The organism is Catenulispora subtropica (assembly GCF_039531675.1).
Classification (GTDB): domain Bacteria; phylum Actinomycetota; class Actinomycetes; order Streptomycetales; family Catenulisporaceae; genus Catenulispora; species Catenulispora subtropica.
The window spans coordinates 1-56,567 of sequence record NZ_BAAAQM010000028.1 but is presented as its reverse complement, the minus strand read 5'-3'; the positions used below and the strand labels follow the sequence as shown (position 1 = coordinate 56,567).

Here is a 56,567-nt window from a genome sequence, read left to right as displayed (position 1 = left end):
TGGCTCTCGCGCCGCTTCGCCGAACCACGTCTTGAGCAGGATGCTGCCGCGCAACACCAGGTGGTTCGAGAACTCGCTGTCCGCGACGGCCGACAGCACCGCGGCGGTCGCGGTGCGGCGGGCAGCGTACCAGCGTGCACCTTGTGTCCGGTCGGCGAACTGTGGCTCACTTGCCCGCAGTGCGACCTCGTGCTGCTTCATCGACGGATCGAATACCAGGTGCTGGGTCACATCCCCGGCCGCGACGGTGGTGATCGTCGCGGGATAGTGGTTGCCCCGGCGGATGCCCTCAGTCAGCGGAGTGGACGGCACCTGCGGCGTCTTGCCCAGCCGCCACCACCCTCTGCCGAGCTCGCCCCATGTCACAGGACTTTCCTCCCCGTCAACACTCATTGAACTTGTCACGACCTGACGCACTCCTCGTCGATCCAGCCAGCATCCACAGCCGGGGCGCTGTCGTAGACCACGTACTCGCGCTCGACCGACACGACGTCCAGCCCGACATCGACCAGCACCCCAGTCAGCGCCTCCAATCGCTCGCCCGCCTCGACTCTGCCGACACCTCGGCAGCGCTGGGTGACGAAGCGCTCGGCACGGCCGTCGTCGCGTAGCCTGCGGGCGTTGCGCGACAGGTGCGCTCCGTGCGAGATCACGGACGCTGCGAGTGCGGCCTCGTCGTATGCCGGCTCCAGCAGCAGCTTGACGTGATGCTCGAAATACATGCCGTCGGAAGACCCGGCGGCCTCGGCGTTGGTCGCTGGGACGCCAGTGGCGTACGGCGCGGCCTCGACCTTGACCCGGCTGACGGTGAAGCCTTCATTGAGCAGGTCGGCGGTCATGCTTTCGGCCCGCGAGCAGATTGCGTCGAGCATCCCGGAGACGCGGATCGTGAGCATCGGCTGCGACGGCATCGAGCCGCGCGCCAACACGATGTGCGTGAACTTCACCGCGCGTCGGGCGGCCCAGGCAGCCAGACGGTCCAGCTCGGCGTCCTTGGCGGGCACCGTCACATGGATCTCGAAATCGCCCCGAAAGCTCTCGAGCCGGGCACTCGGCAGGGTGGTCGCGACGTGGTTCACGCCGCGATCGTCTCACGCTCTCAGCCCTGTCACGCTGCGGTTTTCCAGCCGGGCTTTCGACCGACAAACAGGAGAATCCGATGGCGCTTACCAGCCGGATCGCCGCTGGCGCGGCAGGCGCACTGCTGTTGGGGATTGTGCTGCTGTCAGCACCCGCGTCCGCCGTCATGTCCACGATTACCGCGCCGCTGGATGACCTGTTTTCCGGTGGGGCCAGTGCGGGTATTGGGGACGCGGCCGGAGAAATCCCGGCCGGGATGTTCGGGCTCTACAATGAGGCGGCGGTCGGATGTCCAGGCCTGTCCTGGTCTCGTGCCGAGGAACGTTTACGGCCATAGCAGGGTGACCATGGTGCCCGCGGTCAGGTACTGTCCGAGCGGGATCCGGCTTTTCAACCCGCCGCGGAGCAGCTGTACTACGCCCCAGACCGTCGTGATTCCCCATGTTGCGGCGAACCCATCAACCACTGATCCCAGCTCTGCGCGCCGAGCGTGAGCCCGATGAGTCCGGCGAACCTCAGATCTCCGAGGCTGGTATCGGTGAACAGCCACAGCAGCAGGAAACAACCCGAGCACAACGCCGGCCGCCTCCACCGCCCGGATCATCACCGCGGCGTCGCCGAACCAGCGGACGGTGAGGCCCAAGAGCGTCAGGATCGCCGGGTAGGACGGCAGGGTAAACACGGCGGGGGGCGACCGGTGGCCCCTCACCACGGATGCGGCCGGTAATCCTTGAGGAAGACCCCGAAGAGATCCTCGCCCGCCTCCCCGCGGACGACCGGGTCGTAGACGCGTGCCGCGCCGTCGACCAGGTCGAGCGGGGCGTGGAAGCCGGCGTCGTGCAGCCGCATCTTGTCCGGGTGGGGGCGTTCGTCGGTGATCCATCCGGTGTCCACGGCCGTCATCAGGATGCCGTCCTGTTCCAGCATCTCCCGGGCGCTGGTGCGGGTCAGCATGTTGAGGGCGGCCTTGGCCATGTTGGTGTGGGGGTGGCCGGGGCCCTTGTAGCCGCGGCCGAACTGGCCCTCCATCGCGGAGACGTTGACCACGTACTTGCGGCGGGAGGTCGATGCGGCCATGGCCGCGCGGAGTCGGCTGACCAGGATGAATGGCGCCGTCACGTTGCAGAGTTGGACCTCCAGCAGTTCGATCGGGTCCACCTCCTGTACCTTCTGGCTCCAGCTGTTGGAGTCGTCCAGGTCCGGGACCAGGCCGCCGGCGTCGATCGCGGTGCCCGCCTCGATCAGTGCGGGGGTGGCGGAACCGGAGGTCAGCGCGAGCGCGGTCAACGCCTGCGCGCTGAGCTTCTCGCGGCGGGGGCCGCCCTGCGTGGGCAGCATCGGCTGGCGGCTCAGGTCGAAGCGCCCGAGGGTCGTGACGCTGGGCAGCTGGCCGGTCGGCTGCGTGTCCTCGGCGTCGATCAGCTCCTTGTAGGCGTGGGCTGAGCGGCGCACCGTCTGCGCGGCGTTGTTGATCAGGATGTCCAGCGGGCCGGCGGCGCTCACCTCGTCGGCCAGGGCGATGACCTGGGACGGGTCGCGCAGGTCGATGCCGACGATGTGCAGGCGGTGCAGCCACTCGTGGCTGTCCGGCATCGCCGTGAAGCGGCGGACCGCGTCCTGGGGGAAGCGCGTGGTGATCGTGGTGTGCGCGCCGTCGCGCAGCAGGCGCAGCGCGATGTACATCCCGATCTTCGCGCGCCCGCCGGTCAGCAGCGCGCGGCGGCCCCGCAGGTCGACCCGTGCGTCGCGGCGTGCCCGGTTCTCCGCCGCGCAGCTTTGGCACAGCTGGTGGTAGAACGCGTCGACCTCGACATAGCGGGTCTTGCAGACGTAGCAGGAGCGCGGACGCTCGAGGACCCCCGCGATGGCTCCCGTCACGACGCTGGTGAGTCGCAGGCCCTGCGTCTCGTCGTCGATGCGGGTCGCGGCACCCGTCGCGGTGCGCTCGGTGACGACGCGGTCGTTCTGGGTCTTCGCCGCCCGCCGCTCCTGACGGCGGCGCTGCTTGACCTCGCGATAGACGTCGCTGGTCGCCCTCCGCAGCTCGATCGCCTGAGGGTGGTCCAGCGGCAACTCGCTGAGCTCGGCCAGCACCTCCAACACCAGGCGCATGCGTTCGGGGTCTATACCGGGGTGGGACTCGGCGGCTTCGGTCACGTCGGGTCCTGCGTTCATCGCCTGCGGACTCTCTTCTGGGATCGGGCAATCCGATCAACTCTAACCGGTCCCGATCTGTGGTCGGCCCCGGCTTGATCGGCTGGGGAATCGCCCTCAGCTGGTTGTGGCGCCGACGCCGATGACGGCGATCGGCGCAGCCGCACTCACCAGGAGAAGTTCGGCAGGTCCCGGCCGGCGGGGAACGGAGCGGTCGACGGCAGGGATCGGATCTGCACGAGAAGGTGCACGAATTGCGAGTAGGAATGAGGGTCCAGGCCAGGGGATACGACCACGACGTTGTCACCGCGGCGCCACGCCCGGTAGCGCCACCGGTACTTGAACTCCGGGCGGGGCTCGTGGGTCACGTCGTGATCCGCGGGGCCCATGAGCTCGGTGAACGTGGCCACCACCGCCTCCAGTTGTGCGGCGACGGTCCCGGGCGGCGGGTCGACGAGGCTGTGCCAGCCTGGTTGGTCAGCCCAGACGTCCTCCGTCCACGCCCCGTCGGGGTGGATCCAGAAGTCGTAGGCGAACGGCATCGCGAGGCAGTCGTCGCCGTACACCAGGTGCCCGGCCGGCGTGTAGGCCCTCTCGCCCAGTTCCCCCAGATAGTCGCCGGTCGAGGTCCAGCCCGCGGCGGTCATGGCGGCTTTGGTGGCGTCGGGATCTGTCCAGTCGAGCTCGGCCATGGAGAAGATCTGCGCGGCGAGTTCTGGGGAGATCGGGCAGACCGCCACGATGCTCGTCGGTTCCTCGTCCTCGTCGTCGTCGGAGTCGGTGATCAGTTCGTCGTCCACGTGCGGATCCCCCATGTCCCATGCGTTGTCCGGCGTCACTGGTTGATCGCCGGACCCACACGGCAACGTACCAGCCGGTGGCACCGCTGCCGCGAGGGGCACAGAGGCTCGGACTCGTAGGCGTGTTCGAGCCTGGTCGGGCGGTCGGTCCAGTCGGAATACTCCAATGGAATGAACGTCCATGTGGGTCGTCGGCGGTACCGGGACGGGGGCGCCGACGGGGCCGGGAATTTTTCTCAGACTCCTGATCTAGTACGGGAATCGCCTGTGGGATAAAGGATTCCGGTCGCGGGGGCCGGTATCTCTGTGCTCTTCTTTCCTCTGATACGGATCGCGCTTCGTTTGCCGGGGACGTTGCGAGGTGGAAAGGCGGGGTGAGGTGATGCGCCGTTCTTGCAGGAATGTGATCGTTGAGTCACGGATCACGTTCGACCGCCGGTCGACGCCGTCAGTGAGGAGGCAGCGATGCCTACCAAATTCGTGCTTCGCAAACGTGGCGCCAAGTACAGCTTCGAGATGATCGCTGGAAACGGGGCGGCTATCGCCAAGTCCATCGGTTATGCCAGCAAGCGCACCGCGATGAATGCGATCAAGTCGATCCAGACCGCGGTGAAGTCGATAGAGGACGCCACCGAGAAACCCAGGGCGACGAAGCGGCCGGTGCCGAAGCGGACGCCTGCCAAGCGGCGCACGGTCGTCACCCCGGCGGCCAAGCGGCGGACGACGGTCACGGCCGCGGCCAAGCGGCGGACGACCGTCACGGCGGCGGCCAAGAAGCCCGCCAAGCGGGCCACTGCACGGACGGCGAGCCAGCGGGTCCCGCTGAAGCCGCTGGTCAAGAAGGCGGCTCCGAAGAGGACTTCGGCCAAGCGGGCTACGCAGACGCGCAGCGCGGCGCGTACCGTACAGGCTCGCACCCGCACCACGCAGGCTCGCACCCGCACCACCACGGCGCGCACCAAGCAGGCGCGCTCTCCCCAGGCGCGCACAGCGGCCGCGACCCGCGCCCGCACCGCCGCCAGGCCGGCCCGCCCGACCACGACACGCGCCACGTCCACCAGGACCAAGGCGCTGGCGCGTGCGCGGTGACCTGAGACCTGAGCAGCGTTGAAAGCCGGGCCGGGGTCCCCCACCAGGTGTGGAGGACCCCGGCTCGTCGCCGCTGTCACGGCCGCTCGTTGACGAACTGGAACTGCAGCCGAGCTGAGCCGTCGAACGGGACGACCGTCGTGGAGTCGCTGGCGGACCAGGTGGCCGGCACCAGGAACAGGCGGTCGTGGCCTTCGATCAGGAGGCGCAGGTTGCGGTAGCGGTAGTGGAAGGTCTGGCCGGGGGTGGCGGGGAGGATGGTCTCCTCGACGCCGGGGCTATGGAGGTACAAGCGTTCCTTGGTGTCGAGGATGACCGTGGGGAGATGTTCCAGGCTCTCGGCCTGATGGCGCGCCAGGCCGCGACCGGTCAAGCGCTGTGATCCCGATCGCCGTCATGCCGCGTCGACTCCTCTGGGCAAGGCGGCCCGGTCCCGGCACGCACCACGCACGCCCCCTGTGCTTCGAGGGAGCAGGTCGAGGAGCGGGCCGCCGCCCTGTTCTCCCCATGCCGTTCAAGTCGCGGGCACTTCGAGATCGGCTCCGCTTAACGATCGGCTGAGAGCCTGGCGCCGCGCTGGCGCGGAACGACCGGTTCCGCCGCCGCGGCTCATGGGGGATTCACATCTGCTGGGCCTGCGATCGGGTCGGCGTCGTCGCGTCCTTCTTGATGATGCCTGCTGCGCCGGACCCGGCTCGGCTGGGTACCGCCGCTGTGCCGGCGGCCGAGAGGGAGTGGCTGGGCATGGTGGCGGGTGCTGCTGCGGCGTGGGTCGGCAGGCGGACGGCTTCGGCCAGGCCGTGGAGTCGGCGGCGGTCGGTCGGGTGGTGGCTGGTGGCCGCCGCCGGGGTGTTCGGCGTGGGGCTGATCGCGGGCAAGGGCGGCAATCCGCTCATCGACCTGAAGGTCTACCGGGCCGGCGGCCTGTCGTGGATCCGGGGACTGCCGCTCTACGCCACCCAGTTCCCCAAGCCGTTGCAGGGCCCCGACCTGCCGTTCACGTATCCGCCGTTCGCGGCCGTGGTCTTCAGCGTGTTCGGCGTGGTCGGGTACCTCGCCGCGGCCGCGCTGCTGGTCGTGGCCGGGCTCGGCGCGCTGACCTGGGTCATCTCCCTGGTCTGGCACGAGCGGCGCGCGGCGTGGGGCCTGCCGGCCCTGAACGCCCGGCTGGCCGTGCTGCTGACGCTGTCGGTCCTCGTCGTCGAGCCGGTCAGCAGCACGTTCCTGCACGGTCAGATCAACCTGCTGCTGATGGGCCTGGTCGCCGCCGACACGCTCGGGCCCCGGACCCGGATCCCGCGCGGGGTGTTCACGGGCGTCGCCGCCGCGATCAAGCTGACCCCGGCCGTCTTCCTGCTCTACTTCATCGCACGGCGGCAGTGGCGGGCGGCGGCGACGGCGGCCGCCGCCTTCGCCGGGGCGACGCTGTTCAGCTTCCTGGTCGCGCGACGGGACACCGAGACCTACTGGACGAGCACCGTCTACGATCCGACCCGCATCGGGGACCTCGGCTACGCCGCCAACCAGTCGATCCGCGGCGCCGTGCACCGCCTCGCCCTGGGCGTGAAGCCCGAGGAGCACGTCTGGCTCGTCGCCTCCGTGATCGTCGTCCTCCTGGCCTACCGCGGTGCCCGGCGCTGCGTGGCGTCCGGCAACCTGACCTGCGCGGTGGTCGTCGTGGCCGCCTGCCAGCTGCTCATCTCGCCGGTCTCGTGGTCCCACCACTGGGTCTGGATCGCGCCGATCCTGCCGGCGCTCGCCTTCCGCGTGATCCGCTCCGGCTCCCGCGCCCGGATCGCCGGTGGCGGGGCGCTGATCGCGGTCTTCCTGATGGGGCCGCTCCTGCTGCTGCCGGTCAATCAGGGCCGCGAGATGCACTGGTACTGGTGGCAGAACCTGATCGGCGACACCTACATGCTGGTGACGCTGGCGTTCGTGGCCTGGGCCGCCCTGTCCCGGCGCGGCCTACCCGCGGCCGACCAGCCGGTCGAGCCCGTCCAGGAGCAGGTCCAGCCCGAACTCGAACTCGGCCTGGTCGTCGCACCAGCCGAGCGTGCTGTCGGGGTCGTCGTGGGCGACGTCGCTCAGCATGGCGGTGAGGTGGGGGAGCCGCTCGGCCAGGGCCTGGAGCGCGGATGTGTCGGGGGAGCCGCCGGGATCCGGCGGGGTGAAGAGCTCCTGGTTGAAGCCGAGCGCCCGGCTGCCCAGGGCGTGCATGGCGTGGTGCGCCTGCTGGTGGGTGAACCCGCCGGCGTCCATCAGGGCCAGGACGGAGTCGTAGTAGTCCAGCACTGACAGCGGGGTCTCGGTGCGGGTCTGAAACACCGCCGGCGCCCAGGGGTGCCGGAGGAACACTTCACGGGCGGCCAGGATCCTGGCCCGCAGGACGGTCTTCCAGGCGGCCGGTTCCTCCGGCGGGGCGACGGCGCCCACGGCCGCGTGGATCTCGCCCATGACCACGTCGACGACGCCGTTGAGCACGTCCTCCTTGTTGGCGACGTGGTGATAGAGGGACATCGCCTCCACGCCGAACTCGTCGGCGAGACCGCGCATGGTCACGGCGTCGATGCCTTGGCGGTCGGCGAGGGCGGTGGCGGCGCGCAGGACCCGGTCCCGGGTCAGTGGTGCGCGGGGCTTGGACTCCTGCTCGGTCTCGGTGGTCATCTCAGCGTCATCCGTCCCTTCCGTCGCGATCGTACTGCCCGGGCCGGGCCGACGGTTGACGTCCTTACGCCGTAAGGCTACCTTACGCCGTAAGGTCACCTTACGTTGTAAGGAGGAATCATGAGGGCGTTCACGCGGCACAGGTTCGGCGATCCCGGCGTCTTGGAGCTGGTCGACAGCGAAACACCGACGCCGGCGGAGGGCGAGGTGCTGGTGCGGGTGCACGCCACCTCGGTCAATCCCTACGACTGGCACCACCTCAGAGGCGAGCCGATGCTCGCGCGCCTGGTGCCCGGCGGTCTGGGCCTGACCCGGCCCCGGTTGCGCAGGCTCGGCTGCGACCTGGCGGGCCGGGTCGAGGCGGTCGGCGACGGCGTCACGCGCTTCGCCCCCGGCGACGACGTGTACGCGCTCCTGGAAGAGGGCGGCTTCGCTGAGTACGCCTGCGTTCCGCAGGACCAGCTGGTGCCGATGCCGCGCAACCTCACCCACGAGCAGGCCGCCACGGTGCCCATGGCCGCCGCGACAGCGCTGCTGGCCCTCCGCGACGACGGCCGGATCGAGGCGGGTCAGGACGTCATCATCACCGGGGCGTCCGGTGGCGTCGGCACGTACGCGGTCCAGATCGCCGTCGCCCTCGGCGCGAAGGTCACGGCCGTCTGCGGAGCGCGGAACCTGGACCTGGTCCGGTCCCTGGGCGCCGCGCACGCCGTCGACCACGCCGCCGGCGACGTCACCCGCGGACCTCGCCACGACCTCGCGGTCGACCTCGCCGGCCGCACGTCGACCCGCGCCTGGCGCCGAGCCCTGCACCCCGAGGGGACGCTCGTCGTCGTCGGCGGCCCGCCCGGTCGCTGGTTCCAGCCGATGACGCACGTCCTCGCGTCCGTCGCGGTGGCGCCGCTGGGCAAGCAGCGGGTCGTCGGCACCGACATCGTCGGCCACCGGCGGAAGCCGGAACTGCTGACCACGCTGACCACGCTCATCGAGGACGGCGAAGTCACCCCGGTCATCGACCGGAGTTACGCCTTCGAGGAGTTGCCCGAAGCGATCCGCCACCAAGAACGGGGCCATGCCCGGGGCAAGGTCGTCGTCAGCATCGGCGGATGAAAATTACACGGCGCACGTGCCCCGTCTGACGGCTGTCAGTACCGTCCTGACGAGTGCTTTCCTCGGAAACGAGCCCCGTGGCGGAGCTCCGCTCGCAGTCTTCGTATTGCCACGCCACCGCTTCGAGCCTGTAGTGAACGCGACCGATCACCCATCGGAGCACTGGAGGCTTGATGAAGGGAATCAGAACCCTGCTGGCCCTGTTCGCGGCGGGGGTGCTCGCCGTGACCATGACCGTGACCGGCCATGCCGCCGCCGCGAGACCGAACGCGGCCGCGGCCGCGGCCGGCACGGGCTACTGGCACACGAGTGGCAGACAGATCCTCGACGCGAACAACCAGCCGGTGCGGATCGCCGGGGTCAACTGGTTCGGGTTCGAGACGAACAACTACGTGCCGCACGGGCTTTGGTCGCGCGACTACAAGAGCATGATGGATCAGATGAAGTCGCTCGGCTACAACACGATCCGGCTGCCGTACAGCGACGACATCTTCAAGCCCGGGACGATGCCCAACAGCATCAACTTCTACCAGATGAACACCGACCTGCAGGGGCTCACGTCGCTGCAGGTGATGGACAAGATCGTGAACTACGCCGGGTCGATCGGGCTGCGGGTCATCCTGGACCGGCACCGGCCGGACAGCGGCGGGCAGTCGGCGCTGTGGTACACCTCCGCGGTGCCGGAGTCGACGTGGATCAGCGACCTGACGGCGCTCGCGACGCGCTACCAGGGCAACACCGCGGTGGTGGGCATCGACCTGCACAACGAGCCGCACGACCCGGCCTGCTGGGGATGCGGGGACACGACGATCGACTGGCGGCTGGCGGCCGAGCGGGCCGGGAACGCCGTGCTGGCGGTCGATCCGCACCTGCTGATCTTCGTGGAAGGCGTGCAGACCTTCAACGGCAGCTCGTACTGGTGGGGCGGGAACCTGCAGGGCGCGGGGACCTATCCGGTGCGGTTGAACGTGGCCGACCAGCTTGTCTACTCGGCTCATGACTACGCGACCAGCGTGGCGAGCCAGACGTGGTTCTCCGACCCGTCGTTCCCGGCGAACATGCCGGGGATCTGGGGCAAGAACTGGGGCTACCTCTTCGACGGGAACACGGCGCCGGTGTGGGTCGGCGAGTTCGGGACGACGCTCGCGTCGACGACCGACCAGGTGTGGCTCAAGGCTCTGGTCCAATACCTGCGCCCGACGGCGACCTCGGGTGCCGACTCCTACCAGTGGACCTTCTGGTCGTGGAACCCCGATTCCGGTGACACCGGCGGGATCCTGGAGGGCGACTGGCAGACGGTGGACACCGTCAAGGACGGCTACCTCGCGTCCATCAAGGCGCCGGGCTTCACGGGCGGTTCCGGCGGCGGCACCGACACCACGCCGCCGAGCGTGCCGACCCGCGTCGCGGTGACCGGAACCACCTCCACCTCCGCTTCGCTGTCGTGGACCGCTTCGACCGACGATGTGGGCGTCACCGGCTACGACGTCTACCGCGGCACGACGCTCGCCGGGACCACGTCCAGCCCGTCGTTCACCGATACCGGCCTGACCCCGTCGACGGCCTACAGCTACACGGTCAAAGCCTTCGACGCGGCCGGGAACCTGTCAGCGGCCTCGACGGCGGTGACCGCGACGACGCAGGGCACGACGGGCAACGCCGGCTGTACCGCCTCCTACACGGTGAACAGCTCGTGGAGCGACGGCTTCACCGCGACGGTCACCGTGACCAACACCGGAACCGCGCCCACCCACACCTGGCAGGTCACCTGGACTTGGCCGGGCAGCCAGCAGATCACCAACAGTTGGAACGCGACCGAGACCCGCTCCGGCCAGAGCGAGACGTTCACCGCGCAGAGTTTCAACGCCGCGATCCCGGCGGGAGGCAACACCTCCTTCGGCTTCCAGGCGAGCTTCTCCGGAAGCAATCCGGCTCCGACGCCGGTCTGCTCAGCAAGCTGATCCACCTCACGGCCGCCCCGCGAGCAAGGACCGGCGGGGCGGCCGTCGCGTGCCCTGGCATCGGGGCCGCGCTGACCTCGATGTTCGACGGATATTCGACGATGTTCGACGGCGGGCGTGAAACTTTCGGCGCGCATGGACGCTCCGACCTGCGTTTCGCCCCGATCGGCCCGGTGGTTCCTTGGATGTTCGCAGCTCCCTGGCTAGCTTCTGCGACAAGCCCGCTCTCCTCGCAGGACCTACTCGAAGGGGTGACAACCCGATGTCCCGACCTTTCCACTGGCTCCGGGCGGCCGTGACGGCGCTGGCGATCGGCGTCGCCGCGGCGGCGCCCGCTCTGGCCGCGCCCGGCGCCGGCGCCGCACCCGCGGACACCAGCACGTGCTCCGCCACCGGCACCATCCCCGCGGGGGACTACCTGATCCAGGCCAACGAGTGGAACTCCACAGCGCAACAGTGCATCACCTATACCGGAGGCACCGCGTGGTCGGTGAGCACTGCCGACTTCAACCTGTCGACGAGCGGCGCGCCCGCCACGTACCCGTCGATATACAAGGGCTGTCACTGGGGACTGTGCACCGCCGGCAGCGGCATGCCGATCCAGGTGAGCAAGCTGGGCAGCGCGACGAGCTCGTGGAGCACCACGCAGCCCGGCTCCGGCGCCTATGACGTCGCCTACGACATCTGGTTCAACTCCACGCCGACCACCTCGGGGCAGCCGGACGGCACCGAGGTGATGATCTGGATCAACAGCCGCGGCGGGGTGCAGCCCTTCGGCTCGCAGACCGGGACGTCGACCGCCGCCGGCCGGAACTGGAACGTGTGGACCGGCCAGCAGACCTCGTGGAAGATCATCAGCTATGTCCTGAACCCGGGCGCCACCTCGGTCACCGACCTGGACGTGAAGGCCCTGATCCAGGACGCGGTCGCCCGCGGCTCGATCAACCCCGCGCACTACCTGATCGACGCCGAGGCCGGATTCGAGATCTGGCAGGGCGGCCAGGGCCTGGCCACGACGAACTTCTCGTTCACCGCGAGCCAGCAGGGCACCGGCGGCGACACGACCCCGCCTTCCGTGCCGTCCGGCCTGGCGGTCACCGGCACGACCGGCTCCACCGCCGCGCTGTCCTGGTCACCCTCCAGCGACGACACGGGAGTGGCCGGCTACCGCGTCTACCGCGACGGCGTCCAGGTCGGCACCACCGTCGGCACCACCTTCACGGACACCGGCCTCGCCGCCTCGACGCAGTACTCGTACACCGTCGCGGCCTACGACGCGGCCGGCAACGTCTCGGCCCAGTCCCCGGCCGTCACCGCGACGACCGCCGGCGGGGGCGGAGGAGGCTCGGGCTGCACGGCGACGTACGCCATCAGCAGCAGCTGGGACACCGGCTTCACCGCCACCGTGACCGTCGCGAACAACGGCACCGCGGCGACCAAGGGCTGGAAGGTCACGTGGACGTGGTCCGGTAACCAGACGATCAGCAACGTGTGGAACGCCACCGAGAGCCGCAGCGGTCAAAGCGAGACCGCGACGAACGCTTCCTATGACGGCGTGATCGCGCCGGGAGGTAATACGTCGTTCGGGTTCCAGGCCGGTTACTCGGGGACCAACGGCACGCCCACGCTGGCGTGTACCGCCAGCTGATCAGGGAGGACCCCTGCCCGCGCCAGGCTAATCGCCCGTCGCAGCCCCCTGCCGAACCGCCCGCAATGCCGCGTACAGCTCAGCCGAACCCACCGCATCAGTGGTATGCCGTCCGGTGAGCTCACCGATGCGGTTGAGTCGATAGAGCACCGTGTTCCGGTGGCAGTGCAACAGCTCCGCCGCCTTACTCGTGGAGCCTCCAGCGGAGAACCACGTGTCCAGGGTGTCCAGAAGCGTGCTGTGCTCACTCGGCGGAAGGCCGTTGAGTGCGGCGAACACCGAGTGGGCCATGTCCGCCGCCGCATCGGGCGCCGACGCGACAAGAAGCGCGACCGGTGCCTCGCCGTACGCGTGCGCGCCCTGGGCACCGGTCGGCAGGCAGCGAGCCGCCACCTGCGCCTCCCGCCACGCGCGCGTGGCGTCCGCCGGAGTCCGGAACGGGCGGCTGACGCCGACGCGGGTGGCGGCGAGGGTGCTCAGCATGTCCACCGCGCTCGGCAGGGAGCGTTCGCCCGGAAGGCAGAGCAGGCCCACGGTCGCGCCGGCGAGCCGGGTCCACTCGGAGGCGACGCCGATGGTGCGGAGTTTCGTGGCGGTACCCGGCGGCAGGCCGTCGTCCTGTTCGATCTCGGCGTTCACCACGACGAGCGGGCCGCCGCGGTCCAGGCGCAGGACGCGGACGATCTCTGCCGCACGAGGGGCTGAGGTGACGGTGCCGTCGAGCAGGGTGGTCAGCATGGCGGCGCGGGCCGCTGTGTCGCGGTGGGCCTGTTCCTCGACGGTGGTGCGGTAGGAGTCGGCGGCCGCGCTGGAGTGCTCGTCGATGATCTGCCAGATGTCGGAGGCCAGGTACAGGAGCTCGGTGGCGGCGCCCTCGTCGGTGGCGGCGGCGAGGAGGCGGTCCCAGATGAAGCGGCCGCCGAGGCGGTAGGCGTGCAGGAGGGCCGGGAGGGGGATGCCGAGTTCGGCCTTGATGCGGCCGGCCTCGCGGGCGGCGTCCAGGGCGACCGGGTTCTCCTGCAGCGCCATGAGCAGCGTGCGCAGGTTGTCGCGGACGACCACGCGGACCCGCTCATGGCTGTCGCGCTCGTGCTCGGCGTAGCCGCGCTCGGCCTCGAAGATCTGGTCGGTGAGCTGGTCGGCCAGGGGGTCGACGTCGCCGAGCAGGCGCGCCACCAGCCCGACGGCCGACTTCGCGGCCGGGCGAGCGGCCGGCCGGGACGGCGTCCGGGACGCCGATGCGGACGCCGATGTGGGCGTCGATGTGGGCATCGGCCGGGCGGCCGGACGGGCCCGCGCGGCCGAGGCCGATATGGCGGATTCGTCCATGGTGCTGGCCATGACGCGATCGTAACCGGTGGTTGGCGGCTTGTCTTGTGCAGGTGCACAATTGGATCGCGGGAACCCCCTCCCGGCGCCCATGGCACTAGCCGTTCACCTTACGTAAGCATCTCCTTTAGTGCACGACAAGTTGCCTGTACGTTAAGGCGGACGCACAACTGGAGAGCCTCATGAGCACCGCGACTCTGCCCGCCGCCGAGGCGGCGACGATCGACCAGGCCCTGACCGAGCTCGTTTCCGGCGCCCGGGCCTGGAAGGCCTGCGGTCTCGCGCAGCGCCGGGACCTCATCCAGAAGATCCACGCCGCGACGGCCGCCAACGCCGAAGCCTGGGTGACCGCCGCATCGACCTATAAGCAGCTCCCCGACGGCAGCCAGCTGCGGGGCGAGGAGTGGACCAGCGGCCCGTACGCGGTCCTGACCGCGACGGCGGTTCTCGCCCAGAGCATCGCGGCGCTCGAAGCCGGACGCAGTCCGGTCGACGGCTACCGCTTCGGCAAGGCCCCCGGCGGCCGCACCACCGTGAAGATCCTGCCGCACGGCGTATACGACCGGCTGCTGCTCAGCGGGTTCACCGCCGAGGTGTGGATGCCGCCGGGCGTGACCGAGGCGACCGTGCGGGAGCAGGCCGGTCTGGCGCTGCGCGACCCCGCCGGCCCCGGTGGCGTGGGCGTGGTGCTCGGCGCGGGCAACATCACCTCGATCCCGGTGCTGGACGTGCTGTACGAGCTCTACGCCAACAACCGCGTGGCGCTGCTGAAGCTCAATCCGGTGACCGACGTGCTGTTCGACGTCTTCTCGAAGGTGCTGGCGCCGCTCATCGAACCCGGCCTGGTCCGGATCGTCCGCGGCGGCGCCGACGTCGGCACCTACCTCGTGCGGCACGACCTCGTCGACCACGTCCACATGACCGGCAGCGCCCTGACCCACGACGCCATCGTCTGGGGCACCGGCGCGGAGGGCGCGGCGCGCAAGGCGGCGGGGACCCCGCTGCTCACCAAGCCGATCACCAGCGAGCTCGGCGGCGTCTCGCCGACCATCGTGGTCCCGGGCCGGTGGTCCGACGCCGATCTGCGGTTCCAGGCCGAGCACGTGGCCACCCAGAAGCTGCACAACGGCGGCTACAACTGCATCGCCTCGCAGATCGTGGTGGTCGGTTCCGACTGGCCGCAGAAGGACGCGTTCCTGAAGTACCTACGCGACGCGCTCGCCAAGGCGCCCGCGCGACCCGCCTACTACCCCGGGAGCGACCATCGCGTCGCGCAGGCGTGCGAGGCCTACCCGGACGCCGAACGGATCCGCTCCAGGGTCCTGATCTCGGTGCCCGGCGACCCCGGCGACACGGCTTCCGAACCCGCCCTCACCACCGAGTACTTCGGGCCGGTGCTGGGCGTCATGGAGCTGCCCGGCGACGCGCGGACGTTCCTCGCCACCGCCGTGCGCACCGCCAACGACCGCCTCACCGGCACCCTCGGTGCCAACGTCATCGCCGACCCGCGCACCATCTCCGCGCTCGGCGCGGCCTTCGACCAGGCGATCGCGGACCTGCGCTACGGCACCGTCACCATCAACGCCTGGACCGGCGTCGGCTACCTGACGGCCGCGGCCACCTGGGGGGCCTTCCCCGGGCACACCCTCGACGACGTCCAGAGCGGGATCGGCGTGGTCCACAACGCGGTGCTGCTCGCCTCCCCGGAGCGCACCGTGCTGCGCGGTCCGTTCCGCCCCGCGCCCCGAGCCCTGCTGCACGGCGAGCCCAGCTTGTCGCCCAAGCCGCCGTGGTTCGTCAGCAACAAGACCGCCGCGACCACCGGCCGGCGGCTTGTCGGCTTCGCCGCCCGGCCCCGCTGGTCGGCGCTGCCGGGCGTCTTCATCTCCGCGTTGCGCGGCTGACCGGGACCTAAGAGGATCAAGCATGTTGAATCTTGCGGTGCTGCTGGAGAACACGGCGCGGGACCTGCCGGAGCGCGACGCGGTCGTCCTCGGCGATCTGCGCCTGACCTACGGCCAGGTCGAGGCGGCGGCCAATCAGGTGGCCGGGGCGCTGGCGGCGCGCGGCGTCGGTCGCGGGGACAAGGTGGCGCTGAGCTGCCCCAACCTGCCGTACTTCCCGATCGTCTACTACGGCGCGCTGAAGGCCGGGGCGACGATCGTGCCGCTGAACGTGCTGCTCACCGAGCGGGAGATCGCGTATCACCTGGAGGACTCCGGGGCGGTCGCCTACTTCTGCTTCGAGGGCACGCCGGAGCTGCCGATGGCCAAGGCCGGCCGGGCGGCCTTCGACGCGGTGCCCGGCTGCGAGCACTTCGTGCTGATCACGGCCGGCGCCGAGGCGTCCGAGCCGGACGTGACCACGCTCGCCGCGTTCACCGCGGGCCGGCCGCCGACGTTCGACACCGTGCAGACGCAGGAGACCGACACGGCCGTCGTCCTCTACACCAGCGGGACGACCGGCCGCCCCAAGGGCGCGGAGCTGACCCACAGCAACATGGTGCAGAACGCGCTGATGGTGAGCCGGATGTTCGGGGTCAGCAGCGACGACGTCCACCTGGTCACGCTGCCCCTGTTCCACTCGTTCGGGCAGACGGTGGCGCAGAACTACGGCTTCGCCAGCGGCGCGACGCTGGTGCTGCTGCCCCGCTTCGACCCGGACGCCGCGCTGGGGCTGATGGAGCGCGAGGGCGTCACCATCTTCGCCGGCGTCCCGACCATGTACTGGGCCCTGCTGCACAGCGAGCAGGCGGAGACCTTCGACCTGCGGCGGATCGCCGCGAACCTGCGGCTGAGCATCTCCGGCGGCTCGGCGCTGCCGCTGGAGGTGCTGAAGCAGTTCGAAGAGCGCTTCGACGTGCCGATCCTCGAAGGCTACGGACTGTCCGAGACCAGCCCGGTCGCCACGTTCAGCCGGGTCGACCGGCCGCGCAAGCCGGGCTCGATCGGGCTGCCGTGCTGGGGCGTCGAGGTGGACGCCGTCCGGCCGGACGGGACGCGCTGCGAGACCGACGAGCCCGGCGAGATCGTCATCCGCGGCCACAACGTGATGAAGGGCTATCTCGGCCGCCCCGAGGCCACCGCCGAGGCGATCGACGCGAACGGCTGGTTCCACACCGGCGATGTCGGGCGCCGCGACGCCGACGGTTACTACTACATCGTCGACCGCACCAAGGACATGATCATCCGCGGCGGCTTCAACGTCTATCCGCGGGAGATCGAGGAGGTGCTGATGACGCACCCCGCGGTCAGCCTGGCGGCGGTCGTCGGCGTCCCGCACGACAGCCACGGCGAGGAGGTGAAGGCCTTCGTCATCCTGAATCCGGGCGCTGAGATCACCGCCGAGGAGCTCGTCGCCTGGGGCAAGCAGATGATGGCCGCGTACAAGTACCCGCGCATCGTCGAGTTCCGGGACAGCCTGCCGATGACGGCGACCGGCAAGATCCTCAAGCGGGAGTTGGTGGAGCGGCCGTGAGTACGGGCTCCGCGGGCTACACCGAGGTCGCGGATTGGGAACGGCTGCCGGTGCGGCGCGTGGCGACGAACGGCATCGAGCTGAGCGTCGTCGACTACGGCGAGGGCCCGGCGGTGGTCCTGTGCCACGGCTTCCCCGAGCTGGCCTTCTCCTGGCGGCATCAGGTGTATCCGCTGGCCGAGGCCGGTTTCCGGGTGCTGATCCCGGACATGCGCGGATACGGCGACAGCTCGCGTCCCGAGGACCCTGACGGCTACGACGCCCTGACACTGGCGGCGGACCTCGTCGGACTGCTGGACGCGCTCGGGTTGGCCGACGCGGTGTTCGTCGGCCACGACTGGGGTGCCTCCACGGTCTGGAACCTGGCGCTGGCCCACCCGGACCGGGTCCGGGCCGTCGCCGGGTTGAGCGTCCCGATCACGCCGCGCTCGCCGGCGCCGCCGATCCCGATCCTGCGCAAGCGCCTCGGCGACGGCTTCTACATGGTGTGGTTCCAGGAGCCGGGCGTCGCCGACGCGGTCTTGAACGCCGACGTCCGCCGGACCCTGCTGTCCGACGACATCGACGCCGCCGCGTGGCAGTCCGCCGCGGACGAGGAGTCGCCGCCGCGTCCTTTCATGACCGAAGCGGAACTCGATGTCTTCGTCAGGACCTTCGAGCGCACAGGATTCACGGGCGGCCTCAACTACTACCGGGCCATGGACCGCACCTGGGAGCGCACCGAGCCGCTGGCCGGCCGGACGATCGACTGTCCGTCGATGTTCCTGACCGGTTCGGAGGACCTGGTCGCGCGGTTCATGAGCGCGGACCGCCTCGGCGCCGTGCTCACCGACCTGCGGGAGAACGTCCGGTTGGAGGGCGCGGGCCACTGGGTCCAGCAGGAGCGCCCCGACGAGGTCACCGGGGCGCTGCTGAGGTTCCTTCAGGCGTTGTGAGCTTCCAGCTTCGCGAGCTCACGCTGGACGGCCTCTTCGTGGGCCTCGGCGTCCTCGCGGGCCCGCTTCGGGTTCCACCGCCCGCGCATCGTCGCCGCGAACGGCAGGAACACGATCTGCCCGGCCAGTGTGACCCACCACCAGGTCTGCCACTGGTGCGGTCCGTCCTTGACCGCCTTGGCGACCTCGGGACCGTGCGCCCGCAGCACGGCGAGGTCGGGCTGGGCCTGCTGCACCTTCAGCAGGTCGGCCGCGCCGACGGCGGCCACGGCCCGGCCCAGGACGTCCGGCGGGATCGCGGTCGGCGGGTACTTGGCGAGCTCGGCGAAGGTCGCCGGGTGGGCGTCGATGATCGCCAGTGCCGGTGCGGCCTTCGCGTTCGCGGCGGCGACCTCGGCGCCGTGGTCGACGACCGGGGTCACCGACGTCACCACCACCGGGACGAAGGCCGCCGACACCGCTACCACGACGCGCAGGATCCAGCCCCACACCGCCAGGCCGGTGGCCGTCGCGGCCGGGTTGCGTTCCTCGACGGTCTCGGTGAACGCCGCCATCCACGGCGCGTAGGTCACGCCGGCCAGGGCGCCGCCGATCAGGAACACGGTGGCGAAGGTGTAGTAGCCGGTGGCGGGACGGGTCGCCAGCTCCGCGAAGGCCACCGTCGTGGCGATGGTGCCGAGACAGCCCACGATCATCAGGGGCTTGCGGACCTTGAGCCGGTCCGACACCAGGCCCGCGACGATGAGGCCGATCGCGTTCGCGGCCCAGTACCAGTTGGCCACCGCGTTCGCCCGCTGCTCGCTGTAGCTGTAGACCGCTGAGAAGTAGATGACCAGGTTGCCGACCAGCGCGTAGTAGAGCAGCAGATACACGCTGACCGCGAACGCCGGGCCGGCGACGGCGGGGTGCAGCATCTGCCGCCAGTGGCCGGTCAGCTGCTGCTCGGGATCGATGCCGCGGGCGCGGGCTTCGACCAGCGCGCGGTCGCGCATGCTGACCATGATCTGGTCGCGCAGCCGCGGGGAGAGCTCGCGCAGCCCGAACAACGCGATGACGAACACGATCAGGGCGCTGACGGCCGCGTAGCGGAGTTCGTCCTGCCACGTGGAACTGTCCAGCGTGTGACTCGTCACCGTGGTCACCACCAGGCTGCCGGCCACCGGTCCGATCGCCCACGCGCCCATGGCCGTGGCCCGGCCCAGCTGCGGTGAGAAGTCGCGGATCAGGGCCGGCGTCGCCACCAGGATGATGCCCTCGACGAACGACAGCGCGACGAACAGCGTCAGGAAGGCGCCCTTACCCGTCATGCCGGGCAGGGCCAGCACCAGGACGCCGGCCACGAGCAGGCCGTACACGACGAGGTTCGCGCGGCCCCAGCGGTCGGCGAGGCCGGCGATCAGCGAGGAGGCGGCGCCGACGGCGTTGCCGATCACCGACATCCAGATGAAGTAGGTGAAGGTCATGTGGTAGCGGGTCATGATCGACGTCGCGACCGCGTACTGGATGTAGAGCAGGTAGTACAGGACGATCGTGGTCAGCACGACGATCGCCAGATAGGCGTACCGGCGTGCGGACTGCGGATAGGCGGCCAGGTCGCGCCGCCAGAAGCGGGTCAGGACGGCCGGGGCGGCGTCCGCGGTGATGCTGGGGGATGACACAGATGACTCCTTCTTTTCGGGTGGAGAAACCGGTCTTCCTGGGGTGGTGCGGGTATCGCGGGTTCTACTGCACGGCCGTCCGCAGCTCCTTCTTCAGGATCTTCCCGGTCGGCCCCATCGGCAGGGTGCTGAAAAAACGCACCTCGCGCGGGTACTTGTAGGCGGCCAGCCGTTCTCGGCAGTAGGCGATGACCTCCTCCTCGTCGGTCTGCGCGCCGGCCTTCAGCACGACGCACGCCACGACCTCCTCGCCGAGTCGTTCGTCGGCGCGGCCGATGACCGCGGCCGCGGCGATCGCGGGATGGGTGTAGAGGACCTCCTCGACCTCCCGCGGGTAGACGTTGAAGCCGCCGCGGATGACCATGTCCTTCTTGCGGTCGACGATGTAGAGATAGCCGTCCTCGTCCGCGTAGCCGAGGTCGCCGGTGTGGAACCAGCCGTCGCGGACCACCTCGGCGGTCGCCTCCGGATCGTTCCAGTAGCCCTTCATCATGTTGTGGCCGCGGATGACGATCTCGCCGACGTGCTCCGGCCCGGGCGGCAGCGTCCGGTCCGCGTCGTCGACCACGCGGGTCTCCACGCCCCAGACCGGCTTGCCGATCGAGCCGACCTTGCGCTGTTCGGCGCTGATGTTGAAGGTCGTGGTGCTCGCCGACTCGGACAGGCCGTAGCCCTCCAGGATCACCGTGCCCGGGAACTTCTCCTCGAAGGCGCGGATCACCTCGCCCGGGATCGCGGCCCCGCCCGAGCAGCCGACGCGCAGGGCGGACAGGTCGTGCCGCGCGGTGTCCGCGTGCAGGAGCGCGAAGAACATCGTCGGGACGCCGGAGAAGATGGTGCAGCGGTGCTCGGCCATCGCGTCCAGCACCGGCGTGATCTCGAAGCGCGGGACCAGGGCCAGGGTGCCGCCGAAGCGGACCACGACGTTCAGGACGCTGGACAGCCCGAAGACGTGGAACAGCGGCAGGACCGCGAGGACGACGTCGTCCTCGCGGATGCCGAAGAGGTTCCCGGACACGGTGCAGTTCATGTAGAGCTGGAAGTGGGTCAGCTCGGCGCCTTTGGGCCGGCCCGTGGTGCCGCTGGTGTAGAGGACGACGGCGGTGTCGTCGGCGTTGGTGGGCGCGATGTCGCCGGAGTCGGCGGCGTCCAGCAGGTCTTCGAAGGGCAGGGTTCCGGCCGGGACGTCGGCGGTTCCGGGCAAGGTGACGGCGTAGACCGGCACCTTGTCAGCGGTCTGGGCCGCCTCGACGCCCTCGCCCGCGAGCGGGGCATAGGTCACGAGGATCCGCGCGCCCGAGTCCTCCAGGTGGTACGCGATCTCGCGAGCCTTCAACAGCGGGTTCAGCGGGACCAGGATCAGCCCCGCCTTGAGGATGCCGAAGTAGCAGAGCAGGAACTCCGGCAGGTTCGGCAGCTGGACCGCGACGCGGTCGCCGCGCTCCAGTCCGAGGGCGAGCAGGGCCGCGGCCACCCGGCCGGACGCCTCGTCGATCTGCTCGTACGTGAACGTCGCATCCCGACTGTGGCACAGCGGCTTGTCCGGCGCCGTGTGCCGCGCCTCGCGGAGCATCGTCGCGAGATTGAAAGTCATGGACGCTCTCGCTTCCTGGTCCCCGCGGTTGTCGCGCGCAGACCGACCGCCCGGTATGTTTCCGCTTAGTATCGTCTGGAATCCCGGGGTGTCAATGGGGGCGGAGCAGGACCCTGACGAGGAGTGACATGACGGAGCGGGGCGGGGCGCGGGTGCCCCGCGGCGAGGCGCGGGACCGGATCGTCGCCGCGGCCACGGAGCTGTTCGGCCGCCAGGGCTACGAGGCCACGACGACTCGGCAGATCGTGGAGGCGGCGCAGGTCACCAAGGGCGCGATGTACCACTGGTTCAGCTCCAAGGAGGAGTTGCTGACCAGCATCTACCGCGAGCTGCTGGCCGAGCAGACCGCGCGGCTGGAGGCGATCGCCGGCGGCGCCGGCCCGGCCGACGTCCGTCTGCACGACGCGGTGACCGATCTGTTCGCGCACATGGACGAGCACGCCGAGCCGCTGACCGTCTGGGCCCGGTCGATGCATCTGGTGGCCGGGGAGCACGCCGCCGCGGTCCGCGCCGAGCGCCGCCGGTACCAGCACCTGTTCCAGGACCTGGTGGAGGAAGGCCAGAAGACCGGCGTCTTCCGCGGCGACGTGTTGGCCACCGTGGTGACCAACACGTTCCTGAGCGGCATCGTGCAGATCTACCGCTGGTTCCGGCCCGAGGGCCCGCTGACGCGGCGCGAGTTGGGGGAGCAGATGGTGGCGCTGTTCCTGGACGGAGTGCGGACCGTGCCGACTGCGGAGCCCGCGTAGACCACGGGCCGATCCCGCCTCCGGCGTCCCCCCACAGTGGTATCCGGGTCGTCGACCGCAGCACGGTGACCCGGGCCCGCTTCGGCGTTACGCTGCGGCGATGCGGACTGTTCCGGGGAGTCTGGGACCGGGGGTGGGGGAGGCGGTGCGGGCCGCGCGGCGGTTGTATCGGGCCCGGCCCTGGGCGGTGGACGGGGTGGTCGCGGCGGCGATGCTCGCGGTGACCGTGATCTGGCTGAATCAGTATCCGTATGAGCCGGACGGCCGGCACGTCTACAGCGTCCAGGACGTCCACCACGTGCCCTACCGGCCCGTCGACGCCCTCGGCGCCGTGCTGACCGGCCTGACGTGCGCGGCGATCGCCGCCCGGCGCTGGCGGACCGAGCCGGTGCTCCTCGGGACCTGTGCGCTGATCGCCGTCTACACCGCCCGGGACTACCCGCCGACCACCCTCGCCTGGTGCCCCATCCTGATCTTCTACACGCTGTGCACTCGCACCGTGCCTCTGCGGGCGGCACCGTTCGCCCTGGCGCTGTTCGCGGTGTGGCTCCAGTACAGCCTGAAGCTCGAGGTTCTCGGCATCCTGCTGGCGGTGGTGCAGTCGGTGCTGGTCATCGTCGTCACCTGGAGCTTCGGAGACCAGGCTCGGCGGCTGGCCGAGCGCAACACGAGACTGGCGTCGCTGACGGCGCAGCTGCGGCGGGAGCAGGCGGCGCGGGCCGACCGCGCGGTGGCGACCGAACGGGTGCGGATCGCGCGGGAACTGCACGACGTGGTGGCGCACCACATGTCGGTGATCTCGGTGCAGGTGGGACTCGCGCGGTACGTCCTGGCCGGCGACCCGGCGACGGCCGGGCAGGCGATGGACACCATCGCCGACGCCAACCACGAGGCCATGCGCGAGATGCGGCGGATGCTCGCCGTGCTGCGGCCCGTTCCGGAGAACGGCCGCGCGGCCGGGCGCGGGCGGCCGCCGTCGGTGGAGCCCGCGCCGGGGCTGTCCGGCCTGGACACGTTGCTGGACCGGGTCCGGGCCGGCGGGATCGAGGTGGACCTCCGGATCTCCGGCGACCCGGTGGCCCTGCCGCCCGGGCCGGACCTGTGCTGTTACCGGATCGCGCAGGAGTCGCTGACCAACATCATGAAGCACGCCGCCGGGGCCACCGCGGTCGTGGAGTTGACGTATGAGAACCGGGCGGTCACCCTGCGCGTCGCAGACGACGGTGGGAGAGTACGCTCCCTGATGGACGCCGACGGTGCCGGACCGGCGTCCCCGGAGCGCACGGGGACCGGCAACGGCCTGGTCGGCATGCGGGAACGAGCGAGGATCTACGGCGGGACGCTGACGGCCGGGCGCCGCGTGGCCGGCGGGTTCGAGGTCGTGCTGGCCCTCCCGATCGGAGACGCGCAGGACGGCCCGGAGACCTGATCCGGTCACGGGGACGCCGCCCCGGTGTGGTCCCGCCAGACAGGGGGCCGCGGGGTGTGGCGGGTGCTCGTCGTGGACGACCAGGTCCTGATCCGGGCCGGGCTGGCGGCGCTGATGCGCGCCGCGCCGACCGTGGACGTCGTCGGTGAGGCCGAGGACGGCGAACAGGCGCTGGCGCTGCTCGCCGAGCACGAGGCCGACGTGGTGCTCATGGACCTGCGGATGCCCGGCATGGGCGGCATCGCAGCCACCGAGCGGATCGTCGCGGCGCGGGAGGCGGCCGGCCGCCGGATCCCCCGGGTCCTGGTCCTGACCACCTTCGACCTCGACGACTATGTGTACGCCGCGCTCAAGGCCGGCGCCAGCGGCTTCGTGCTGAAGGACACGCCGCCGGACCGCCTGCTGGCGGCGATCACCGTGGTCGCGCACGGGGACATGCTGTTCTCCCCGAGCATCTCGGAGCGCCTGGTCGAGGCCTACACCCTGCGGGGCGAGGCGGCCTCCGGGCCGGCGCCGGACCTCGCCCCGCTGACCGCGCGGGAGGTCGAGGTGCTGCGCCTGGTCGGCAAAGGGATGACGAACCCTGAGATCGCCGAGCACCTGGTGGTCGGCGAGACCACGGTCAAGACCCACCTGAGCCGCACCATGACCAAGCTCGGGCTGTCCACGCGGGCGCAGGCGGTAGTCGTGGCGTACGAGACCGGGCTGATCGTGCCCGGCGGCGGGTGAAGGGCCTGCGACACCGGCGCCGGCCCCGGCCCCGGCACCGATGCCGACGTCCGTGCCGCGGCCACGGCGCCGATCACGACTATCGTGGCAGCATCGTGACCCGTGGCGCGTCCTCCACCGGATGGAGCCCGACGCAGACCGTAGTGCTGTGGTCCACCTGAGGAGGCGGCGACTCTGTCCGAGCCGGAGATCGAGGCACCGCGTCCCGGCCGGGGCGCGCGCCGGACCCTGCGCGGCGGCAAGGCGTTCGCCCGCGAATGCGACAGACTGCTCGAAGCCACGGCCACAGCCCGGGCCCTGGTCGTCACCGAGTACCAGGCGGCGATCGAAGCCGCGCGGCAAGGCCGCTTCGTCCGCCTCCCGGTCGAGCAGCTGCGGGAGCCGTACGGAGCACGCTTCCCCCTGACCGCCCTCCAACGCGCCGGCTACCAGAGCGCGGCACAAGTCCTCGACGCCTCGACCGAACAACTGGCGCAGGCCAAAGGGATCAGCGTCGAGACCGCCGTCAGGCTGCACCGCGCCGCGGTCGTGCTGCGCGGCGAGGTCGACGACGACTCCGCCATCCGGCTCGAACCCGGTCTCACCGACAGACTGGCCCGCGCCCTCTACGACTACGACCGCATCGAGCGCCTCATCGGCCCGCTGCGCGCGAAGGCCGAACAGTACCGCGACGAGGCGGGACGCCTGCGCGGATCGGCGAAACCGTTGCGCGGCAAGCTCCGCTGGATGCTGTCCGGGCCGAAGCGCAAGGCGGAGGCGGCCGAAGCCCTCGGCACGCTGACCAAGCTGCTCGACGACCCCGCGAGGACCGCGTTCCTCGAAGACCTGCGGCGCGCGCACCAAGCCGTCGGCGATACCGCACCGCCGCCGATGGCCGTCGTCTGGCGTGACTTCAACCAGCGCTCCGCCGCGTACTACTCGGCCCTGGACGCGGCGCTCGGCGAGGCGGTCGACACGAAGACCGGCGGCAGCCGCGAGGCCGAGCTGCCGCCGGAGGTCGTGGCGGCGGTCGAGGCGCAGCCGCTGGACACCAGCCTGCTGACCGCGACGCTGCGCGGTTACCAGCACTTCGGCGCGCGCTACGCGTTGGCGCAGAAGGCGGTGGTGCTCGGCGACGAGATGGGCCTGGGCAAGACGGTTCAGGCGATCGCCGCGCTGGCGCACCTGAGCGCGAGCGGCCGCAAGCACTTCTTCGTCGTGTGTCCGTCGAGCGTCATGGCCAACTGGGAGCGGGAGATAGAGCGGCTCAGTTCGCTGACGTCGTTCCGGGTGCACGGCTCCGGCGAGCGCGACAAGGTGCTGAACCGCTGGGCCCGCCAGGGCGGCGTGGCCATCACGACGTTCGACACGCTGCGCGTGGTCTCCGTCCCGCCGCGGCCGCTGGGGCTGGCGGTGGTGGACGAGGCGCACTTCATCAAGAACCCGGAGACCGCGCGCGCGAAGAACGTCCGGGCCCTGCTCAAGCGGGCCGAGCACACGATCCTGCTGTCGGGGACGCCGCTGGAGAACCGGGTCGCCGAGTTCACCGAGCTGCTCGGCTACCTGCGCCCCGACCTCGCCGACGCGCTGGACCGCAGTGACGAGAGCGACGACCCGGCCGCGTTCCGCCGCATCGCGGCTCCGGCCTATCTGCGGCGCAACCAGAAGGACGTCCTGAAGGAACTGCCCGAGATGGTCGCGGTCGACGAGTGGGTGGAGTTCACCGACGCCGACCAGCAGGCGTACCACGACGCCGTCATGGCGGGGCACATCATGTACGTGCGGCAGGCGGCCTACCGGTCCGGCGCGGCGTCGGCGAAGATGCAGCGCCTGGTGGAGCTGGTCGACGAGGCCCGCGAGAACGGGCTCAAGGTCCTGATCTTCTCCTACTTCCGCGAAGTGCTCGCCACCGTGGAGCAGGCCCTGGGCGAGCGCGTGGTCGGCTCGATCACCGGCGACACCATACCCGGCACGCGGCTGGACCTCGTCGACGGCTTCAGCAAGATCGACGGTCACGCGGTGCTGCTCTCCCAGATCGACGCCGGCGGCACCGGCCTGAACGTGCAGGCCGCGTCGGTCGTGATCCTGTGCGAGCCGCAGTTCAAGCCCTCGACCGAGGACCAGGCCATCGCGCGGGCGCACCGGATGGGACAGAACCGTGTCGTGCGGGTCTACCGGCTGCTCGCCAAGGACAGCGTGGACGACGCCCTGCTGGCCCGGCTCGGCGCGAAGGCGCGGCTGTTCGACCGGTACGCGCGGCGCAGCGCGGTCGCCGACTTCTCGCCGTCGGCCGTGGACGGCGAGCTGGCGGGGTCCGAGCGCGCACTGGCCCGGGACCTGCTCGCGGGGGAGCAGGAACGGATCGGAGTCCGGCGCTCCCGGTGATCAGGCGGCTGACATGCCCGCGATCGCCCGCACCGCGTCGATCGTGTCGGCGTCCTGAGCCCGCTTGTCCTCCCGGTACCGCAGCACCCGCGCGAACCGCAGCGTGACACCGCCGGGGTACCGCGTGCTCCGCTGGACACCGTCGAACGCGATCTCGACCACCAGCTCCGGGCGGACCCGCACCGTCCAGTCGTCGGCCCCGGTCTGCAGTGCGCGCAGCCGCTCGGTCTGCCAGGCCAGCAGCTCGTCGGTCATGCCCTTGAACGTCTTGCCCAGCATGACGAATCCGCCGGTCTCCGGGTCGCGCGCGGCCAGGTGCAGATTGCTCAGCCGGCCGCTGCGCCGGCCGTGGCCCCACTCCGCGGCGATGACCACGAGGTCGAGGGTGTGCACCGGCTTCACCTTCAGCCAGGCCGCGCCGCGGCGGCCGGCGGCGTAGGGCGCGTCGAGGGCCTTCACGATGACGCCTTCGTGGCCGCGTTCCAGAGCGTCCCTCGCGAACGCCTCGGCGGCCTGCGGATCGTCGGTGACCAGCCGCGGCGTGACCGTGGCCGAGGGCGCGATGGAGGCCAGCAGCGCGGAGCGCTCGTGGGAGGGCAGGTCGATCAGGTCGCGGCCGTCCAGGTGCAGCAGGTCGAAGAGGAAGACGGTCAGCGGGATCTGTTCGCGCAGCCTCGTCACGTCCCGGCGGCTGCCGGTGCGGCTCGCCGTCTCCTGGAACGGCCGCGGGCGGCCGTCCGCGGCCAGGGCGAGCGCCTCGCCGTCCAGGACGGCGTCGGCCACCGGGAGGGCCAGGGCCAGCTCGACCACTTCCGGCAGCCGGTCGGTGATGTCGTCGAGGCTGCGGGTGAAGACCTGGACGCGGTCGCCGGCGCGGTGGATCTGGACCCTGATCCCGTCCAGCTTCCACTCCAGGGCGGCGGCCGCGGTCTTGGCCAGCGCGGCCTCGACGCTGTCCGCGGTGGCGGCCAGCATCGGCTGGATCGGGCGGCCGACCACCAGGCCGACGGCGCGCAGCCCCGGCACCCCGTCCCGCAGCGCGGTCCGCGCCGCCGAGGCGAGATCACCGCCGAGCATCGCCGCCCGACGGACCTCGGTCGCCGGGACCGCCGCCGCCTTGGCCACCGCGTCGGCCATCACGCCGTCCAAAGCGCCCTGGCGCAGGTCGCCGGTGAGCAGCCCGCGCAGGAAAGCCTGTTCCCCGGCGGTGGCGCGGTCGAACAGCCCCGCCAGCAGATCCCGGCGGCGGGCCTGCGATCCGGTGCCGGTGGTCGTGCCGACCTCGGCGAGGATCCGGTCCACCTCGATCAGCTCCAGCTCCGCGACCGGGGCCGGCCCGGGCAGGTCGCGCAGCGTGGCCCAGCCGACGCCGATCTGCCGCTGCGGCAGCTCGCCGGACAGGTAGTGGACCGCGATCGGCACCTCCTCCGGGCTCGCCGCGCGCAGGCGCTCGGCGAGCAGGGCGATCTTGGCCGTGCGGGCCGAGGACGCGGTGACCGCGATGGACGTGTCCGCCAGATCCGACAAGCGCATGAGGGCATCGTCCGCCACGGCACTGACAGGGGCGACTCCGCTCACCCACATGGTGGATGACGCCCTGCCGTCAGCCCAGGGACCTCATGACGACCCGCGCGGACGTGGCCAGGACCACCTTCGGGCTGCCGGACGTGGGAGCGAACTGGCACTCGAGCACGGGCTCGTCCGCCGGCACCGCGACGGCGGGGAAGTCGCCCACGACCGCCTTCCGTGTCGCCTCCCACAGCTTGATGCCGCTCGGGGAGACGCAGACCACGTGGACACCCGACCCGGAGTCGTCGATGAGGAGTCCGTCCACGCGGTCCTCGACCGGCAGCCGGTCGAGGACCTCCTCGCCGGTCGGGCGGTGGACGCTGATCCCGTCCGGGGCGGCGACGGCGACGAGCTCCCCGGAGGTGGAGACGGCGATGTGGGAGACGTCCTTGCGGCCGCCGAAGGTGTGGAGCACGTAGGGCCGGTTGATGTTCCAGGCGACCGCCGCGGTGCTCCCACCGGAGGTCCGGCCGAGGCCGATGAGGATGTTCGGGCGTGCCGCGTACAGGCGGTGCGGTCGCAGGGCGCCCTCCAGCATCCGCCAGCCCTCGCGCTCGTCGCGGACCAGGGGCGGACGGTTCGAGCTGGCCAGGGCGACGCCGGGGTGCCCGAGCCCGTGCAGGTCGACCGCCTCCTCGAACCGGACCTTCTTCACCGGCGGGATCTGGACCGGGTGGCTGTAGACGGGCGCGGGGTACATCAGGTTCGCGCTGATCACGGCCTGCGACTGCGGCGGCAGACCGGCCAGCTCGCCGGGGACCACGAACGACAGGCCGGGCACGATGCCCGGGCCGGGCGAGGCCACGAACTCGTGCGGCGTCATAAGGATCGGCAACTGCTGGAAGCGCTGGCCGGCGTCCGCGTTGAAGAGGAAGACCTCGGACCAGTAGGACGTGGTCGTGGCACGGCCGCTGCCCTGGAGACACACCGCCAGCATCGGTACCTGCTGCACGACCATCGGGATGAGGCGGACACGGTTGATGCGCCGCACCTCGTTGCAGGCGAACACGTCAGTCTGTTCCGATTCCCCGCCCATGGCGCAGAACAATAGACGCTGATGAGGTCCGCCAGAACAAGTTCGTGGAGTCGGGCAGTCATTTCCGGCCCCGGCCTCGTGTACTAGGGCGAGGAGGGGCATGGACATCGAAGAGGAACGGCGGTTCCGCGAGTTCGTCGGAGCCAGGTCCAAAGCGCTGTTGCAGACCGCGTACCTGCTGACCGGCGACTGGGAACACAGCCGCGATCTGGTGCAGGGCGCACTGGCGTCGCTGGCGCGGCGTTGGGGTCAGCTCTCTGATCCGGCGCGCGCCGAGGCGTACGCCCGCAAGGCGGTCTACCACGCGCACGTCGACAAGACCCGGCGCCTGTCGTGGCGGCGGGAACGCTCGACGGCGGCGGTCCCGGACCGGCCGGCGCGGGACGCGGATCCCGCGGACACCGTGGCCGACCGCGACGAGGTCATGGAGGCGCTGCGACAGCTGCCGCCCGGGCAGCGCGCGGTCGTGGTGCTGCGGTACTTCGAGGACCGCAGCGACGCCGAGATCGCCGACGTGCTCGGCGTCTCGACCGGGACGGTGCGCAGCCAGCACCACAAAGCCCTGAAGGCGCTGCGAGTGACGGTATCCACGAGGGAGGCGGAAGCGGCATGGTGACGGAACAGGAACTGCGCGAGGTGCTGACCGGCGCCGCCGACGATGCGGCGGCGGAGACGTACATGCTCGGTCTGTCGGACCGCGCGCTGGCGATGGCGGAGGGACGCGGGACCCGCCGGTGGGCGCGCTACGCGCCGGGGGTCGCGGTGGGAACGGCCTTCGCCGTCGCGGGGACGTTCGGCGTGTTGGCGCTCGACGGCGGAAGCGGCGGAGGCGGAGGCGGAGGCGAGCGCGTGGCGTCGCTGAACGCACCGACCATGGCGACGAACCCGGCAGCGCAGTCGGCGCTGGTGGACTTCGAGGTGGAGTGCCTGGACAAGGGCGCCCCGAAGATGGCGATGGACTGGGTGTGGGATCCCGAGACGCAGCAGTACCACGGGGTGGACGGCGACGTGTACACGGCGTTCACCCCGTCGCCCGACGGCAAGCGGGCGCTAGTGGTGCAGGGGATGCCGGCGGTGCGGTGGGCGGTGGCCGGTTGGAGCGACGCCGTCGCGGGGCGGCTGACCTTCCACGACCTCGGTGCCTTGAGCGGCGGCGTGCGCTGGACCACGGACGGAGCCGAGGTGACCAATGGCGCGGACTGGATCACCGGCGCGGACGCGACGGGCAAGCCGGTCGTCATGGACGATTCGGTCGAGTTCTACGATCCGAGCACGGGTGCCGCGCGCTCCGTCCACCTCCCGGCGGCCGTCATCGACCGGATCACCAGCGGCCAGTGGGTACTCCAGCAGTGGCAGGGCGACCACGACTCGGTGGTCTTCCCGATGGCGAGTGTCTCCGGTGACCGCGTCGAGTGGCTGGACACCGGCGGCAAGGTCGTCCGAACCGTGACCGTGCAGAACGGGCTGGCTGCCACCGCTCCGAAGGGCATCCCCTTTCTCCAGACCGCGACCTCGCCGGACGGCCGCTTCCTGACGGAGTTCAACGCGACCGTGGTGGCGACCTTCGACCTGCGGGCGGGCGGCCGCCGAATTGCCCAGTCCTCGCCCGACGTGCAGCGCTCCTACTACCTCGGGTGGACCGGGGACCACGAGATCACCCTGGCGATCGACGAGACCGGGCAGGACGCCGGAAAGCCGGGCTCGGGGGTGCCGAAGACCCGCCACGATCTCGTCTACCGCGTCCTCGGGCCCGACCTGAAGGTGATCGAGGAGACCAAGTTCCCCCTGCCCGAAGACCCGCAGGGGCACTGCGCCTCGTGGCCGGTGACGTGGGCGCCGAAAACCCAGTTTCCTGGGGCGTTCGTCCCCTGACATGCTGGTCGGATGCCTTCCGACACTGCGTATCATGGTGATCTCGGCGACCATTTCGTCCAGTTGAGCGCCGTCCATCCGACCAACGCTTTCGTCGACCGGCCGGCGATGCTCGCCCTCATCGGCGACGTCGCCGGCCTCGACGTGGTGGACGTGGGTTGCGGGGCGGGGTTCTACAGCGCCGCGATGATCGAGCGGGGCGCGCGCGTGACGGGGGTCGAAGGTTCCGAAAGGCTGCTGGCTCACGCCGAGGAGGCGACCCGGGGACGGGCCACCTTGGTCCAGCACGACCTCGAACAGCCGTTGCCGTTCGCGGACGCGTCGTTCGATCTGGCCGTGATGGCGTTGGTGTATCACCACGTGTACGACCGGAAGCAGCTGCTCAGCGAGTTGCGTCGCGTGCTGCGGCCGGGTGCGCGACTGCTGGCGTCGGGGACGCATGCCGCTGGCGAGCAGCGGTGGCTCGGGGGTTCGTACTACGAGGGCGGGCGCGTCGACGCGCCGGTGGGGGACGGGCTCACCATCAACTTCGAGCGGATGACCATCGAGCGTTTCGTCAACGAGCTGATCGACGGCGGCTTCGTTCTGGAGCGGCTGTTGGAGCCGCGGCCGTCGGAGGAGCTGCGGGAGGCCGATCCGGCCGAATACGAGCGGATCAGCGATCGGCCGAGCGTGCTGACGCTCGCGCTGCGGCGGCCGGTGGACTGACATGCCGACGCGGTTGATCTTGGTGCGGCACGGCGACTCGCACCACAAGGCTGACGGAGTCCACGGCGGACCGCGCACCTGCCGAGGGTTGACGGATCTCGGGCGGAGCCAGGCGGTCGCGCTGAAAGACCGGCTGACGGCGGCGGGTGTCCTGCCCGGGCCCGGAGAACGGTCGCAGGAGCCTGCGATTTACAGCTCCATCATCCCCCGGGCGATCGAGACCGCGGCTGTCTTGGCCGGTGGAGCTGAGGAGAACGTCGTCCAGGACTGCGGCCTGTGCACCTACCACATGGCCGACTGGGCCGACGGCATGTCCTGGGAACAGATCCGCCGCGACCACCGCCGCACCGACGGCGGCCTGTTCCACCCCTTCGAGGACGGCAACGAGGCCTGGGCCGATCTCGTCCTGCGCGTCAGCAAAGCCCTGACGAGCATCGCCGCAGCCACGTCCGGCGGCACGGCTGTCGTCGTCACCCACGCGGAGGGCGTCGCGGCGTCGCTCGTCGTCTTCGGCTCGCTGCCGTTGTTCCGGGAGTTCGACGTCCTGGTGTCGCCGGCCTCGATCACGGAGTGGGTCACCGACGACGATCCGGCGGCGCCCTGGCATCCCGGGACCCGGGTGGCTCTGCCCGTCAGATGGACCCTGGCGCGCCTAAACGACGCCGCCCACCTCACCTGATCCCCGCTGCCGCCGGACCAGGAAGAAGCCCGCCGCCAGCCCGAACGCCGCCGCCGTCTCGTGCCCGATCGTCGCGAAGTTCGGCAGCAGACCGAACCACTCCGCGCTCAGGAACGGGTACGCGAACACCCCCGCCGCCCACAGCCACCGCAACACGCTCGGCACCAGCGGCGTCACCGCCGCGGACAGCGCCAGCACGCCGTAGCTGATGCCGTAGTCGTATCCGTTCCACCACTGGGCCGGGTAGCGGCCGGAGTGGGTCGCTGCGGCGGCCACGGAGGTGGCCACGAGGGTGGCCACAATGTTGGCCGCAAGGAAAATCCCGATCGTATGGAAGGGGCCGAATCGGCGTTCTAGGGTGGCCATACAGACTCCTACGCCGCCGGCGATGATCAGGAGGTGCGAGACCCATCCGCTGTCGGTGGCGGCGAACAGGGGACTGGCCAGGAGGACGACCACCGGGTCGTGAGCCAGATTATGGGGGTTGGTGCTGATGGCAAGCTTGAGCTGATCGGCAGCGCGGCCGGGAAGCAGCCGGCCCAAGACGAACAGGCCCGCGCACACCAGCAGCAGGTAGGCGAACGTCACCGGGTTGCGGCGCGGGTAGTCCCACAGCACGCGCGTCAGGCCCGCCACCGGCCGGCGCGCGGCCCCGCTGCGGGCGCTCGGGGTGATCGCCATACGCCGAGCTTCTCAGAAATCCGGCGGCGCCCGGCGCACCGACGGCCACAATGGTCCGGTGACCGAGCCCGAACAGCCCCGCTTCACGTGGTCCGAGTCCCCGGTTCCCGACGGCATCCCGGTGACCCAGGTGTACCTCTGGGCCCTCGACCCGGACGACGGTCGAGTCCTGATTCAGGACCGCGGGCTCTCACTTGTCAGGCCCCATAGTCTCCCCGGCGGCCGGCCCGAGCCGGAGGACGGCGGCGATCCGCTCCGCACCGCCGCGCGGGAGGCGATGGAGGAGTCGCAGATCCGCATCGACGCCGAACGTGCCGTCTATCTGGGTTATCAGCTGGTCGAAGGCGATCCGAAGCGTCCCGGTCCGTACGCCCAGACGCGGTACGCCGTACCGATCAGCGGCTACGGACCGATCGGCCCCGACCCCGACAACGGCCGCGTCAACCGGCGCTTCATGACGAGTCTGGACCGCGCGCCGGAGCTCCTCGCCTGGGGCGAGCACGGCCGAGCCCAGGCGGCAGCGGCCAAACGGGCGGGCGCGGCCCTCGGAATACCGGTCGACGATCCCGCCCCGGACGGTTATCGCGACGGCGAGAAGGCCCGCTACCTGGTCTGTAACGACTACGGCATGGGCGCGCTCTGGTGGTGGGTCCAGGCCCGCGGCGCCAGGGAGATCATGGAGCGGGTGGCGGACGTCGTGGTGATCCATCGGGTCGAGACCGTGCGGCAGGCCGAAGACTGGGACCTCGAAGAGGTCGACATCGACGCGTCCGATCCGAATCCGCTGAGCGACCCGAAGGCGAAGCGCGACGAGCAACGCCGGCGGCCCGGCTTCGGGGCCTGTGTCGGCCGCGGAACGGTCTACTTCCGCCGGCCGTGGGGCGAGAGCGGCCACACGCCCTGGATCGGCGAGGACGGCGAGACCCACTATCTGTACGAGATCGGCGAAGACGGCTATCGCACCCGCCAGGTCGTCGAGTTCGCCGAAGGCCCCGCGCAGAAGACGAGCGAGGACGACTGGCTCTTCAACCCGCCGTTCGACCTCTACGAGCCCGAGTGGGCCGAATACGAGATCGATCGCTCGGAGTTCGAAACGGCGTGGGACGCCGCGGTCCCGGCCCCCGACTACGAAGACTGAGGCTCGCTGACCGAGAAGAGAAGCCGTTCGATGGCCGACTGATCGCCGACGACGGCGACACCGCCGTCGGCGCAGGCGGCCGCCAGTGAGGTCGGATCGACCAGCAGGGCGCTGAACGCCTGGGGATCCGCGCGGAGCGACGCGTCCGCCGTCGCCGTGCCGCCCACCCGCACGTGGATCCGGCCGGCGTCGAGCCGGACCGTCCAGGCCCGGCCGTCGAGTTCGAGAAGGCACGTCGTGGGCGGTGCCGCCGGATCGGGGCGCGCCGCCCCCTGCAAGAAGATCAGCACGGAGGTCGCGCTGAGCGATGCCGGTGCCGGGGGCTGCGGGGCCTCGATGCCCCAGTCGCCGAGGGCCCGCAGGATCGGCTCCAGCCGGCGGCCCCGTTCGGTGAGTTCGTAGACCCGCGGGTCCTCCGCCTCCGCCGGCGCGCGCCGGATCACCCCGTTGTGCTCGAGCTCCCGGAGCCGGTCGGCCAGCACGTTCGAGCTGACGTGGGGCAGCGCGTGCCGCAGCTCGGAGAAGCGCTGCGGCGTGAGCAGCAGTTCGCGCACGACCAGCAGAGCCCATCGCTCCCCGACGACGTCCAGGGCCCGGGCGATCCCGCAGGCGTCCCGGTAACTACGGCTGGTCGGCATGGATCCGAAACTACCACAGTGGCTGATTGTTTTTAACAACTAGATGTGGTTAGTGTTTAGCGACACAAGGAAGCGATCGCCAGGAGGAACCGATGAGTGGGCTGCTTGAAGGTAAGAGCGTTGTGATCTACGGCGGGGGAGGCGCGATCGGCGGCGCCGTGGCGCGGGTGTTCGCGCGGGAGGGGGCGGCGGTCTTCCTCGCCGGGCGCACGCAGGAGAAGCTCGACGCGGTCGCGCACGACATCGCCGCGGCCGGCGGGAAGGCGGAGACCGCGCTGGTCGACGTCTTCGACCAGCAGGCGGTCGAGGCGCACGCCGCCGCGGTCGCGGCGGCCGCCGGCGGCATCGACGTCGCACTCAACGCGGTCAGCGTCCCGCACGACCAGGGGACCCAGCTGGCCGACCTGACGCTGGAGGAGTTCCTGCGGCCGATCGACGGCTTCCTGCGCGCGCTGTTCATCACCAGCAAGGCCGTGGCGCCGCACATGGGAGGCGAGCGCCCCGGCGTCATCCTGACCTTGTCCGAGCCGGGCGCCAAGTTGGCGGTCCCCGGCATCCTCGGCCACGCCGCGAGCGCGGCGGGCAAGGAGGCGTTCGCCCGCGTCCTGGCGGCGGAGCTGGCCCCGGCCGGCGTCCGCGTCGTCGGCATCCGGCCGCACGCCGTCGTCGACGCGCCGGAAGCGGGTTCCTACACCAAGGAGCTCTTCACGCCCGAGTTCCTGGAAGCGGGCCTGGCTCCGGGGACGCTGCTGAAGCGGCTGCCCACGCTCGCGGAGGTCGCCGAGACGGCCGCGTTCCTGGCCTCGGACCGGGCCGCGATCATCACCGGGACCGTGGCGAACTTGTCCGCCGGGGCGCTCGTCGACTGAGCTCCGCGCGGCGGTTCATCAGAGAACTGAAAAAGGGTGGGTGCGCCGTCGCCGCACCCACCCCACCGGAACGCCGTCCGCTACGCTCCCGCGCCGGGCCCGATCTGCTTGCGCGCCTCGCTGTCCGCGATCTCGTTCCGCAGCCGCGCCATCTCGTTCTCCACACCGGAGCCGGCCGACAACGCCTCCAGCTCGCGGGTGATGTCGTCCTTGCCGTAGCCGGTCGGATCGTCGAGGACGCCGGAGGCCGTGAGCTCGTCGAGGGCCGCGCCGCGGGCCTGGAGCTGCGCGGTCTTGTCCTCGGCGCGCTGGATGGCGAGGTTGACGTCGGTCATCTCCTCGGAGATGCCGCTGAACGCCTCGCCGATCCGGGTGGTCGCCTGCGCCGCCGCGTAGGTGGCCTTGATGGTCTCCTTCTTGGTGCGGAAGGCGTCGACGCGCTGCTGGAGGTTCTGGGAGGCGCGGACCAGACGCTCCTCGTCGGCCTGCAGGGCCTGGTACTGCGCGGACATGTCGTCGATCTGCTGCTGGATCGGCGCGCGGCGGACCAGCGCCTCGCGGGCCAGGTCCTCCCGGCCGATCTCCAGGGCGCGGCGGGCCTGGGTGGCGCGCTTGTCGGACTCGGCCTGGAGCTTGCTCATCTGGATCTCCAGGCGCTTGCGGCTGGTGGCGACCTCGGCCACACCGCGGCGCACCTGCTGCAACAGCTGGAGTTGTTTCTCGTAGGACAGGTCGAGGAGCTCGACCGGGTTCTCGCGGCGCTCCATGGCCGCGTTGGCCTTCGCCTCGACGACCAGCTTCATCCGCTTCATGACGCCGCTCATGGACGCTCCCTGCCCCCTTTAGGTTCCCGCGCTCGCGCTTACGGGATCAACGCTTCCACTTGAACAGTGGTTCCCAGGATAGGGGCCGGGGATTCCGCCCCATCCCGCTGGCCGGACGCGATGCCGCGTTGCGCGAGGAACGCACCGGCGAGCACGACCGCGCCGCCGGCGATCTGCGTCGCCGTCAGCCGCTCGCCGAGCGTGACCCAGGCGACGACGGTCGCCGAGGCCGGTTCGACGTAGGCCAGACCGGCGGCCACCGGAGCCGACAACCGCTGGATGGCCGCGGCCCCGGCCAGATACGACAGGACCGTGCTCATCAGCACCATGAACGCGGCGAGCAGCCAGCCCCGGACGTGGTGCGACCCCAGCGGGACCGCGTCGCCCAGCACGTGCCACGGCGCGGACCACGGCGCCGCCACCGGGACCAGCAACACCATGGCGACGGTCATCCCGCCGGTGGTCAGCGTCAGCGGGTCGACGGTGCCGGCCAGCCGGTCGATCAGCAGGAAGAAGGTCGCGTTCCCGGCCGCCGCGCCGAGTCCGGCGGCCAGGCCGACCGCGTCCAGCCGCACCCCGGCCCAGATCTGCACGACGATCGCCAGCCCGGCCATCGCCACCGCCACGCCGATCACCGCCTCGCGCGCCACGTGCGCCCGCCGCACCAGCTTCTCCCAGCCGACCACCAGCACCGGCCCGGTGAACTCCAGCAGGATCGCGATCCCGACGGGCAGGCGCGAGGCGGCCACGAAGTACAGCGCCTGGCAGGCCGCCACCGCGATCACCCCGTAGACCAGGATCGACCAGCGGTTCCGCACCATCATCGTCAGCCGGCCCGGCCGCCGCAGCACCAGGCACAGGCCCACGAGCACCACGACCGTGCCGATCAGCCGCAGCCACACGGCCTGCAGCGGGCTGAAGCCGGCCTCGATCAGGGCCTTGGCGAACGGACCGCCGGCGCCGAAGGCCACCGAGGAGGTGACGCCGAACAGGACGCCGGCCGTGGTCCGATTGAGCGAGGTGCTGGTCACCTCGCCGATGGTAATAGGCGTAGTGCGGTGTTGTCCTTAGACGCCGAAAGGTGGTACCGAGTCGTGATGCGCCCGCCTCCGCGCGGACACCGGCGCCGATCGGGCCGGGACACCGGCGCCGGATCAGACCGGGCGCCGGCGCCGGATCAGACCGCGTCGAGCCGCTGCCGCAGCAGGCAGAACTCGTTGCCCTCCGGGTCCCGCAGCACGTGCCACGACGCGTCCTCGCCCTGGCCGACGTCGGCGCGCCGGGCCCCGAGCGCGAGCAGCCGCTCCAGCTCTTCGTCCTGGTCCCGGTCCGTCGGGTTGACGTCGATGTGCAGCCGGAGCTTCGCGGGCCGCGGATCGGTGGTCGGGATGAACAGGAGCGTGGGCTGCGGACCGCCGAAGCCGACGCCCGGCGGCCCGATCTCGACGCTCCCGCCGCCCTCCCGGCCGACCTCGACGAAGCCGAGGACCTCGCCCCAGAACGCGGCGAGGCGCTCGGGGTCGACGGCGTCGATGACCAGTTCGCCGATACGGCATGCCATTCTCGTCAGCCTCCAGCCAGTGTCCGCACCGCGTCGGCGAACGCCTCCGGCGCCTCCTGCGGCACATTGTGCCCGATGCCCGGCAGGTGCCGGAGTTCGAACGTCCCGGTGAACAGTTCCCGGTCCCCGGACGCCTCGAACGTCGGGCCGCCGACTCCGTCCGCGCCCGACTCGAGGACCACGGTCGGCACGCCGATGGCCGGCGTGACGGCCAGCCGGTCCTCGATCCCCTGGTATCGCGGATCGCCTTCCGCGAGCCCGTACCGGTGGCGGTAGGAGTGGACCACGACGTCCACGAACGCGGGATTGTGCAGGCTCACCGCGCTCCTGGGGAACTCCGCCGCGGCCGCCTTCCACTCCGGCGACCACGTCCGCCACAACAGCTCGCACAGTTCCTCGCGATTGCGCTCCAGACCGCGCCGCCCACGCTCGCTGTGGAAGTAGTACTGGTACCAGTACGTCGCCTCCCACTCCGGCTTCGACGGCTCCACCGCGGCGTACGCGATGTCCTGGATGTTGTAGCCGTCCACGGACACCAGGCCCCGGACCCGCTCCGGCCACAGCGCCGCGACGATGCACGCCGCGCGACCGCCCCAGTCGTACCCGGCGACGATCGGACGATCGAGGGCGAGCGCGTCGATGAAGTCGAGCAGGTCCTGACCGAGGGCGCCCTGCTGTCCGGACCGCGGATCGGAGCCGGACACGAACTGGGTCGTGCCGAAGCCCCGGAGGAACGGTACGTAGACATCGAATCCACCGCCGGCCGCGAGGGAAGCGGCGACCGCGTCGTAGGCGCGGATGTCGTAGGGGAACCCGTGGAGCAGGACGACGGGGATCCCCCGTGGATCACCGTGGCGCTCGTAGGTGATCGAGAGGACCGGCGTCGCTATGTGATCGGTGATGTCAGCGAAGCTCATGACGAGAGCTTCGCATGGCCGGCGGCGTAAGCCTGGAAGAAAGCCGCTTCCGCCAGCACCGAGTTGCGGAGTTCGGACAACAGCACACGCTCGTTCGGGCCGTGCAGCCGGCAGGCCGCGTCCTCGGCGCCGAACAACAGGATCTCCGCGTTCGGAACCGCCTTCGCCAGACCGTTCACCAGCGGGATCGCGCCGCCGCTGGCCGCCTGCACCGGGTCCGGGCCCCACGCCGCCTTCAGCGCCTCCGCCGCGGCCTGATACGCCGGACCGCCGGTGGCCGCGGCGAATCCGGGCCCGGCGTCCTGCGGCGTCACGGTCAGCTCGACGCCGAACGGGTTGAGCCGCTCCAGATGCGTGATCAACGCCTGCTGCGCTTCCCGAGGGTCCTGCCGGGGGTGGATGCGCAGATTGATCAGGGCCCTGGCATACGGCACCACCGCCAGCGCGGCCGTGTCGACCGCCGGGGCGTCCAGGCCGACGACGGTGATCGCCGGGCCGCTCCACAGCCGCTCGCCGAGGCCGCCGGTGCCCAGCAGCGGCACGTCCGGCTCGACCGTGGCCAGCGAGCGGAACTCCTCCTCGGTGTAGGCGGTCCCGGCCCAGGGCTCACGGCGCAGCCCCGCCACGGCGACGTCGCCCTTGTCGTCGTGCAGCGTGGCCAGCGCGGCGATCAGGGTCAGCAAGGCGTCCGGGGCCGCGCCTCCGTACAGGCCGCTGTGCCGTGCCTCCTTGAGCGTGCGCACCTCCACCTCGACCTCGGCGTCGCCCCGCAGTGCGGTGGTCAGGGTCGGGGTGCCGGGCCGGATGTTGCCCATGTCCGCGACGACCATGGCGTCGCAGGCGAACGCCGCAGGATTCTGCGCCGGGTAGTCGTCCAGGACGCTGCCGTACTCCTCCTGGCCCTCCAGGATGATCCGGATGCCGACCGGCGGACGCCCGTCGAAGGCGCGCAGGGCCCCGAGGTGCACCGCCAGGTTGGCCTTGTCGTCGGCGATGCCGCGGCCCCGGATGGCCGGTCCGTGCTCCGGATCCGTGTACTCCGTCGGAGTGAAGGGCGGCGAGGTCCATGCCTTCTCGTCACCGGGCGGCTGGACGTCGTAGTGCCCGTACAGGAGTACGGTCGGCGCGTCCGGCGTCGGCGGCGGGATGTGCCCGGTGATGATCGGCGACGTGTCCGGGAGCTCCAGATCCCGCAAGTCCTGGACACCCGCGTCGCGCAGCAGGCCGACCAACAGGTCGTGGCACTCGGCGATCTTCTCCTTCGGATAGCCGGGGAAGGCGATCGACGGGATCGCCGCCAGCCGCTTCAGGTCGTCGGCGACCTGCGGCATCAGGGTGTCGACTCTGGCCGTGAGCTGCGCGATGTCCATGCCCTCAGTAACTCACACGCAGCCGCGCCGCGCCGCCTGGGCCTGTCTGGCCACGGTGACCGGGCTCGGGGCGCGGGGGCCGGGGCTGAACCAGGCGCTGGCGGCCGAATCGTCAGGCGGGCGACCGGATCGATGCCTCGGCGGAGCTATCCGCCGAGGCATCGCCTCTTGTTGGATGGGTGCGGCGCCCCTACGATGAGGTTTCCAGGAACATGAAGATCCTTCACGTCTTTTGCCCCGCTGGCTCTGGCCTCCCTCGTCTTCCCTGGAGCGCGCCTTGTCCGTCGAGACTTCGCACGACCCCGGCACCGTTCCGCCGTCGTCCTTCGACGCCGAGCCCATGGCCCGGGTCCGCGCGCCGTGGATCACCGGGTTCGTGTTCGCCGGGCTCGGGTGGCAGGTGGCGAGTCAGGTGCCGAGTACTTTCACGGTGCCGCAGCAGATCAAGGACATCGATCCGGGCGGTCACGTCACCGACTTCGCGTGGGTGAACACCATCGGCACCCTCTCGATCCTGTTCCTGGGGCCGCTGTTCGGGATGCTGTCGGACCGGACGGTGTCGCGCTTCGGCCGCCGTCGGCCGTGGATCGCGCTCGGCGGCGTGGCCGCGGCGGCCGCGCTGGTGTTCAGCGGGACGCAGAACTCCGTGTGGGGCGTGGGGCTCGGCTATCTCCTGCAGACGGTGTTCGTCGCCGCGCTCGCGGCGGGCATGGTGACGATCGTGCCGGACCGGGTGCCGGCCGGACAGCGCGGCGTGGTGCTGGGCTGGGGTGGCGTGCCGCAGGCCGCGGCGCTGATCGTGGGCGGCGTGCTGGTGTCGCTGTCGAAGGGGTACGTCGGCCAGTACGCGGCTCTGGCCGCGCTGATGGTGTTCGTGGTGCTGTTCGCATGGCGCGTGGACGACCCGCCGATGCCGCGGGAGCGGCGCGAGCCGTTCAGCTTCCAGGCCTATCTGGCCAACTACCGGATCCAGGTGCGGCAGTTCCCGGACTTCGGCTGGGCGCTGGCGACGCGCTTCCTGATGGTGCTGGGCTACGGGCTCGGGACGCTGTACACGCCGTACTTCCTGGACGACGTGCTCGGCTTCAAGAACACGCCCGACGACAAGAGCAACGACAGCCACCTGCTGATCGTGGTCGCCGTGAACAGCGTCTCGACGGTCGCGCTGGTGGTCGTCGCGGGCTGGCTGTCGGACCGCTGGGGCCGGCGCAAGCCGCTGGTGTGCGCCGGGTCCGCGGTGATGGCCGTGGCGGCGGCGATGCTGGCGGTCCACCAGAGCTGGGGCATGATGCTGGCCGCCGGCGCGGTGCTCGGGCTGGGGTACGGCGTGTACCTGAGCGTGGACGGCGCACTGGTGACGCAGACCCTTCCGTCCGGCGCGGACCGGGGCCGGGACATGGGTTTCGCGAACTTGATGACGATCATCCCGTTCGCCCTCGTGCCGCCGATCGCCGCGCTGCTCATCAAGTTCGCGGGCGGCTACGCCGCTTTGTTCTGGGCTTCGGCGGCCGTGTCGGTCGCCGGTGCCGCGTGTATCTATAAGATCCGCGGCGTCAGGTAAGAGTCGTTCCTCGGATCGGGTGTTCCTTCATGACTTCACCATCGCGCGTCCTCGTCATCGGCATCGACGGGGTCCGGCTGGACGTGCTCCAGGCCACCGCCACGCCCCATCTGGACGCGATCGCCGCGGACGGGTTCCTGGCCCCGGTGCGGATAGACGACGCCACGCCGACGTGGTCCGGGCCGTGCTGGGCGACCGTCGCGACCGGGGTCTCGGTGGCCAGGCACGGCATCACACACAACGTGTTCACGGGGCACCGGCTGGCCGAGCACCCGGACTTTCTGACGCTGGCCTCGCTGGCGGGGAAGCGGACGTATCTGTCGGTGGGCAGCTGGGAGCCGCTGGCGACCGGGGCGTGCGGCGGACCGCTGTTCGCGGCGCCGGACCGGTTGACGTTCACGTCGTACGGGATCGACTGCGAGCGCGGGGACGAGGCGGCGACCGCGGACGCCGAGCGGGAGCTGGCCGCGGCCGACTACGACGTCGCGTTCGTGTACCTGGGGGACGTCGACGAGACCGGGCACGAACTCGGGGTCGGGGCCGAGTACACGGCGGCCGTGGAACGGGCGGACGCGCGCGTGGGGCGGCTGCTGGCGGCGCTGCGGTCGCGGCCGGGGTTCGCCGAGGAGGCGTGGACGGTGATCGCGGTGACCGATCACGGGCACGTGGACGAGGGCGGGCACGGCGGCGAGAGCGACGTCGAGCGGACGGCGTGGATCGCGGCCTGCGGGCCGGGGATCGCGGCCGGGGCGGAGATGGGCGTGCTGCGGCACGTGGACGTCGCGGCGCACGTGTTCGAGGCGGTGGGCCTGGCGGGGGAGATGGCGGAGCTTCCCTTGGAGGGGAAGGCTTTCGCCGCCGTCGTGACAGAGGGCTGATCCCCGGCGGCTGGTTCAGCGCCGCTTGGGGAACGGGATGCGGGCGAGGTCCTCGGCGATGTGGATGAGACCGTCGAACTCCTGGCCCGCCTCGGCCAGGTAGCGCTCGCGGGTCTCGTCGATCGGGTAGCGCTGGGAGAAGTGCGTCAGCACCAGTTCCCTGACGCCGACGTCGGAAGCGAGACGGGCGGCCTGGCGCGCGGTCAGGTGGCCGTAGGACTCGGCGAGTTCGGCCTCGGTGTCCAGGAACGTGGCCTCGACGACGAGCAGGTCCACTCCGGCCGCGAGGCGCTCGGCGCCTTCGCAGCGCCGGGTGTCCATCAGGAACGCGAAGCTCTGGCCGGGTTTGGGCACGCTGACGTCGGCCAGCGTCACGTCGCCGAGGCGGCCCTCGCGCTGGAGCCGGGCGATGTCGGGGCCGCTGATGCCGGCGGCGACCAGCTTCTCGGGCAGCATCCGGACGCCGTCGGCCTCGTCGAGGCGGTAGCCCTGACAGGGCATGCCGTGGTCGAGGGGCGCGACGGTGAGCGTCAGATGGCGGCCGAGGTCGTAGACGCGGTCGCCGGTCGAGGGGCGGGTCGCGATCTTCGCGCGGGCGTGGTGCGGCGTCGCGAAGCGGAGGCGCTCGAAGTACTCCTCGTGCTCGCCGGGGAAGTGGCACACGACCTCGTGCGGGACGTCGTCGAGCGACAGGCGCTGCAGCACCCCGGGCAGGCCGAGGGCGTGGTCCCCGTGGAAGTGGGTGACGCAGATGTCGGTGACGTCGGTCGCGGACAGGCCGGCGAACTGCATCTGCCGCTGCGTCCCCTCGCCGGGGTCGAAGAGGAATCCGTGCTCGTCGAACCGCAGGAAGTAGCCGTTGTGGTTGCGGTAGCGGGTGGGGACCTGGGACGCGGTGCCCAGGACGGTGAGTTCGCGGTTCATCGCCGCGCCTCCTGTTCGACTCCGGCTCGGATGCGCTCCCAGGACCAGCCCTCGGTGCGGAGGTGCTGGATCAGGCCCGCGTCGAGGAGGGCCAGGACTGTGTAGGCGCGGAACTCCGGATCATAGGCGTCACCGAAGAGCATCGTCAGGTGGGTTTTCCAGAACTGGTAGACGCCGAGGCGGTACCGGGCGCCGGGGGCCGCGGTCTCGGAGGCCAGCAGGAGATCGAGATGCGACTGGACATAGTCGAGGTAGGCGTGCACGAAGGCCGTGCGGCGCGCGACGGCCGTGGGCGGGTCGTGAGGACCGTCCGGCCCCAGCGGCGGCGGGCCGGAGATCATCGCCAGCTGGAGTTCCTTCTCCTTGTCGTCGAGCAGGGCTGACACCAGACCGCTCTTGTCCCGGAAGCGCCGGTAGACGGTGCCCTTGCCGACCCCCGCTTCCTGTGCGACCGCGTCGGTGGTCAGCGCCTCGACGCCGCGCGCGTTGTAGAGCCGCCACGCCGCCTGCAGAACCAGGGCCCTGTTCCGCGCGGCGTCGGCACGTTCGCGGGGCGGCTGGTCCACCAGCGGCAGGTCTTCCATGCGTCCATTGTAGACAAGCGGACTCCGGTCCGCATATCCTCGGATCAGCTAACCGGACCGCAGTCCGGATGACTGGATCGGAGGCACGACCATGACCACGCTCATCACCCGCGACGAACTCCAGACCGCGATCACCGAAGGCCGGGCGACCGTACTCGACGCCCTCGCCGGCGCGTACTGGGAGAAGCAGCACCTGCCCGGTGCCATCCCCCTCCACGCCGACGACGTCGAGCGGGTCCACGGCGAGGTGCTCCCCGACCGCGACGCGCTGATCGTGACGTACTGCAGCAACGCCGCCTGCCCGAACAGCCAGAACGTCGCGACGAAGCTCGAGAAGCTGGGCTACACGAACGTGCGGAAGTACCGCGACGGGATAGAGGACTGGGCGGCCGCCGGCCTGCCGCTGGAGTCGGGGGTACTGGGCTCCGGCTCGTAGGGCTCGTCAGGGAACTGATCCCTGAGATCGCCGAGGGACAGGCCTTCGGCGACCGGTCGCACAGGTCGCCGAGATGCCGCCGCCGCTGCCCACGCTCCTAGGGGACCTCGACCGTCACGTCATCGGGCCAGACATCGTGGTCGATGAGGTGGGCGACAGCGCGACCGGCCGTGGCGAAGGGGACCGTGTCCCGGTTCGCGTAGACGTCGGCCTGTCCGTTGCCGAGGACGAAGCCGCCCGACTCTCCGGTGGCCTGGAGATCGACGAGATGCTGCCCGGAGTCGCCTTCGTCCGCCAGCAGCATCACCAGCGCGCGCTCGCCGTTGGTGCACACCGCGAGCAGTCTGCCGTCGCCGGCTTCGAACCAGGTCTCGTAGGTTCCGTGGTCCGCTCGGTTGCTGAGCAGGCGCCGGGCTTCGTCGCCGGTGTAGCCGGGGCCGGCCGAGTCCATCAGCTGCCAGCGTCGGGGAGTGGCCACGGTGCATCGTAGCCCTCGGCGGCCCGCCGCACGGGCCGCCGAGGGACCGCCCGGTCAGCCCCGCGGGCGGTCGAGCTCGACGTTCTCGAGCACGCCGAGCGCGTCCGGGACCAGGATCGCCGCCGAGTAGTAGGCGGTGACCAGGTAGCTGATGACGGCCTTGGTGTCGATGCCCATGAAGCGGACGTTGAGGCCGGGTTCGAGTTCGTCCGGGAGGCCGGTCTGGTGCAGGCCGACGACCCCCTGGTCGGTCTCGCCGGTGCGCATGGCGAGGATGGAGGTGGCGTGGTCGGTGACCGGGATCTTCGAGCAGGGGTAGATCGGGACGCCGCGCCAGGCGAAGACGCGGTGGCCGTCCACCTCGCCGCTGGTGGGGTAGACGCCGCGTTTGCTGCACTCGCGGCCGAAGGCCGCGATGGCCTTGGGGTGGGCCAGGAAGAACTTCGTGGAGCGCCGCATGGAGAGGAGCTCGTCCATGTCGTCGGGCGTGGGCGGCCCGCCGTGGGTGTGGATGCGCTGTTCGTGGGCGGCGTTGGCGAGCAGGCCGAAGTCCGGGTTGTTGACCAGTTCGTGTTCCTGGCGCTCCTTCAGGGCTTCGACGGTGAGGCGGAGCTGCTGTTCGGTCTGGTTCATCGGCTCGTTGTAGAGGTCTGCGACCCGGGAGTGGACGCGCAGCACGGTCTGCGCCACCGAGAGCTGGTACTCGCGGGGGTTGAGTTCGTAGTCGACGAAGGTCCCCGGCAGGGCCGCCTCGCCTTCGTGGCCCGCGGCCAGTTCGATCTCGGCCTCACCCTTGCGGTTCGTGGGCCGGGACCGGCGCTGGGCGTGGCCGGCGATCTGGGCGCGCAGCTCCTCGGAGCGGTCCGCCAGTTCCCGGAGCGCGGTCAGCGGCAGGGCGAGCAGGACGCCCGAGGTCGTGGCCCGCGCGCCGTAGGCCCAGGTCGTGGGCTCCCCGGACGCGGCCGCCTCGTCACCGAGGTGGTCGCCGTCGGCGAAGGATCCCACGACGGTGGTCTCGCCGTACTTGCCGGTGCCGACCTTCGCCAGCTTGCCGCGGCCCACCAGGAGGATCTCCGTGACCGGCTGGCCGGCCTCGGCCAGTTGCTCCCCGGCGGCGAAGCGCCGCTGGGTGAAGCGGCCGGCCAGGTCGGCCAGCAGGGCCTCGTCGGCGAAGCCGCGGAGGACCGGGAGCTCGGTGAGGGTGGGAGCCAGGACCCTGATGTCGTCGCCGGTCTGGTCGAAGGCGACGCGGCCGCGGCCCACGGCGTGCGAGAGGCGGCGGTTCACGCGGTACGTGCCGCCCGATACTTGTACCCACGGCAGTTTGCGGAGCAGCCACCGCGAAGTGATGCCCTGCATCTGCGGGACGGTCTTGGTGGTGGTCGCCAGATTGCGGGCGGCGGCGGTGCTGAGGCTGAGCTGGCTGTCCTGGACGAGGTCCTGCGGCGCGTCGGTCGGCATGCGTTCCACGTAACCAATGTCTGTCTTTGGTCGGCAATATGCGGCTTTGACACTTCCTTAGATCGAGTGATTCGCCGAAGAGCGGGATTGACGCGGCGTTCCCCGCGCCGGGCCCGGGGAAAGGGAAGAGCCCGGGCGCGGGGAACGCCGCAGTACGGGGACGATCGCGCGTCAGCTGATCGAGAAGTCGTCCGCGTACACGGCGCCCTGTCCGTACCAGCCGTGCACGAACACCGACACCGTGCCGTTCGAGCCGGTCGTGAACGGGATCGACAGCTGCGTCCAGCCGCTGCCGGACGCCCAGGTGCTGGCGCTCGCGCCGCCGGTGACGCCGGCGAAGGCGTAGCTGCCCTGGACCCAGACCTTCAGCGTGTAGGCGTGGTTCGGGCTCAGCGTCACGGACTGGTCGCACTCGCCGGTGGCGCTGCTCGTCGCGTCGATCTTCGCGGCGTGCGTGCCGCCGTGCACCGGGCTGGTGACGACGGAGTCACCGCTCTGGCACGTCCACGGGCTCAGCGAACCGGACTCGAAGTCGCCGTTGACGATCGAGCCGCCGCCTCCGGTCCCGGTGACGGTCAGCGTGTACGTGGCGGTGTGGCTGCCCGAGGGCGCGGTGCCCTTGACGGTGATCGTGTACGTCCCCGCCGGGGTCGACGCCGAGGTGGCGGCGGTCAGGGTGGCCGAACCGCCGGCCGTGACCGAGGACGGGCTGATGGTCACGGTGGTGCCCGCCGGGGCGCCGGTGGCGGTCAGCGCGACGCTCTGCGCCGACCCCGACGTGACCGCGGTGGACACCGTCGTCGTCGCGGTCCCGGCCTGAGCCACCGAGCCGGACGACGGGGACAGGCTCACCGAGAAGTCGTTCGCCGGCGTGCCGCTGGTGACCGTGATGTTGTACGTGGCGCTGTGGCTGCCGGAGGCCGCCGTGCCGGTGACGGTGATCGGGTAGGTCCCGGCCGGCGTGGAGGCCGAGGTGGCCACCGTCAGCGTCGCCGAGCCGCCGGCGGTCACCGAGGTCGGGCTGACCGACGCGGTGATGCCCGCGGTGGCGCCGCTCGTGGTCAGCGACACGGTCTGCGCGCTGCCCGAGGTGACCGCGGTGGAGACCGTCGCCGTCGCGGACGCGCCCTGAGCCACCGAGCCCGACGACGGGGAGACGCTCACCGAGAAGTCGTTCGCCGGCGTGGTGCTGCCGCTGGTGAACGGTTCGAAGGTGTTGCTGAAGAACCACTTGTTCTGCGAGATGCCGGAGCAGGTGTCCGAGCCCGCGGTCCCGGGGCAGCCGCCGTTGTCGCGCTGCAGCGCCCAGAACGACAGCTCGCTGATCCCCGTCGACTGCGCCCAGCTGAGCACCGGCGCCGCGTCCGCGGTCTGGAACGTCTCGGCCGCGCCGAAGTCGTCGATCCCGATCATCTCGGTCACGCCGACCATCGCCCACAGCTGGGCCTGGGTCTTGCCCGGATACAGGCTCGCCAGCTGGTTCTTCAAGCCGGTGGCCGCCGTCTTGGTGTCGTCGGCCATGTTGTGCGACTGGTTGTCGTAGTAGTCGAAGGTCATGATGTTGACGGTGTCGATGCGCGCGTTGTTGCTGACCGCGTTCTGCAGGACCTTGAGACCGGAGTCGGCCAGCCCGCTGGTCGTGGTCGGCAGCGTGTAGGTGAACTGGACGGTGCGGCCGTTCGCCGCGGCCCAGTCCTCGACCATCTTGATGGCCTTGTTCCGCCGGTCGATGCCCGCCGAGTTGGTCAGCGAGTTGTCCTCGGTGTCCAGGTCGATCCGGCTCACGTCATACGTGGTGATGACGTTCTCGTAGGCGGCGGCGATCGAGCTCACGTTGGTGCAGCTGTCGGCGATCTCAGTGCCGGTGTTGTCGGCGGTGTAGCCGCCGAACGACGGGATCACGTCGCCGCCGCCGGCCCGGATGGTCGAGATCGACGGCCCGAACGTGCCGGACGAGATCGGCATCGAGGTGTCGCCGTTCCAGTACACCGTGCACGAACCCTTGGTGGCGGCCTGGATGAACGCCATCGTCAGGTATTTCGCCCCGGACTGCGCGCTCAGCGTCGCCGGGTCGTCCCCGTTGTAGGCCTCGAAGTAGGGCGCGAAGAAGTGCGCGGGGGTGGGGGTCGCCGCCGGTGTGGCGGCATGGCTGGTCGCGGACGCCAGAAAGGCGCCCGCACCGGCCGCAATCGTCGCCGCGGCGGTCGCGAGCACGCGGAGTCGACGGCCTGTCCGTTTCATGATGCTCCCAGGTGGCAGGGCATTGATCAGGAATGGATCTTGGAGGAGGCGGCCGCCCTGGGGGACATCATTGGACTAGACCAGAGGTCTGTCAAGGTTCCTAACAGTTCGATGTTCAACCGGCCCCCGCCCGCGCCGGTCAGCGGGCCCGGAGCGCGTCCACGGCGAGGCGTGCGGCCGTGCCCACGACGGCGTCGGCGGCGGGCAGGATGACGGCGGTGGACGCGGCGCGCGTGAAGACCGCGACGGCGTAGCGGCCGCCGTCGGGGTACTCGACGACGCCGGCCTCGTGCCGGAGGGTGGGCAGCGTGGCGGTCTTGCCGCTGACCAGGACGTCGTCGAAGGGGAAGCCGGAGGCCAGGCGGTGGCTCCAGGCCTGGCCGCCGAGCAGCGCGCGGAGCTCGGCTCCGAGCTCGCCGGGGCAGACCTCGTCGCGCCAGATCGCCGCGAACAGGGCTGCCAGCTCCCGCGGTGTGGAGCGGTTCGTCCGAGCCGGATCCAGGGCGCTGGCACCGTTCGGTGCCGCCGGGTCGGTGAGGGCGTCCCGTTCCGTCCTCAGCAGGTCGCCGATGTCGGCCATGGTGTGGACGGCGACGGTCTCGGTGAGGCCGAGGGCGGCCATGGTGCGGTTGACGGTGTCCAGCCCGACCTCGTGCCACAGGATGTCGGCCGCGGCGTTGTCGCTGACGGCGACCACGAGGGTGGCGAGGTCCCGCAGGGAGAGGCGGACGGCGTCGCGCATGAGGGCGATCCCCGACAGGCCGGGGGTGCGCGCCGAGGCGGGGATCTCGATCTGGCGCGTGCGGTCGATCCGGCCGGCGGCGGCCTCGCGATAGAGGGTGGCGAGCAGACACACCTTGTGGAGGCTGGCGGTCGGGGCCGGCTGGGCGGCCGCGACGGACACGGCCGTGCCGGAGTCGATGTCGAGGGCGTGCAGCTGGCCGGTCACACCGGCGTCGGCGAACGCGGCGGTGATCCGGGTGGCGGCGCGGCGGGTCTCGTTCACAGCACGAACTCCGATACCGGCCGCGGGATCCGGCGCCCTCCGGCGACGGCGGGGTGCATGCCGTGGCTCCGCAGGACGTCGAGCGCGGCCCCGGCGAAGACGCGGACCGCCGGACCGTCGTGACCCGGGCGCCAGGCGACGGACGTGCGCCACGCCAAAGGGCTTCCGGTCAGCGCCCGCCACACGGTGCCGGGAGCGGGTGCCGGCTCGGGCATGAGCGCGACCAGGTTCGAGTCGCTCATGATGAGCGCCCGAGTGAAATCGAGCCCTTCGACGCCGCGCACGGTGTTCGGCGTGAAACCGTGCCGGGCGCACGCCGTCAGCGTCTCGTCGTGCAGCGCCGGGGCGGCCGCCCGCGGCGGCATCGCCAGGTCGCGGCCGGACACGGCGCGCAGATCGACGGAGGGCTGGGAAGCCAGCGGATCGTCCGAGGCCAGCAGAACCCCCAGCGGCTGATGCAGGATCGGCCCGAAAGCCAGGCCCGCGGCCGGACACGGATGGCGCACGATCCCCGCGTCCAACGTCCCCGCGCCCAGCTCGGCGACCTGGTCCGCCGTGCTCAGCTCCCGCAGGTCGAGCTCGCCGCCCGGGCTGCGCTCGCGGAAGGTCGTCAGCAACGCCGCCACCGCCGCGCCGCCGAGCTGCTCGGGCACCGCCGCCCGGAGCGTCCCCGCCTCGCCGTCCTGGAGCCGTCCGACCACCACCTGCAACCGGTCGGCCGCGTCCAGCAACGGCTCGGCCTGCGCCAGCACCAGGCGCCCGGCCGGCGTCAGCGCCGCCCCGCCGCGTCCGCGGTCGAAGAGCCGCACGCCGAACTCGCGCTCCAGCCGCTGGATCCGTTGCGACAGCGACGGCTGCGCCAGCCGCAGGCGCACCGCGGCGCGGCCGAAGTGCTCCTCTTCGGCCACCGTTCGGAAGTACCGCAGGTGCGCCAACAGATCCATGACGTCGGATCATAGTCATATCGCTATGGATGTGTTTCCCATACGACTCTTGGACAGCAACCCGAGTCGCAAGATTCCCTAGCGAGGTATGAGCCGCAACACCAGAACCATCAGCGCGGCGATCGCCGCGGTCATCGCTGTGGCGATCGCTTCCGTGGCCCTGTGGCCGCGCTCGGACGAAGACAAGGCGTCGCCGACGGGTGCGGCGGGTGCGGCGGGGGCTCCGGGTGCCGCGACGCCCGGCTCGGACCCGACCACGGCGCCCGGCACGCCGGAGGCGGTGGCGAAAGCCTTCCTCGACGCGTGGGCGTCCGGCGACTACACCAAGGCGGCCGCTCTCACCGACAACGCCGAGGCGGCCGAACCGCGGCTCCGTTCCGTCATGAAGTCGCTGAACCCCAAGACCCTGGAGTTGACCCTCGGCTCACAGGACTCTGTGAACCACTACAACTTCACAGCCGTTGACACCTTCGACGGCGGCCTGCAGTGGAAGTACGGATCCCTGCTGGCCGTCGTCCCGGCGACCGCCACCGCGCCTCCGCTCGTGCACTGGTCGTCGGCCGTGATCCATCCGCAACTCGGCGCACAGGCCAAACTCACCGCCACACCGCCGCCGGCAACCGTGGTCGACGACAAGGGCGTGCCGCTGTCGGCATCGGCGCATCCCAGTCTGAGCACCGTGTTGTCGCGGCTCGCGACGGTGAAGCAGCCGGGCGCCGCGCCGCCGACCGGCCTGCAGATCACGTTCGTCGACGCCAACACCGGCGCCCCCATAGCCGGCACGTCCCCGATCCCGGTCGGGGCCCCCGCGGGCGGTACGAACCTCCAGATCCCCTCGACGCTCGACGACAAGGTCCAGAGCGCGGCCGAGCGGGCGCTCGCCGCCTACCCCGAATCCGGCATGGTCGTCATCAAACCCAGCACCGGCGGCGTCCTGGCGATGGCGAGCAACTCCAAGAGCACGGCGGGCCTGGCCTACCACGCGAACCGCGCGCCGGGCTCCACGTTCAAGACCATCACCACCTCGGCTCTGCTCCAGGCCGGACTGAAGCCCTCCGACCCGGCGCCGTGCCCGCCGACCTCGACGGTCGGATCGCAGACCTACCACAACGACGAGGGCCTGAAGAACGGCTATCCCAACGCCACCCTCGCCGACGCCTTCGAGCAGTCCTGCAACACCTCCTACGTCGGCCTGCGCGACCGCCTGTCCGGCCTCTCGGCGCTCGCGGACGAGGCGAAGACCCACTTCGGTCTGAACCAGCCGTGGGACATGGGACTCGGGTCGGCGACCTATTGCACAGCGGGCGACCGGCAGGTGCCGGCGTCCGACGGCCAGGAGCGTTTCGCTGCGGAGACCTTCGGTCAGGGCGACATCACGATGTGCCCGCTCACGATGGCCTCGGTCGCCGCGACCGTGGCGTCGGGGACGTTCAAGCAGCCGATCCTGCTGCCGGGACTCAAGCAGGCGACGGCGACGCCGCTGCCCGCCGGAGTCGACGCCGACCTCAAGACCCTGATGCGCGGGGTCGTGACCGACGGCACCGCCAGCTCTCTGCGCGGCATCAGTACGACGCTCGGCGCCAAGACCGGCACGGCCGAGCGGCAGGACGAGAACCCGGACAGCTGGATGATCGCCATGGACCCCGCGCGCGACATCGCGGTCGCCTGCGTGGTGCTGAACGGCGGGTTCGGCAACGACAAGGCGGGGCCGGCGATCAAGGCGATGCTGGCGGGGATCGGCGTCAAGTGAGCGGTGACAGGCGGTGAAGGGGTAACGCGCAGCGGCCGGGCGGCGCCTGTTCGAGGACGAAGATGTCACCCGGGTAGATAAGGAGTCTTATGCGCCCCCTCCGCATCGCCATCCTCGCGGCGGCCGCACTCACCGTGCTGGCCGCCGCACCCACGTCCGTCGCCGAGGCGTCGTCCGCGGCGCCCCACGCCAAGCCCCTCCACGTGGACAAGTCGCAGTCGAAGGCCGCCAGTGGCGGCCAGCTGTCCCTGCAGACCAACGGAACGCAGGGCGTCGTGTCTCCCGCCCCTCAGGTCTACCTGGTCTTCTGGGGCAGCCAGTGGTCGAGCGACCCCGCCGGTGTCGCCGCCGACATGCAGGCCATGTTCCAAGGCCTCTACGGCTCGGCCGACACCTGGGGCTCGATCATGAGCCAGTACTGCGAGAACGCCCCGGCCGGGACGGTCACCTGCCCGAGCAGCGCGACCTTCATCCAGCACCCGCAGAGCTCACCGCTGGCCGGCGTCTGGTTCGACAACGCCTCCGCCGAGCCGCGCAAGGCCACCAAGAACCAGCTCGCCGCCGAGGCCGCCAATGCCGCCGCGCACTTCGGGAACACGACTCAGGCCCCGAACCTGAACGCCCAGTACGTGATCGTCTCGCCGACCGGCACCCACCCGGACGGCTTCGGACCGCACGGCAGCTTCTGCGCCTGGCACGACAAGACGTCGTCGAGCTACGGGACGCTGGCCTTCACCAACCTGCCCTACGTCCCGGACCTCGGCGCGGGCGCCTGCACCACGCTCACCGACGGCCGCCTGCTGTCCGGCATCGAGTCGACCGAGACCCACGAGTACGCCGAGACCGTCACCGACTTCTGGCCGACCGCCGGCTGGTACAACTCCAGCGGCGGCGAGATCGGGGACGAGTGCGTGAACCTCGACGCGTACCTGACTCTGTCGACCGGAACGTTCGACGTGCAGGGCCTGTGGTCCAACAAGGCCGCGGCCTGCGTCACGTCGGGCTGACCCGAGCTCGGACAGCGGCGGGGGCCGGTTAACCGCCCCCCGCCGGTGCGGCTGGCCGAACGGGTGAAACCGCAGGCAGCACCGTGGTGCGGGCCTGGGGCGTGTTGCGAGGATCGACGTGTTCGATCCTCGCAACACCGCTTCAGGAGGAAGACCCCTTATGCGTGCCTCTCGTCTTGCCGCCGCCTCGTTGGCCGGGTTCGTCATCGCCGGCGTTGCCGTGCCGACCGCTGTGGCGGCCGACGCGCCCGCTCGGGCCGCCGGGCCTGCCGCGCTCGCCGCGTCGTCGACGGCCACCGTGCACACCGTGCAGGGCCTCAGTCTCCGTCTCCCGGCGCCGCAGGGCCGCTACGCCACCGGCGAGTCGACCTTCCGCCTCGTCGACGACAAGCGCGCCGACCCCTGGGTGCCGACTCAGCCCTACCGCGAGCTGATGATCAGCGTCTTCTACCCGGCGTCCCACACCGGCCACCACGCCACCACCAACCAGTTCCCGAAAGCGGTGGCCGACGCGGTCGGACCGGCGCTGGAAGGCAATTTCGAGCTGCCGCCCGGCCTGGTGGACTGGGCCGCGACGAGGACCCACTCCGTGGCCGACGCACCGATGGCCGAGGGCCGCTTCCCGGTCGTGCTCTACTCCCCGGGAGCCGGGGACGCGCGGGACTGGAACGTCTCCCTCGTCGAGGACCTCGCTTCGCGCGGCTACGTCGTCGTCACCATCGACCACACCGGCGAGGGCCCCGCGGTGCAGTTCCCCGACGGCCACGTGGTCGGCAACGGGCCGCTGATGGACCTGGCCGGCCAGGCCGTGCGGAACGGGACGATGGCGCAGTTCCTGGAGAACCTGGTCAAGGTACGCGTCGCCGACACCCGCCTGGTCCTGGACCGGCTGGCGACCCTTCCGCATCGTCTGACCGCGGGCATGGACCTGACCCGGATCGGCATGTTCGGCCAGTCCGGCGGCGGATTCACCGCGGCGTCCACGATGTTCGCCGACCCGCGGATCAAGGCCGGGATCAACATGGACGGGACGATGGAGTATGCGTCCGAGGCCGACGGGCGGCACCCGAGCGAGGTCGAGCAGCTTGGTCTGGACCGGCCGTTCCTGCTGATGGGCAGCTCCGGCGCGGGCGGCTCCGACGTGCACCGCGAGCTGTCCTGGGCGACGTTCTGGCAGCACCAGCGCGGGTGGAAGGCGGACGTCACCCTCCAGCAGTCCGAGCACGCCTCCTACACCGACGCCGAGGCACTGCTGCCGCAACTCGCCGGCCGAGTCCCGGACGCCACCCTGATCAAGGCGATCGGGACGGCCGACCCGAAGCAGGCCCGCACCGGGGTCACGGCCGATCGGGCGGTTGTGGCGTCCTTCTTCAACCGGTTCCTGAAGGGACACGACGATCACCTGCTCGACGGAGGGCAGACTGGATACCCGATCAGCGTCGAGAGGTAGGCGGAGCCGATGTCGGGAACTGTGTCGGAAACTGTGCCGGCGATGAGGGGGTCGATGTCGGGAACCCGCGTGGTCGACTCGGAACTGCCGATCGTCGCCGCCCCGATGGCGGGCGGCCCGAGCACGGTGGCCCTGGCCACGGCGGTCCACGCCGCCGGCGGGTTCCCGTTCCTGGCCGCGGGCTACAAGTCGGCGGAGGCACTGGCCGACGAGGTGCAGCAGGCCCGGGGAATCGGCGGAGCGTTCGGCGTGAACCTGTTCGTGCCCGGCTCGATGCCGGTGGACGAGGAGGCGTTCCGCGCCTATGCCGCCGAGCTGGAGCCCGAGGCGGCCCGGCTCGGGGTGGAGCTCGATCCGCGTCCGGTGACGAATGACGATGACGAGTGGGCTGCCAAGGTCGCGTTCCTGACGGCGGAGCCGGTACCGGTGGTGTCGCTGACGTTCGGCCTTCCGGCCGCGCGCGACATCAGCGCCCTGCGTCGTGCCGGGAGCCGGGTGCTGGCGACGGTGACGACGGCGGCGGAGGCACGGGCCGCGGTCGAGGCGGGGGTCGACGGACTTGTCGTGCAGGCGCCGGCCGCGGGCGGACACAGCGGGACGTTCGACCCCCATAGGGCGATCAGGACCGTGGATCCGGCCGATCTGGTGCGGGAGGTCCGGGCGGCGGTCGCCCTGCCGATCGTCGCCGGCGGCGGCGTGACCGACACGCGGACGGTGGGCGAACTGCTGCAGGCCGGCGCCGAGGCGGTTGCGGTCGGGACGCTGCTGCTGCGTACTGACGAGTCGGGGGCGTCGCAGACACACAAGGACGCGCTGGCCGACCCGGCGTTCACGCAGACGGTCATCACGCACGCCTTCACCGGTCGCCCGGCCCGGGGCCTGCGGAACGGCTTCATCGACCGGCACGAGGCGACGGCACCGTTCGGGTATCCGGCGATCCACCACCTGACGCGTCCGATGCGGCAGGCGGCGGCGCGACGTGGGGATGCTGAGCGTTTGCATCTGTGGGCTGGGACGGGGTTTCGGGCGGCGGGGGCTGTGGTGGGGCCGGCGGGGGAGGTTGTTCGGGAGTTGGCTCGGGGGCTTTGAGGGGGCCGGGCCGGGGCTTTGAGGGGCCGGGCCGAGGGCGTTGAGGGCATGGTGCGGTTGGTTTCTGGGTTTTAAAGGCTTGATACGACCTTCGGCCATGGTGGTGATGGTGCGCGGGGGCTCGCA

50 protein-coding genes and 1 pseudogene (1 of these 51 running past the window's edge) are annotated in these 56,567 nt (G+C 71.0%); 26 read left to right on the top strand and 25 right to left on the bottom strand.

The features are described from left to right. Together ABD466_RS23765 and ABD466_RS23760 are read right to left on the bottom strand one after the other, a co-directional pair. On the bottom strand, window positions 1-366 hold the start of the coding sequence (locus ABD466_RS23765; RefSeq protein ID WP_344659357.1) for a nucleotidyl transferase AbiEii/AbiGii toxin family protein. It extends 969 nt beyond the left edge of the window; only the first 366 of its 1,335 coding nucleotides appear in the window; it begins with the start codon at window positions 364-366; its stop codon lies beyond the left edge, outside the window. A gap of 35 nt (window positions 367-401) precedes the next feature. Continuing rightward, window positions 402-1,079, bottom strand: coding sequence for a hypothetical protein (locus ABD466_RS23760; protein WP_344659356.1), 678 nt, complete (start codon window positions 1,077-1,079; stop codon window positions 402-404). An 80-nt stretch (window positions 1,080-1,159) separates the two neighbouring features. Between ABD466_RS23760 and ABD466_RS23755 the strand changes: the two genes are divergently transcribed. After that, window positions 1,160-1,417 (top strand): hypothetical protein, encoded by a 258-nt coding sequence (locus ABD466_RS23755; RefSeq protein WP_344659355.1) that lies wholly within the window; start codon window positions 1,160-1,162, stop codon window positions 1,415-1,417. A gap of 368 nt (window positions 1,418-1,785) precedes the next feature. Here the strand turns inward: ABD466_RS23755 and ABD466_RS23750 are convergent, their stop codons facing one another. Both ABD466_RS23750 and ABD466_RS23745 read right to left on the bottom strand, forming a co-directional pair. Further along, entirely contained in the window at window positions 1,786-3,255 is a 1,470-nt protein-coding gene (locus ABD466_RS23750) for an SDR family NAD(P)-dependent oxidoreductase (RefSeq protein WP_344659354.1), read from the bottom strand. 146 nt (window positions 3,256-3,401) lie between these two features. Next, window positions 3,402-4,034 carry a hypothetical protein gene (locus ABD466_RS23745; RefSeq protein WP_344659353.1) on the bottom strand — a complete coding sequence of 211 codons (633 nt, stop codon included), beginning with the start codon at window positions 4,032-4,034 and terminating at the stop codon, window positions 3,402-3,404. A 465-nt stretch (window positions 4,035-4,499) separates the two neighbouring features. Here ABD466_RS23745 and ABD466_RS23740 point away from each other — a divergent pair, with 465 nt between their 5' ends. Further along, complete coding sequence (locus ABD466_RS23740) at window positions 4,500-5,123, top strand: YegP family protein (RefSeq protein WP_344659352.1); 624 nt, start codon at window positions 4,500-4,502, stop codon at window positions 5,121-5,123. Between the two features lie 76 nt (window positions 5,124-5,199). On the opposite strand, the gene ABD466_RS23735 is transcribed toward ABD466_RS23740, so the two are convergent. Next, window positions 5,200-5,496, bottom strand: a complete 297-nt coding sequence (locus ABD466_RS23735) for a hypothetical protein (protein ID WP_344659351.1) — start codon at window positions 5,494-5,496, stop codon at window positions 5,200-5,202. A gap of 296 nt (window positions 5,497-5,792) precedes the next feature. On the opposite strand from ABD466_RS23735, the pseudogene ABD466_RS23730 reads away from it, so the two are divergent. Then, window positions 5,793-6,818: pseudogene (locus ABD466_RS23730) on the top strand (glycosyltransferase 87 family protein); the annotation flags it as partial. A 270-nt stretch (window positions 6,819-7,088) separates the two neighbouring features. On the opposite strand, the gene ABD466_RS23725 reads toward ABD466_RS23730, so the two are convergent. Next, window positions 7,089-7,787 (bottom strand): TetR/AcrR family transcriptional regulator, encoded by a 699-nt coding sequence (locus tag ABD466_RS23725; RefSeq protein ID WP_344659350.1) that lies wholly within the window; start codon window positions 7,785-7,787, stop codon window positions 7,089-7,091. A gap of 120 nt (window positions 7,788-7,907) precedes the next feature. On the opposite strand from ABD466_RS23725, the gene ABD466_RS23720 reads away from it, so the two are divergent. The 3 genes from ABD466_RS23720 to ABD466_RS23710 all read left to right on the top strand — a co-directional run bounded on the left by ABD466_RS23720 (window position 7,908) and on the right by ABD466_RS23710 (window position 12,506). Further along, window positions 7,908-8,897, top strand: a complete 990-nt coding sequence (locus ABD466_RS23720; RefSeq protein ID WP_344659349.1) for an NAD(P)-dependent alcohol dehydrogenase — start codon at window positions 7,908-7,910, stop codon at window positions 8,895-8,897. 230 nt (window positions 8,898-9,127) lie between these two features. After that, complete coding sequence (locus tag ABD466_RS23715; RefSeq protein WP_344659418.1) at window positions 9,128-10,858, top strand: cellulase family glycosylhydrolase; 1,731 nt, start codon at window positions 9,128-9,130, stop codon at window positions 10,856-10,858. A gap of 262 nt (window positions 10,859-11,120) precedes the next feature. Continuing rightward, on the top strand, window positions 11,121-12,506 hold the full coding sequence (locus ABD466_RS23710) for a GH12 family glycosyl hydrolase domain-containing protein (RefSeq protein WP_344659348.1): 1,386 nt from the start codon (window positions 11,121-11,123) through the stop codon (window positions 12,504-12,506). A 27-nt stretch (window positions 12,507-12,533) separates the two neighbouring features. Here ABD466_RS23710 and ABD466_RS23705 read toward each other — a convergent pair whose 3' ends face one another. Then, the gene (locus ABD466_RS23705; protein WP_344659347.1) at window positions 12,534-13,847 is read right to left on the bottom strand and encodes a PucR family transcriptional regulator; all 1,314 of its coding nucleotides are present in this window, start codon (window positions 13,845-13,847) and stop codon (window positions 12,534-12,536) included. Between the two features lie 170 nt (window positions 13,848-14,017). Between ABD466_RS23705 and ABD466_RS23700 the strand changes: the two genes are divergently transcribed. Genes ABD466_RS23700 through ABD466_RS23690 form a run of 3 tightly spaced genes read left to right on the top strand, consistent with a single transcriptional unit; the run spans window position 14,018 to window position 18,247 of the window. After that, window positions 14,018-15,739, top strand: coding sequence for an aldehyde dehydrogenase family protein (locus tag ABD466_RS23700; protein ID WP_344659346.1), 1,722 nt, complete (start codon window positions 14,018-14,020; stop codon window positions 15,737-15,739). Window positions 15,740-15,761: 22 nt separating this feature from the next. After that, a complete protein-coding gene (locus tag ABD466_RS23695; protein ID WP_344659345.1) occupies window positions 15,762-17,312 on the top strand; it encodes a long-chain-fatty-acid--CoA ligase in 1,551 nt (516 codons plus the stop codon). Then, window positions 17,309-18,247 carry an alpha/beta fold hydrolase gene (locus ABD466_RS23690; protein ID WP_344659344.1) on the top strand — a complete coding sequence of 313 codons (939 nt, stop codon included), beginning with the start codon at window positions 17,309-17,311 and terminating at the stop codon, window positions 18,245-18,247. Before ABD466_RS23695 ends, ABD466_RS23690 begins: the two co-directional genes overlap by 4 nt. Here ABD466_RS23690 and ABD466_RS23685 read toward each other — a convergent pair. Further along, window positions 18,235-19,905, bottom strand: a complete 1,671-nt coding sequence (locus ABD466_RS23685; RefSeq protein WP_344659343.1) for an MFS transporter — start codon at window positions 19,903-19,905, stop codon at window positions 18,235-18,237. The genes ABD466_RS23690 and ABD466_RS23685 overlap by 13 nt on opposite strands. Window positions 19,906-19,969: 64 nt before the next feature. After that, a complete protein-coding gene (locus ABD466_RS23680) occupies window positions 19,970-21,499 on the bottom strand; it encodes a long-chain-fatty-acid--CoA ligase (protein WP_344659342.1) in 1,530 nt (509 codons plus the stop codon). Between the two features lie 128 nt (window positions 21,500-21,627). Between ABD466_RS23680 and ABD466_RS23675 the strand changes: the two genes are divergently transcribed. The 4 genes from ABD466_RS23675 (at window position 21,628) to ABD466_RS23660 (ending at window position 26,770) form a co-directional block, all read left to right on the top strand. After that, window positions 21,628-22,248: a TetR/AcrR family transcriptional regulator gene (locus ABD466_RS23675; protein WP_344659341.1), complete on the top strand. Its 621-nt coding sequence runs from the start codon at window positions 21,628-21,630 to the stop codon at window positions 22,246-22,248. Window positions 22,249-22,348: 100 nt separating this feature from the next. Beyond that, window positions 22,349-23,677, top strand: coding sequence for a sensor histidine kinase (locus ABD466_RS23670; protein ID WP_344659340.1), 1,329 nt, complete (start codon window positions 22,349-22,351; stop codon window positions 23,675-23,677). 63 nt (window positions 23,678-23,740) lie between these two features. Then, entirely contained in the window at window positions 23,741-24,406 is a 666-nt protein-coding gene (locus tag ABD466_RS23665) for a response regulator (protein WP_425558715.1), read from the top strand. Window positions 24,407-24,934: 528 nt separating this feature from the next. Continuing rightward, complete coding sequence (locus ABD466_RS23660) at window positions 24,935-26,770, top strand: DEAD/DEAH box helicase (protein ID WP_344659338.1); 1,836 nt, start codon at window positions 24,935-24,937, stop codon at window positions 26,768-26,770. On the opposite strand, the gene ABD466_RS23655 is transcribed toward ABD466_RS23660, so the two are convergent. Together ABD466_RS23655 and ABD466_RS23650 are read right to left on the bottom strand one after the other, a co-directional pair. Further along, entirely contained in the window at window positions 26,771-28,303 is a 1,533-nt protein-coding gene (locus ABD466_RS23655; protein WP_344659337.1) for an ATP-dependent DNA ligase, read from the bottom strand. Window positions 28,304-28,373: 70 nt separating this feature from the next. Then, entirely contained in the window at window positions 28,374-29,375 is a 1,002-nt protein-coding gene (locus ABD466_RS23650) for a WD40 repeat domain-containing protein (RefSeq protein WP_344659336.1), read from the bottom strand. A gap of 100 nt (window positions 29,376-29,475) precedes the next feature. Between ABD466_RS23650 and ABD466_RS23645 the strand changes: the two genes are divergently transcribed. The 4 genes from ABD466_RS23645 to ABD466_RS23630 are packed head-to-tail and all read left to right on the top strand — an operon-like array spanning window position 29,476 to window position 32,634. Further along, window positions 29,476-29,991: a SigE family RNA polymerase sigma factor gene (locus tag ABD466_RS23645; RefSeq protein WP_344659335.1), complete on the top strand. Its 516-nt coding sequence runs from the start codon at window positions 29,476-29,478 to the stop codon at window positions 29,989-29,991. After that, window positions 29,985-31,247, top strand: a complete 1,263-nt coding sequence (locus ABD466_RS23640; RefSeq protein ID WP_344659334.1) for a hypothetical protein — start codon at window positions 29,985-29,987, stop codon at window positions 31,245-31,247. Before ABD466_RS23645 ends, ABD466_RS23640 begins: the two co-directional genes overlap by 7 nt. 12 nt (window positions 31,248-31,259) lie before the next feature. Beyond that, a complete protein-coding gene (locus ABD466_RS23635) occupies window positions 31,260-31,955 on the top strand; it encodes a class I SAM-dependent methyltransferase (RefSeq protein ID WP_344659333.1) in 696 nt (231 codons plus the stop codon). Between the two features lies 1 nt (window position 31,956). Beyond that, window positions 31,957-32,634, top strand: a complete 678-nt coding sequence (locus ABD466_RS23630) for a histidine phosphatase family protein (protein WP_344659332.1) — start codon at window positions 31,957-31,959, stop codon at window positions 32,632-32,634. Here the strand turns inward: ABD466_RS23630 and ABD466_RS23625 are convergent. Next, a complete protein-coding gene (locus tag ABD466_RS23625; RefSeq protein WP_344659331.1) occupies window positions 32,608-33,315 on the bottom strand; it encodes a rhomboid-like protein in 708 nt (235 codons plus the stop codon). The two genes, ABD466_RS23630 and ABD466_RS23625, sit on opposite strands and share 27 nt — an antisense overlap. Before the next feature lie 58 nt (window positions 33,316-33,373). On the opposite strand from ABD466_RS23625, the gene ABD466_RS23620 reads away from it, so the two are divergent. After that, entirely contained in the window at window positions 33,374-34,453 is a 1,080-nt protein-coding gene (locus ABD466_RS23620) for an NUDIX domain-containing protein (protein WP_344659330.1), read from the top strand. On the opposite strand, the gene ABD466_RS23615 is transcribed toward ABD466_RS23620, so the two are convergent. Beyond that, complete coding sequence (locus ABD466_RS23615; protein ID WP_344659329.1) at window positions 34,441-35,091, bottom strand: winged helix-turn-helix transcriptional regulator; 651 nt, start codon at window positions 35,089-35,091, stop codon at window positions 34,441-34,443. The genes ABD466_RS23620 and ABD466_RS23615 overlap by 13 nt on opposite strands. Window positions 35,092-35,183: 92 nt before the next feature. Between ABD466_RS23615 and ABD466_RS23610 the strand changes: the two genes are divergently transcribed. Continuing rightward, window positions 35,184-35,960, top strand: coding sequence for an SDR family NAD(P)-dependent oxidoreductase (locus ABD466_RS23610; protein WP_344659328.1), 777 nt, complete (start codon window positions 35,184-35,186; stop codon window positions 35,958-35,960). Between the two features lie 80 nt (window positions 35,961-36,040). Here the strand turns inward: ABD466_RS23610 and ABD466_RS23605 are convergent, their stop codons facing one another. The 5 genes from ABD466_RS23605 to ABD466_RS23585 form a co-directional block, all read right to left on the bottom strand. Continuing rightward, window positions 36,041-36,784, bottom strand: a complete 744-nt coding sequence (locus ABD466_RS23605; protein ID WP_344659327.1) for a PspA/IM30 family protein — start codon at window positions 36,782-36,784, stop codon at window positions 36,041-36,043. Between the two features lie 38 nt (window positions 36,785-36,822). After that, on the bottom strand, window positions 36,823-37,815 hold the full coding sequence (locus tag ABD466_RS23600; RefSeq protein ID WP_344659326.1) for an EamA family transporter: 993 nt from the start codon (window positions 37,813-37,815) through the stop codon (window positions 36,823-36,825). 146 nt (window positions 37,816-37,961) lie between these two features. Then, window positions 37,962-38,345, bottom strand: a complete 384-nt coding sequence (locus ABD466_RS23595; RefSeq protein ID WP_344659325.1) for a VOC family protein — start codon at window positions 38,343-38,345, stop codon at window positions 37,962-37,964. 5 nt (window positions 38,346-38,350) lie between these two features. Next, window positions 38,351-39,262 carry an alpha/beta fold hydrolase gene (locus tag ABD466_RS23590; protein WP_344659324.1) on the bottom strand — a complete coding sequence of 304 codons (912 nt, stop codon included), beginning with the start codon at window positions 39,260-39,262 and terminating at the stop codon, window positions 38,351-38,353. Further along, window positions 39,259-40,632 (bottom strand): M20/M25/M40 family metallo-hydrolase, encoded by a 1,374-nt coding sequence (locus tag ABD466_RS23585; RefSeq protein WP_344659323.1) that lies wholly within the window; start codon window positions 40,630-40,632, stop codon window positions 39,259-39,261. Before ABD466_RS23585 ends, ABD466_RS23590 begins: the two co-directional genes overlap by 4 nt. A gap of 277 nt (window positions 40,633-40,909) precedes the next feature. Between ABD466_RS23585 and ABD466_RS23580 the strand changes: the two genes are divergently transcribed. Both ABD466_RS23580 and ABD466_RS23575 read left to right on the top strand, forming a co-directional pair. Next, window positions 40,910-42,193 carry an MFS transporter gene (locus ABD466_RS23580; RefSeq protein WP_344659322.1) on the top strand — a complete coding sequence of 428 codons (1,284 nt, stop codon included), beginning with the start codon at window positions 40,910-40,912 and terminating at the stop codon, window positions 42,191-42,193. A gap of 29 nt (window positions 42,194-42,222) precedes the next feature. Further along, window positions 42,223-43,071 carry an alkaline phosphatase family protein gene (locus tag ABD466_RS23575; protein WP_344659321.1) on the top strand — a complete coding sequence of 283 codons (849 nt, stop codon included), beginning with the start codon at window positions 42,223-42,225 and terminating at the stop codon, window positions 43,069-43,071. Window positions 43,072-43,086: 15 nt separating this feature from the next. On the opposite strand, the gene ABD466_RS23570 is transcribed toward ABD466_RS23575, so the two are convergent. Continuing rightward, window positions 43,087-43,995 (bottom strand): ribonuclease Z, encoded by a 909-nt coding sequence (locus tag ABD466_RS23570; RefSeq protein ID WP_344659320.1) that lies wholly within the window; start codon window positions 43,993-43,995, stop codon window positions 43,087-43,089. Continuing rightward, the gene (locus ABD466_RS23565; protein WP_344659319.1) at window positions 43,992-44,579 is read right to left on the bottom strand and encodes a TetR/AcrR family transcriptional regulator; all 588 of its coding nucleotides are present in this window, start codon (window positions 44,577-44,579) and stop codon (window positions 43,992-43,994) included. The genes ABD466_RS23570 and ABD466_RS23565 overlap by 4 nt, the downstream gene beginning before the upstream one ends. Before the next feature lie 91 nt (window positions 44,580-44,670). Here ABD466_RS23565 and ABD466_RS23560 point away from each other — a divergent pair, with 91 nt between their 5' ends. Continuing rightward, the gene (locus tag ABD466_RS23560; RefSeq protein WP_344659318.1) at window positions 44,671-45,015 is read left to right on the top strand and encodes a rhodanese-like domain-containing protein; all 345 of its coding nucleotides are present in this window, start codon (window positions 44,671-44,673) and stop codon (window positions 45,013-45,015) included. A gap of 97 nt (window positions 45,016-45,112) precedes the next feature. Here the strand turns inward: ABD466_RS23560 and ABD466_RS23555 are convergent, their stop codons facing one another. From ABD466_RS23555 to ABD466_RS23535, 5 genes are all read right to left on the bottom strand, one after another. Continuing rightward, window positions 45,113-45,493 (bottom strand): hypothetical protein, encoded by a 381-nt coding sequence (locus ABD466_RS23555; RefSeq protein WP_344659317.1) that lies wholly within the window; start codon window positions 45,491-45,493, stop codon window positions 45,113-45,115. A gap of 54 nt (window positions 45,494-45,547) precedes the next feature. Continuing rightward, window positions 45,548-46,954, bottom strand: a complete 1,407-nt coding sequence (locus ABD466_RS23550) for a family 2B encapsulin nanocompartment shell protein (RefSeq protein WP_344659417.1) — start codon at window positions 46,952-46,954, stop codon at window positions 45,548-45,550. A 171-nt stretch (window positions 46,955-47,125) separates the two neighbouring features. Then, on the bottom strand, window positions 47,126-49,195 hold the full coding sequence (locus ABD466_RS23545) for a carbohydrate binding domain-containing protein (protein WP_344659316.1): 2,070 nt from the start codon (window positions 49,193-49,195) through the stop codon (window positions 47,126-47,128). A 139-nt stretch (window positions 49,196-49,334) separates the two neighbouring features. Continuing rightward, the gene (locus tag ABD466_RS23540) at window positions 49,335-50,201 is read right to left on the bottom strand and encodes a serine hydrolase (protein WP_344659315.1); all 867 of its coding nucleotides are present in this window, start codon (window positions 50,199-50,201) and stop codon (window positions 49,335-49,337) included. Beyond that, window positions 50,198-51,145, bottom strand: coding sequence for a LysR family transcriptional regulator (locus tag ABD466_RS23535; RefSeq protein ID WP_344659314.1), 948 nt, complete (start codon window positions 51,143-51,145; stop codon window positions 50,198-50,200). Before ABD466_RS23535 ends, ABD466_RS23540 begins: the two co-directional genes overlap by 4 nt. 88 nt (window positions 51,146-51,233) lie before the next feature. Here ABD466_RS23535 and ABD466_RS23530 point away from each other — a divergent pair, with 88 nt between their 5' ends. The 4 genes from ABD466_RS23530 to ABD466_RS23515 all read left to right on the top strand — a co-directional run bounded on the left by ABD466_RS23530 (window position 51,234) and on the right by ABD466_RS23515 (window position 56,441). Next, window positions 51,234-52,895, top strand: a complete 1,662-nt coding sequence (locus ABD466_RS23530; RefSeq protein ID WP_344659313.1) for a penicillin-binding transpeptidase domain-containing protein — start codon at window positions 51,234-51,236, stop codon at window positions 52,893-52,895. Window positions 52,896-52,984: 89 nt separating this feature from the next. Then, the gene (locus ABD466_RS23525) at window positions 52,985-53,902 is read left to right on the top strand and encodes a hypothetical protein (protein ID WP_344659312.1); all 918 of its coding nucleotides are present in this window, start codon (window positions 52,985-52,987) and stop codon (window positions 53,900-53,902) included. 160 nt (window positions 53,903-54,062) lie between these two features. Next, on the top strand, window positions 54,063-55,352 hold the full coding sequence (locus ABD466_RS23520) for an alpha/beta hydrolase family protein (RefSeq protein ID WP_344659311.1): 1,290 nt from the start codon (window positions 54,063-54,065) through the stop codon (window positions 55,350-55,352). A 54-nt stretch (window positions 55,353-55,406) separates the two neighbouring features. Continuing rightward, window positions 55,407-56,441: an NAD(P)H-dependent flavin oxidoreductase gene (locus ABD466_RS23515; RefSeq protein WP_344659310.1), complete on the top strand. Its 1,035-nt coding sequence runs from the start codon at window positions 55,407-55,409 to the stop codon at window positions 56,439-56,441. Window positions 56,442-56,567 lie beyond the last annotated feature (126 nt).

Bases quoted from the DNA above. Each gene is read 5' to 3' on its own strand.
- ABD466_RS23755 (WP_344659355.1), top strand. From the start codon at position 1,160: ATGGCGCTTACCAGCCGGATCGCCGCTGGCGCGGCAGGCGCACTGCTG.
- ABD466_RS23750 (WP_344659354.1), bottom strand. From the start codon at position 3,255: ATGAACGCAGGACCCGACGTGACCGAAGCCGCCGAGTCCCACCCCGGT.
- ABD466_RS23740 (WP_344659352.1), top strand. From the start codon at position 4,500: ATGCCTACCAAATTCGTGCTTCGCAAACGTGGCGCCAAGTACAGCTTC.
- ABD466_RS23725 (WP_344659350.1), bottom strand. From the start codon at position 7,787: ATGACCACCGAGACCGAGCAGGAGTCCAAGCCCCGCGCACCACTGACC.
- ABD466_RS23720 (WP_344659349.1), top strand. From the start codon at position 7,908: ATGAGGGCGTTCACGCGGCACAGGTTCGGCGATCCCGGCGTCTTGGAG.
- ABD466_RS23715 (WP_344659418.1), top strand. From the start codon at position 9,128: ATGACCGTGACCGGCCATGCCGCCGCCGCGAGACCGAACGCGGCCGCG.
- ABD466_RS23710 (WP_344659348.1), top strand. From the start codon at position 11,121: ATGTCCCGACCTTTCCACTGGCTCCGGGCGGCCGTGACGGCGCTGGCG.
- ABD466_RS23705 (WP_344659347.1), bottom strand. From the start codon at position 13,847: ATGGCCAGCACCATGGACGAATCCGCCATATCGGCCTCGGCCGCGCGG.
- ABD466_RS23700 (WP_344659346.1), top strand. From the start codon at position 14,018: ATGAGCACCGCGACTCTGCCCGCCGCCGAGGCGGCGACGATCGACCAG.
- ABD466_RS23695 (WP_344659345.1), top strand. From the start codon at position 15,762: ATGTTGAATCTTGCGGTGCTGCTGGAGAACACGGCGCGGGACCTGCCG.
- ABD466_RS23680 (WP_344659342.1), bottom strand. From the start codon at position 21,499: ATGACTTTCAATCTCGCGACGATGCTCCGCGAGGCGCGGCACACGGCG.
- ABD466_RS23675 (WP_344659341.1), top strand. From the start codon at position 21,628: ATGACGGAGCGGGGCGGGGCGCGGGTGCCCCGCGGCGAGGCGCGGGAC.
- ABD466_RS23670 (WP_344659340.1), top strand. From the start codon at position 22,349: ATGCGGACTGTTCCGGGGAGTCTGGGACCGGGGGTGGGGGAGGCGGTG.
- ABD466_RS23655 (WP_344659337.1), bottom strand. From the start codon at position 28,303: ATGCGCTTGTCGGATCTGGCGGACACGTCCATCGCGGTCACCGCGTCC.
- ABD466_RS23650 (WP_344659336.1), bottom strand. From the start codon at position 29,375: ATGGGCGGGGAATCGGAACAGACTGACGTGTTCGCCTGCAACGAGGTG.
- ABD466_RS23645 (WP_344659335.1), top strand. From the start codon at position 29,476: ATGGACATCGAAGAGGAACGGCGGTTCCGCGAGTTCGTCGGAGCCAGG.
- ABD466_RS23640 (WP_344659334.1), top strand. From the start codon at position 29,985: ATGGTGACGGAACAGGAACTGCGCGAGGTGCTGACCGGCGCCGCCGAC.
- ABD466_RS23635 (WP_344659333.1), top strand. From the start codon at position 31,260: ATGCCTTCCGACACTGCGTATCATGGTGATCTCGGCGACCATTTCGTC.
- ABD466_RS23630 (WP_344659332.1), top strand. From the start codon at position 31,957: ATGCCGACGCGGTTGATCTTGGTGCGGCACGGCGACTCGCACCACAAG.
- ABD466_RS23625 (WP_344659331.1), bottom strand. From the start codon at position 33,315: ATGGCGATCACCCCGAGCGCCCGCAGCGGGGCCGCGCGCCGGCCGGTG.
- ABD466_RS23615 (WP_344659329.1), bottom strand. From the start codon at position 35,091: ATGCCGACCAGCCGTAGTTACCGGGACGCCTGCGGGATCGCCCGGGCC.
- ABD466_RS23610 (WP_344659328.1), top strand. From the start codon at position 35,184: ATGAGTGGGCTGCTTGAAGGTAAGAGCGTTGTGATCTACGGCGGGGGA.
- ABD466_RS23605 (WP_344659327.1), bottom strand. From the start codon at position 36,784: ATGAGCGGCGTCATGAAGCGGATGAAGCTGGTCGTCGAGGCGAAGGCC.
- ABD466_RS23595 (WP_344659325.1), bottom strand. From the start codon at position 38,345: ATGGCATGCCGTATCGGCGAACTGGTCATCGACGCCGTCGACCCCGAG.
- ABD466_RS23590 (WP_344659324.1), bottom strand. From the start codon at position 39,262: ATGAGCTTCGCTGACATCACCGATCACATAGCGACGCCGGTCCTCTCG.
- ABD466_RS23585 (WP_344659323.1), bottom strand. From the start codon at position 40,632: ATGGACATCGCGCAGCTCACGGCCAGAGTCGACACCCTGATGCCGCAG.
- ABD466_RS23575 (WP_344659321.1), top strand. From the start codon at position 42,223: ATGACTTCACCATCGCGCGTCCTCGTCATCGGCATCGACGGGGTCCGG.
- ABD466_RS23570 (WP_344659320.1), bottom strand. From the start codon at position 43,995: ATGAACCGCGAACTCACCGTCCTGGGCACCGCGTCCCAGGTCCCCACC.
- ABD466_RS23565 (WP_344659319.1), bottom strand. From the start codon at position 44,579: ATGGAAGACCTGCCGCTGGTGGACCAGCCGCCCCGCGAACGTGCCGAC.
- ABD466_RS23560 (WP_344659318.1), top strand. From the start codon at position 44,671: ATGACCACGCTCATCACCCGCGACGAACTCCAGACCGCGATCACCGAA.
- ABD466_RS23550 (WP_344659417.1), bottom strand. From the start codon at position 46,954: ATGCCGACCGACGCGCCGCAGGACCTCGTCCAGGACAGCCAGCTCAGC.
- ABD466_RS23545 (WP_344659316.1), bottom strand. From the start codon at position 49,195: ATGAAACGGACAGGCCGTCGACTCCGCGTGCTCGCGACCGCCGCGGCG.
- ABD466_RS23535 (WP_344659314.1), bottom strand. From the start codon at position 51,145: ATGGATCTGTTGGCGCACCTGCGGTACTTCCGAACGGTGGCCGAAGAG.
- ABD466_RS23530 (WP_344659313.1), top strand. From the start codon at position 51,234: ATGAGCCGCAACACCAGAACCATCAGCGCGGCGATCGCCGCGGTCATC.
- ABD466_RS23525 (WP_344659312.1), top strand. From the start codon at position 52,985: ATGCGCCCCCTCCGCATCGCCATCCTCGCGGCGGCCGCACTCACCGTG.
- ABD466_RS23520 (WP_344659311.1), top strand. From the start codon at position 54,063: ATGCGTGCCTCTCGTCTTGCCGCCGCCTCGTTGGCCGGGTTCGTCATC.
- ABD466_RS23515 (WP_344659310.1), top strand. From the start codon at position 55,407: ATGTCGGGAACCCGCGTGGTCGACTCGGAACTGCCGATCGTCGCCGCC.